We start from the raw sequence: 57,101 nt of genomic DNA, 5'->3' as shown, positions 1-57,101 counted from the left end.
CTTGCCCAGAGGGGTCGCGGCGCCCGCGGCGTTGGCGGCGTCCTGCGCCAGCGTCAAATCCTTCACCATCAGATTGGAGGCGAAACCGGGCTTGTAGCCGTTGTTGGCCGGCGAGGTCGGAACCGGGCCCGGCACCGGGCAATAGGTCGTCAGCGACCAGCATTGCCCTGATGAGGTCGAGGCGACGTCGAACAACGCCTGATGCGACAGGCCGAGCTTTTCGGCGAGCGCGAAGGCCTCGCCGACCGCGATCATGGAAATGCCCAGAATCATGTTGTTGCAGATCTTGGCCGCCTGCCCCGCACCGGCGCCGCCGCAATGCACGATCTTCTTGCCCATATTCTCCAGCACCGGCTTGGCGGCGCCGAACGCCTTGTCCTCGCCGCCGCACATGAAGGTCAGCGTCGCGCCCTTGGCGCCGCCGGTGCCGCCGGACACCGGCGCATCGACGGAAGCCATGCCGTGCTTGGCCGCCAGCGCATGCGCCTGTTTTGCACTCTCGACGTCGATGGTCGAGCAATCGATGATCAGCGCACCCTTGGCCATCGCGGGAACCACGTCGGTCCAGACCGAGACCACGTGCTTGCCCGCGGGCAGCATGGTGATGACGGTATCCGCCCCCTTCACCGCGGCCGCGGCGCTTTCTGCAGTCGTAGCGCCGTCGCTCCTGGCCTGGTTCTTGGACGCCTCGACCAGATCAAAGGCGATGACCTTGTGGCCGGCCCTGACCAGGTTGGCCGCCATCGGCCCGCCCATATTGCCGAGGCCAATGAATGCGATAGTAGCCATCTCGAATCCTCCGCGTGAGCTGTTCTTGTTGTTTCAGTTGAACCTGAGTTCGTCGGCGCCGATCTCGGCGAAATAAGGCGCCTGCATCGCCGGCGTCACGTCCTCGATCCGCGGCGGCGACCATTTTGGATTGCGGTCCTTGTCGATCACGGCGGCGCGCACGCCCTCGCGGAAATCGTCGCTGGCAAAGACTTCCAGCGCCGCGCGATATTCCCGCACCAGGCATTCTTCCAGCGAGGACGACGCCCGCGCCAGCCGAAGCAGTTTCAGCGTGACCACCATGCCGCGCGGGGATTTTTCACCGAGCGTCTTCAGCGTCGCCTGCGCCAGTTCCGATCCGTCGCGCTGCAGGGCGGCGACGATATCTTCCATTCGGTCATGGGCGAACCAGTTGTCGATTTTTGCCTGCATCGCGGCAACGGGACCAGCGGTCTCGCCGGTCGCAAAGCCCTCGACCAGGGTTTTGATCTCGGCTGATGTCGTTCCGGGCCGGACTTTGGTGAGCGCCTCGCGCAGCGCGGCCAATTTGGCCGACGGCACCACCGTGTCGGCAAAGCGCGCATTAATCGCGTCTGGACCATTCATCGTTTGGCCAGTCAGGCCAAAATAGGTTCCGATCTCGCCCGGCGAATGCGAGAGTAGCCAGGTGCCGCCGACATCTGGGAAAAATCCGAGGCCGACTTCAGGCATGGCGAGCTTTGTCCGCTCGGTCACCACGCGATGGCTGCTGTGGGCGGATAGCCCGACGCCGCCGCCCATTACGATGCCGTCCATGAAGGCGACATAGGGCTTTGGGAATTTCTTGATGCGGGCATTGAGGATGTATTCCTCGCGCCACAGGATCTTGCCGAGATCGCCGGCGACTTTTGAACTCTCCCAGAGTGCGCGGATATCGCCGCCGGCGCAGAGACCGCGTTCGCCCGCGCCTTCCAGCAGGATCACCGCGACGGCCGGATCGGCCTCGAACCGATCGAGCGCCTTGTCGACGTCGCGAAACATCTCCAGCGTCACGGCATTGATCGCCTTCGGCCGGTTGAGCCGGATCACGCCGCAGGAACCCTCGCGCCTTGCGATCAGGTCGCCCTCCGGCGCCTCGGTAGCCGAGGTCATCGCGCGCCCTCGATCAATTTTCGCGACACAATCAACCGCATGATCTCGTTGGTCCCTTCCAGGATCTGATGCACGCGCAAATCGCGCACGATCTTTTCGATGCCGTATTCGCTGAGGTAACCGTAACCGCCGTGCAGTTGCAGCGCCTGGTTGGCGACCTCGAAACCGACATCGGTGCCAAAACGCTTGGCCATCGCGCATAGCATGGTTGCGTCCGCATCCTTGCGGTCGAGCGCGGCGGCGGCGCGCCACACAAAGGTCCGCGCCGCCTCCAGTTCGGTCGCCATGTCGGCGAGGCGGAACTGCAGCGCCTGGAATTCGTCGAGGCGCTTGCCGAAGGCTTTTCGCTCCTTCATGTAGCTAAGCGATTTGTCGAGCGCATTTTGCGCGCCGCCGAGCGAGCACGCCGCGATGTTGATGCGGCCGCCATCGAGCCCGGCCATCGCGATCTTGAAGCCGATGCCCTCGTCGCCGAGGCGATTTTCAATCGGCACACGGGCGTTCTCAAAGATCACCGCGCGGGTCGGCTGCGCATTCCAGCCCATCTTCCGCTCATTGGCGCCGAACGACAGCCCTGGCGTATCGCCCTCGATCACCAGGGTCGAGATGCCGCCGGGGCCATCGGCGCCGGTGCGCACCATCACCACATAGAGATCGCCCTTGCCGGCGCCTGAAATGAACTGTTTCTGGCCGTTGAGCACGTAGTGATCGCCGTCGCGCACCGCGCGGGTGCGCAAGGCAGCCGCGTCCGAGCCGGAGCCCGGCTCGGTCAGGCAATAGCTCGCCAAGAGCTCCATGGTGCAGAGTTTTGGCAGCCACTTCTGGCGCTGGGTGTCGTTGCCATAGGCATCGATCATCCAGGACGCCATGTTGTGGATCGAGATGAACGCCGACACCGTCGGGCAGCCCTGCGCCAGCGCCTCGAAGATCAACGCAGCGTCGAACCGCGTCAGCGCCGAGCCGCCGACATCGTCGCGGATATAGACCCCGCCGATGCCGAGCGTTGCCGCCTCGCGCATCACGTCGACCGGGAAATGCTTTTCCGCGTCCCAGCGGATCGCATGCGGCGCGATTTTTTCCGCGGCGAATTCCCGCGCCATATCGCGAACCGCAATCTGGTCCTCGTTGAGAGCGAAATGCATTCTGGGCTGCTCATTCTTGTCGTCATTGCGAGGAGCGAAGCGACGAAGCAATCCATTCTTCGTTTACGCGGCAAGATGGATTGCTTCGCTGCGCTCGCAATGACGGCCTTGGCTATACCGTCAGTTCATCGTCGGGATCGAGAACTCCGCACCCTCCTTCACACCCGACGGCCAGCGCGAGGTGATGGTCTTGGTCTTGGTGTAGAAGCGAATCGAATCCGGTCCGTGCTGGTTGAGATCGCCGAAGCCGGACTTCTTCCAGCCGCCGAAGGTGTAGTAGGCGATCGGCACCGGGATCGGCACGTTGATGCCGACCATGCCGACTTCCACCTTGGCGGCGAAATCGCGCGCGGCGTCGCCGTCGCGGGTGAAGATCGCAACGCCATTGCCATAGTCATGGTCCGACGGCAGCGCCAGCGCTTCCTTGTAGTCGTGCGCGCGCACCACCGACAGCACGGGGCCGAAGATCTCTTCCTTGTAGATCCGCATGTCCTTGGTGACGTTGTCGAACAGCGAACCGCCGAGATAGAATCCCTTCTCGTAGCCCTGCATCTTGAAGCCACGGCCGTCGACAGCGAGCGTCGCGCCTTCCTTGACGCCGATATCGATGTAGTTCTTCACCTTCTCGACCGCTTCGCGCGTCACCAGCGGGCCGTAATCGGCCGACGGATCGACCGAGGTACCGATCTTGAGCGACTCCACGCGCGGGATCAGCTTTTCCATCAGGCGGTCGGCGGCGGTCTTGCCGACGGGCACCACGACCGAAATCGCCATGCAACGCTCGCCCGCCGAGCCGTAACCGGCGCCGATCAGGGCATCGACGGCCTGATCCATGTCGGCGTCGGGCATCACGATGGCATGGTTCTTGGCGCCGCCAAAACACTGGCAACGCTTGCCGGTCTGCGCGGCGCGCTCGTAGATATACTGCGCAATCGGCGTCGAGCCGACAAAACCGATCGCCTTGATATCGGGATCGTCGAGAATGGCGTCGACCGCTTCCTTGTCGCCGTTGACGACGTTGAGCACGCCGGGCGGCAGGCCGGCCTCGATCATCAGGGCGGCCAGCATCATCGGCACGCCGGGATCGCGCTCCGAGGGTTTCAGGATGAACGCGTTGCCGCAGGCGATCGCGGGCGCGAACTTCCACATCGGGATCATCGCCGGGAAATTGAACGGCGTGATGCCGGCGACGACGCCGAGCGGCTGCCGCATCGAGTAGATGTCGATGCCGGGGCCGGCGCCTTCGGTGTACTCGCCCTTCATGAGATGCGGAATGCCGCAAGCGAATTCGGCGACTTCGAGTCCGCGCTGGATATCGCCCTTGGCGTCGGGAACGGTTTTGCCATGCTCACGTGCAAGGCAATCAGCGAGTTTGTCGTAGTCACGCTGTACCAGTTCGACGAATTTCATCATCACGCGCGCGCGGCGCTGCGGGTTGGTCGCGGCCCATTCCGGCTGAGCTGCCTTGGCGTTCTCGACGGCGGCGCGAACTTCGGCCTTGGAGGCCAGCGCCACCTTGGCCTGGACGTCGCCGGTCATCGGCTCGAATACGTCGGCCGTCCGGCCCGAATTACCCTTGACCTCTTTGCCGCCGATGAAATGTCCGATTGAACGCATGAATCTTCTCCTTGGGCCCGGCCGAGCCTCGGTTCAGAACCGAGGCTCTAATCCTTGATTTAACGCGTTTTCTTCACGCGAACCGGTGTCCACTTCGCTTGAAAACGCTTTGGTTCGCTTTGAAGTCTTTTTGACCCGCATTTCCTAGGATACAAGTCTGATAAATTGCACCATAGATGTGCGGAAATGCTGGATCAAGGCGGCGGTACGATCGATTGGGATGACTTCCGTTTTCTGCTGGCGATTGCGCGCGGCGGAACGGTATCCGCTGCCGCAAAACAGCTTGGGGTCGATCATGCCACAGTGATCCGGCGTGTCGACCGGCTGGAGCGGCATCTGTCCGCAAAACTGTTTGATCGGCGCAAAACCGGCTATTTGCTGACCGAGGCCGGCCAGCGCGTCGCCGACAGCGCCGAAGCGATGGAATCGACCATCGTCGCCAACCAGGAGGCGGTCGGCGGCTCCCGCGCGCATCTGACCGGCACCGTGCGGATCGGGGCGCCCGACGGCTTTGGCAGCCACTTCCTGGCCTCGCGGCTGGTGAAATTCGTCGAGCGCTATCCGGATCTCGACCTTCAGCTCGTCGCCACCGCACGGCTGTTCAGCCTGTCGAAGCGCGAGGCTGACATTGCGATCAGCCTGACCATGCCAAAGGAAGGCCGGGTGTTCGGGCGCAAGCTGCTCGACTACAGCCTCGGGCTCTATGCCGCCCCCGCCTATCTCGACCGCGCGCCCGGGATTACCGGGCGCAGCGACCTCGCCGCCCATCGCTTCGTCGGCTACATTGAGGAACTGCTGTTCACGCCGGAGCTGGATTATCTGCCGCAGGTTAGCCCCAAGATCTCCGCAAAATTCCGCAGCGCCAATCTGATCGCGCAGCTCAACGCCACCATCGCCGGATTCGGCATCGCCGTGCTGCCGCATTTCATGGCAACGGCGCATCCCGAGCTGCGCCCGGTGCTGCCGGACGAGATCACGATCTCGCGGACGTTCTGGCTGCTGATGCACGCCGACAGCAAGGATCTGGCGCGGATCCGCGCGGTGGCGGATTACATTTATGAGACGGTGGAGAACGAGCGCGGGCTGTTCAGCGGGCGGTGAAGCGACGTGTCGTCCCGGCGAAGGCCGGGACCCATAACCACCGGCCGCCATCGTTTGCGGGATACTCGTTATCTGCTTTCTTTTCCAACAGCACCGTCACGGCGTATGGGTCCCGGCCTTCGCCGGGACGACGGTGGTGGCCCTAATTCGGCTTCGACTTCGCCACCGGCTTCTTCGCCGCCGCCGCGCGACCGAGCACGGCCTCGCGCCCGGCGGCTAGAATTTCGTCGGAAAACTCGCCATTGCCGGCGATCCGCGACAGCACCAGCGTGCCCATCATGGTCGCGAGCGCGGCGACCGCCTGCTTGCGCGCGACTTTGCGCGGCACGTCGAGAATCTGATCGGCCATCATGTCGATCATCGCTTCCAGCTTGGCCGCAAAAGCCTTCCGCGTCTTCGCGCTCTCACGCGCGATCTCGGCGCCGAGCGTCGGAATCGCGCAGCCATGGCCGGGATCGTCGCGATGAACAGGCGTCAGATAATTCTCGACGATGGTTGCGAGACGCTTGTCCGGCGGGGTCTCGTCGGCGACCTTGCGCCAGCGCTCGGTCGAGCGGTCCATCGCATAGGCAAAGGCTTCGATGACAAGCGCCTCGCGGGAATCGAAATGCGCGTAGAAGCCGCCATGGGTCAGGCCGGCCTCCTTCATCAGATCGGCGACGCCGATGCCATGCGCGCCCTTTTCGCGAAGCCGCACGGACGCCTTCTTCACGATCCGCGCGTGGGTTTCCTGCTTGTGCTCCTTGGAATACCGCATCGTAATCCCATAACCATTAGATGTTTGCAGTCATATAATAGCAATTGCGCGTAAAAATAGCTGCAACTATTTCGTTTTAGCCTCGCCGCCGATCATCGAGAAGGTGGCGGTCGCGTGCACTGCAAGATTGCCGGCGCCGTCGCGGACAAAGCCTTCGGTATAGCTGGTCTGGCGGCCGAGTTTTATGATTTTGCCTTCGGCCGAGATCTTGCCCGACTTGACCGAGAGCGGCCGCAGATAGGTCAGCTTGAGATCGAGCGTCACCGCGCCCTGCCCGGCCGGCAGCATGGTCGAGATCGCACAACCCATGGCGGTATCCAGCAGAGCTGCCGCGGTCGCGCCGTGCAGCAGACCGATGGTATTTTCCAGGCTTTCATGCGGTTCGAGTTCCATCACGATCCGCCCCGGTTCGGCCGTGCGAAGGCGGAAATCGATCAGGCGGGCCATCGGCGGTTCCGGCAGCACGCCGTCGCGGATCGCGCACATCGCCTCCATGCCCGTCATCCCTGCGGCGGCCTTCGCGGCCGGCCCCGGCGCCTGCCAGTCGACCACGCGCTCCCGGCGCATGGCTGAAGAAAACAGGTCGACGGTATCAATCGCGCTCATGGCAGCTCCTTTTAGATGATGACTGTCATATTATATGGCCGACCGTCGCCGCGCAACGCCTCTCGCCTGCCTGCCCTTGACAATTCAGCGCATTGTCCGGGAAGTGGTGTGAACCGTGCCACTGAACCCAAAAACCAAAACCAATCAGAGAAAATCAGATGGAAATGCTCAATCCCCATTGCGGTATCGACCGCGATCCGCGCGGCGTGGTGCGGCTGTCGATCTGCAACGCCGGTTCGCTGAACATCCTGAGTTCCGCCGTCACATCAGGCGTACGCGAAGGCTTTGAGAAACTCGCCACCGATCGGACCATTCGCGCGGTGATCCTGGCCGGCCAAAGCGAGAAGAGCATGATCGGCGGCGCCGACATCAAGGAAATGGCAAAACTCGACCAGAAATCCGCCGAAGCCTTCATCACGCGGCTGCGCGACCTCTGCGAAGCCGTGCGCCAATTCCCGGCGCCCGTGATCGCGCGGCTGCCGGGCTGGTGTCTCGGCGGCGGCCTTGAAGTCGCGGCTGCCTGCGATTTCCGGATTGCCGCGCACGACGCCCATTTTGGCATGCCTGAGGTCAAGGTCGGTATTCCCTCGGTGATCCACGCAGCACTCTTGCCGCGGCTGATCGGCTGGGGTCGCGCCCGCTGGCTTGTCATGACGGCCGAAAACATCGACGCGCCGACGGCGCTGGCCTGGGGACTGGTCGACAAGGTCGCGCCGGCCGGCGGCCTCGATGACGCGGTCGAGCATACGGTCAAGGCGCTGCTCGAGTGCGGAGCGGAAGCGCTGCGTTCGCAGAAGGCGCTCATGCGACAATGGGAAGAGCTGCCGCTGACGGAATCTGTCAATCTTAGCGTTGGCGTATTCGGGCAGTCCTTCCTGACCGGCGAACCGCAGCGGATGATGCAGGGATTTCTCGACCGGAAGCGATAGGCGCAGGAGAAGAAATGGAACGGTCGTTCGACGCAATCGTACTCGGTTTGGGAGCAATGGGCTCCGCCGCGACTTACCAGCTGGCCAGTCGAGGCGCCTCCGTTCTCGGGATTGATCAGTTCAAGCCGCCTCATGAGCTGGGTTCGACGCACGGCGATACGCGAATTACGCGTATCGCCTGCGGCGAGGGTCCCGAGTATTCGCCATTTGCCCAGCGGTCGCACGAGATATGGCGCGACATCGAGAGCCGGACCGGTCGGGATCTTTTCACCCAGAATGGACTGCTGGTGATCTCCGGCAAGGGTAAGCGCGCAGCCGGACATGAGAATCCGGAATTCCTCAAATCCACGGTAACAGCGGCCGACGCGGCCAAGATCCGCTACGAAATGCTGGATGGCAAAACGATCAGGGAGCGTTTTCCCGCCTTCAATGTCAACGACGACGACGAAGCCTATTTCGACGAGGTCAGCGGCTTTGTGCGACCTGAATCATGCGTTGAGGCACAGCTTCAGCTCGCGGCCACCTCGGGCGCCGTGCTGCGCTTTTACGAGAAGGTGCTCAAATTCGAACCCGATGGCGACGGCGTGCAGGTGACGACAGGCGTCAGCACCTATCGCGCCAAAAAACTCATCGTAACCGCTGGTCCATGGATCAACCAGGTATTAGGCCTGGATCGGCAATTCAGCATAACACGGCAGGTGCTTTATTGGTTTGGCCTGAAAAACCAGAACCAATACGCCGAATTTCTTCCAGAGCGATTTCCGGTCTACATCTGGCAACTTCCGGCACCCCAGAGCATCTACGGCTTTCCCTTGATTGGCCACTCCGAACAGGGGGTGAAGATCGCCACCGAGCAGTATGTCGATACGACAACGCCCGACACGGTTCGCCGGAGCGTTGGTCCAGACGAAATCACCAGGATGTTCAGAGCCTATGTCGGGCCGTTCTTCCCTGGCCTCGACGAGACATGCGTGAAGGCGAAAGTGTGCCTGTACACCTGTGTGAAGAACGCCCGGTTTATCATTGATGATCACCCCGACATGAAGAACGTCATCATCGCCTCGCCGTGCTCGGGGCACGGCTTCAAGCATTCCGCCGCTGTCGGGGAAACCCTTGCGCAGATGGCGCTTGGTCAATCACATCTGGACGTAAGCAAGTTCTCGTTTTCAGGCGCTATCTGAGATCCCGGCGCGCTTCGCCGCAAAAAGGCGGCCACGTCACGACAACTTATCCCCCGCTTCAGCGGCCCTCGAATTTCGGCTCGCGCTTCTCCATGAAGGCCTTGATGCCTTCCTGCATGTCCTGCGTCTTGAACAGCGGCAGGAGCTGCAGATAGACGTGGTGCACATGGTCCGGGAATGTTTCGTTCAGCCCCATCCGCATCATCCGCTTGGCGGCCTGCACCGCCAGCGGCGCATTGGCGGCGATTTCCCGCGCCACCGCGCGCGCCCGTCCCATCAGATCCGCATCCGGCACCACCTCGTTGGCGAGCCCCCATTCGAGGCATTCGCGCGCGCTGAGCGTGCGCCCGGTAAAGATCAGTTCGGAGGCCTTGGCCCAACCAATCATGCGCGGCAGGAACCAGGTGCCGCCGGACTCCGGCACCACCCCGCGCTTGACGAAGGCGGCGGCCAATTTGGCGGATTCCCCCATGATGCGGATGTCGCAGCCAAGCGCGGTGTCCATGCCGTAGCCCGCCGCGCCGCCGTTGACCGCGCAGATCGTCGGCTTGTCCATCGCCTGCATCACCGTCGGGGGCGTGTTGCGCAGGTCGAGCGAGGTGCTCGAGGAAGCCGAACTGAGCCCGTCCCCGCTGCGCTCCTTGCGCAAATCCAGCCCCGCGCAAAAGGCGCGCCCATTGCCGGTCAGGATCACGCAGCGGACGACCTTGTCCTCATTGGCCCTGATCAGGAGGCGCGTCAGGTCGTTCAGCATCGGCCCGGAGATCGTATTCATGCGCTCAGGCGCATTGAGCGTGATGACCGCAATGCCTTCATCGAGGTCGTAAAGAACTTCGTTGGATTCGGTCTGCTCGCTGCGGGCTGGCTGATTCATCGTACGGCCTTCTTTCAATCGTGAAGGTTGTTCGCGTTCGACACATGCTGCCTTGCCATCCCGCTTCTTTCAAGCTGTAGTCGGCGTGAACAAGGAACCGGATGAACAAAGCGGGAAACGCATGAGACCTGCCGGCAAGGGGCCGCTGGATTCGCTCTACTTCAACTATCCGATCTTTCCGGCGCGGCGCGTGCCCGAACTGGACGGCGTGGCCGCTCGCCATCCCGTTGCGATCGTCGGCGCCGGCCCGATCGGGATGACGGCAGCGCTCGTGCTGGCGCGGTACGGTATTCGCAGCGTGCTGATCGATCGCAAGGACACTTTCAACGACGGCAGCCGCGCACTCTGCATCGCGCGGCCGAGCATGCATATCCTGGAGCGGATCGGCGCGGTGGCGCCCTTCCTCCGGAAATCACTGGGCTGGCGCTACGGCCGCAGCTACTACCGCGGCGAGCAGATCTTCCGGCTCGAGATGCCGCATCCGCCGAATGAAAAATACCTGCCGATGTATAATCTGCAGCAGCAGTATATCGAGCAATATCTGCATGACGCGGTGACGGCCTGCGACCTCATCGACATGCGCTGGCAGAGCGAGCTTTCCGACATCAAGCCGGACGCGGATGGCGTTTCGATCGGCATCGCATCACCCGTCGGCAGCTACCGCCTCGACGCTGATTATGTTCTCGCTGCCGATGGCGCGCGCTCGCCGATCCGATCACAGCTCGGCTTGCGGATGAAGGGCGACAATTACGAAGGTCGCTACGTGATCGCGGATATCCGCATGGACCACGATTTTCCGACCGAACGCCGCGCCTTCTTCGAGCCGAGCGGCAATCCCGGCGGCACGGTGCTGATCCACAAGCAGCCGGAAGGGATCTGGCGCGTTGACTACCAGCTTCGCGAGGGCGAAAGCGAACAGGAGGCGATGCGCGAGGACAACATCCGCGCCCGCGTCGGCGCGATCCTTGGTGACATCGGCCATGACGAGCCCTGGGAGCTGGAATGGTGGAGCGTCTATTCCGCCAACACGCTCTGCCTCGACGACTACCGGCACGGCCGGGTGTTCTTCATCGGCGACGCCGCGCATATCGTCCCGATTTTTGGCGTGCGCGGCCTCAACAACGGCCTCGCGGATTCCGAAAATCTCGGCTGGAAGCTGGCGCTCGTCCTCAACGGTGAGGCGGATGAAGCCCTGCTCGACAGCTATTCGCCGGAGCGCCGCGGCGCCACACTCGATGTGTTCGCCAATGCCACCAAGAGCACACGCTTCATGACACCGCCGACGCGCGGCTGGCGGCTCGCGCGAGAAGCCGCGCTGTCGCTGAGCCTGAAACACGAATTCCCGCGCGGCCTCGCCAATCCCCGGCAGATGCAACCCTACACGTACTCGGAAAGCCCATTGACGCCCTATGCCGGCCGTGACGCCGAGTTTACGGGCGGCCCGATCTGCGGCAGCGTTGCGCCGAACGCGAAGCTTCCCGACGGTAGTCATTTGCTGGATCAGGCCGGCATTGGCCTGACGGCCATCCTGTTCTGCCGGGGCGCGCCGTCCACCGACGACATCATGCTCCTCGACCGGCTTCGCAACACGGACAAGCGCCTTGCCGCACTCCTGATCGGCACCAGTCACGTCAGCGACGCCGACGGCGAGATTGCTCGCCTGTATGCGGCGGCTCCCGGCACGCTTTATCTGCTGCGTCCCGACCTGCATGTCGCCGGGCGATGGAAAACGATCGCCGCAAATGAGGTGCTGCGGACCGCCGCCTTGTGCCTCGGGAGGGCCAGAGCATGAGCACGATGCCACCAGCGGATTTCGAAACCGCCTATGAGACGCTGGCAACGGCCATCGATTCGGCCGGGCCCGAACGCGAGGCGCTGTTCCTGACCCGGCTGGCGCTGGTGCTCGGCCATGAACTAGGCGACATCGCCGTGTTTCAGAACGCCATCCGGACGGCGCTCGACGGGCTGGAATAGCGCGACGCCGCTCGGTAGCGGCCCTGCCCCGGCAAACGGATCAATTCAGCTCATCCGAAAGCCAAGATTTTCTCATGGAATGATCCACTCATTTCCGTGAGATCATCCGTTGCAATTCTTGCAGCGCATCATATGATGTTCATAATCTTATTAACCGAACATCCCTGGGAGTTCCGCCATGGCCGCCTCCGATCCCGTCGTCATCCTGTCCGCCGCCCGCACGCCGCTTGGCCGCTTCATGGGCGAGTTGTCACCCTTCAGCGCCCACAAGCTCGGCTCGCATGTGATCGGCGCGGCGCTGGAACGCGCAAAACTGGCGCCGGAGCGGATCGACGAAGTGTTCATGGGCAATGTGCTGCCGGCGGGCCAGGGCCAGGCCCCGGCACGTCAGGCGGCGCGCGGCGCCAAGCTGCCGGATGCCACCGGCGCCACCACTGTCAACAAGGTGTGCGGATCCGGCATGAAGGCTACCATGCTGGCCCATGACATCATCAAGGCCGGCTCGGCCGAGATCGTCCTGTCCGGCGGCATGGAGAGCATGTCGAACGCGCCCTATCTGCTGAGCAAGGCGCGCGCGGGCTACCGCGCCGGCCATGATCGGATCATCGACCACATGATGATGGACGGGCTTGAGGACGCCTATGAGACCGGCCGCTCGATGGGCGATTTCGGCGAGGCCACCGCGGAAGCCTATCAGTTCACCCGCGCCGATCAGGACGCCTACGCGATCGAGACGCTGACGCGCGCCCGCAAGGCGGTCGAAGGCGGCGCGTTCAAGGTCGAGATCGTGCCCATTACCGTTGCTGAGAAAGCCGGTCCGCGCGTGATCGCCAATGACGAGCATCCGCTCAAGGTCGATCCCGCCAAAATTCCCGGACTGAAGGCGGCGTTCCGCGCCAACGGCACGATTACACCCGCCGCCTCCTCCGCGAACGCCGACGGTGCCGCGGCGCTGATCCTGGCGCGGCGCTCGCTCGCCGATCGCGAAGGCTTGCGGGCGTTCGCCGAGATCAAGGGCCACGCCACCCACAGCCAAGAGCCGCAATGGTTCACCACGGCGCCGATCCCGGCGATCCGGAAGCTGCTCGACAAGGTCGGCTGGAACGTCGGCGATGTCGATCTGTTCGAGATCAATGAGGCCTTCGCGGTGGTGGCGATGGCGGCGCAGCGCGACCTCGGGATTGACAGAGAGAAGCTGAACGTGAATGGCGGCGCCTGCGCGCTCGGCCATCCGATCGGCGCCACCGGCGCGCGCCTGATCGTCACGTTGCTGCACGCGCTCGAAGCCCAAAATCTTAAGCGCGGCGTCGCGGCGCTCTGTATCGGCGGCGGTGAAGCCACTGCGATCGCGGTCGAGCGCATCGTGTATTAGCGCGATGTCCGAAAACGAGGGAAGTTCAGCATTTATGTCGCTGGGCGTTTGTGTCAGGATGTGGTGCTCCGCCACATCCTGCCAACCTTCCAATTGAATTTTTCACAGGCTCAATGATTTCGAACTGGCTCTCCGCCGCCCTCGCCCGCCGCAATATCCATTATGGCTGGGCGATGGTCGGCGTGACCTTCTTCACCGCGCTGATCTCGGCCGGCACCGTCGGCGCGCCCGGTGTCTTCATCGTGCCGCTGCAGAAGGAATTCGGCTGGAGCGCCGCCGAGATTTCCTCGGCGCTGTCGATCCGCTTCATCCTGTTCGGCCTGATGGCGCCGTTCGCAGCGGCCCTGCTGAACCGTTACGGCCTGCGCAACATGTCGTTGCTATCGCTGACGATCGTGGCCTCCGCGCTCATTGCATCGCTGTTCATGACACAGGTCTGGCACCTGATGCTGCTGTGGGGCATCGTGATCGGTCTCGGCACCGGCATGACCGCGCTGGTGCTTGGCGCCACCATTTCGGCACGCTGGTTCGTGGCGCGACGTGGCCTCGTCGTCGGCATCCTCACCGCCAGCGTGGCGACGGGCCAGCTGGTCTTCCTGCCGCTATTGGCAACGCTGACGGAGCATTATGGCTGGCGCAACGCGCTGGCGTTGATCTGCGTGATGCTGGGCGTAGCGGCCGTTGCCGTGGCGATGATCATGCGCGACCGCCCTAGCGACCTCGGTCTGCGGCCGTACGGCGATGAGGGCACCGAGCCGATCGTCTCGCCGCCGCCCAGCAATGCGCCGATCCTGGCCGCCGCGCTCGGCACCTTGCGCGACGCCTCGAAGACCAAAGTGTTCTGGATCCTGTTCGGTACCTTCTTCATCTGCGGCGCCAGCACCAACGGCCTGATCCAGGTGCACCTGATTCCGATGTGTTTCGATTACGGCATTCCGCAGGTGCAGGCCGCGAGCCTGCTCGCCGCGATGGGCATCTTCGATTTCGTCGGCACCATCGTGTCCGGCTGGCTGTCGGACCGCTACGACAATCGCTGGCTGCTGTTCTGGTATTACGGCCTGCGCGGCCTGTCGCTGCTCTTCCTGCCGTTTACGGATTTCTCGTTCTACGGCCTGTCGGTGTTCGCGGTGTTCTATGGGCTCGACTGGATCGCCACGGTGCCGCCGACCGTACGGCTGACCGCGCAACGGTTCGGAGCGGAACGCGCCAATCTGGTGTTCGGCTGGATTTTCGCCGGCCACCAATTGGGCGCAGGCGTTGCTGCCTTCGGCGCAGGGCTATCGCGGACGATCTATGCCACCTACGTGCCCGCCTTCTTCATCGCCGGCGCGCTCTGCATCGTCGCGGCGCTGATCACGCTGGCGATCGCGCGGCCGGCACCGAAGCCGGCGGTGGCGACAGCGACGGCGTAGCTTAATACGTGATGGTGGTACGAACCCCCACCATCACCCCGTCCTTGATGCGCCTGGTCTGCGTCGGATCGTTTGGATCAGCCGCGCCGCCGCCGGGATGGGCGATGTACTGCACCACCGGCTGCAGCAGAAAGCCCGGCCGCACTTCGTGCTGGTAGGTGATCTCCAGGATCGCCTCATAATCGCGGACCGGATACGGCGTGCCGGTAAGGATCTGCGTGTCGCGGTCGAGCGCGCGGGCGCGGTCGGAAATCCGGGCATAGGTCGCGGCGATCCCGAACCTGTCGTTCGGGCGCTGCGTACTGAATCCGGTGAACAAAAAGCCGCCATCGATATAGGCGCTGACGAGGTTGCGGTCCGACGGGCTCATCGAGGCGCGCATGAAAAAGGCGATGCCCTTGTCGGAGCCCGGCGACGCGCGCATCAACAACTGCTCGTAGACCATGAACACGCCGGGATTCCGCCGCCGCCATGCGGTCTCACCGTTGCTGTTGGGATCGGCCAGCGACAGGCCGTCGGCGGAGAACCGTTGATCCGGAAACGACTTCATGTGGTACCAGCCGCCGCCGGTGATCGTCCCGGGCAGCCGGCTTTCACCGAGTTGAACCTTGTATTTGAGCTGGGCGATCCACCACGGCGGATCGCTGACGCGAAACAACAACCCGTGGGGATTCTTGATCTGCGGATCTTCCGGTCCTGGTGGAGCCGAGTCGCCGTTAAACAGCGCGAAGTACGCCGTGAGCCGGTCCGTGAGTTCGGCTTTCACCCTGATGCCCATCACCGAGAGTGGTGGCGACGGCCCGCCGCTCGGCAAATTGATCCCGGCATGGCCCGGCCAGCCCAGTGCCGAATTGACGAAGATATCGTCATAGGAACTGTCGATGAACTCGATGTCGGAGGCCTGCTGCCCGACGCGGACCGCAAGCTTGCCGCCGAGCAGTTTCTGCTCGACCCAGAATTCGTAGAGTCGCGTCGCGGGCAACGCCTCGACGCCGCTGACCAGCATCAGATTGCCGATATAGCTGCGCGACAGCCCGTCGCCGTGAATCTGGAACATGTTGGCGTGGAAGCTGGCACCGGTCCATCCCGCCACCTTCTCCAGGTCGATCGTGGTGCCCAAATCTACGCGGCCGGTGTAGATCGCACCGGTCCGCATGCCGCCAGTAATATTGGCGAGCCCCTCCCCGATATAGACTAGGCTGAACTGATAGCCGGCATCCGCCAAGGCTTCGCGCGCGTCCTTTGGCTTCGCCGGAGTTGTGTCGGCATACGCGACTGCTGCGAGTACAAGACAGGCCGCCGTCGCGAGCAAGGTGACGGCGCGGGAAAGAACGCTGTACATGGTATCGATCCCGCCGCCGGCTGCTTTATTTGAAGAAGCCTGAGCGGCGCATGGCGAGATACGCCACACCGGCGACGCTAACCATGATCGCCGCGGCCCACAAAAATCCGGTTTCGGTGTCGGTAAGCGGCAGGCCCTTGGTGTTCATGCCGAAGATACCGGTCACCAGCGTCGGCGGCAGCAGCATCGTCGTGACGATTGACAGCGTATGGAGGTGCCGGTTGCTTTCCTCCTCCATCTTGAAATGGATTTCTTCCTCCAGGAGGCGGCTGCGCTCGCGCAGTTCGACGATATCGTGGTCGAGACCATCAAGCCGCTGCGCCAGTTTTCCGGCCTGAAGCCGCAGCGCCGGGCTGAGGTGTTCAACGCTCTTTTGCTCGAGCCGGTGGAACAGCACGCGCAGGCCCGCCAGCTGCCGGTGCAACCGCACGCAGGTCCGCCGCGACCGGCTAAGTGCCGCGCGCATTTCCGATCTCGTCTCGCCCGCGAGAATCCGCTCCTCGATATTGTCGATTGCGGTGCCGATCTTGTCGGCCATGCGGTCCATGGTATCGGCGACCTCGTCGACGATCTTCTCCAGTAGTGCGGCGACGGTATCGACGCGATGACCGCTCTCCAGCACGCGGCGGGTGGCGTCGACGGCGCAAAGCGCCTGATGGCGGCCGCTGATGAGCAGGCGTTCGGTCATCGCGAAGCGAAGAAATCCGGTTTCCTCGGTCGCGGTGTCGATGGCGCGAACGAGATCGGAGAACACCCCGTAGACGCAATGGTCGGAGATGTGGAGTTGCTGATAATTGTCTTTCGACAGCAGCAGCTCGCGCGCCGGCAACGGCACGTCCACACCCGCCAGCCATGACCGCGCACGCGTGTCGGTCAGGTTGAAGTGCAGCCACAGCCGCCCGTCATGGCTGAATTCGATCGGCGCGTTGACCGGCAGCGGCTCGGCGCTGCCGTCGCTGTGCAGACGAAACGCCCACACCAGTCCCGGGATAGCCGAAGCGGCATCGGCTATCGGCATGCCGACACCTATTGCAGGCTCGGCCAACGTATCCATGGAAGACATCAGGAGCCCCCGCCAAACCCTGCGCAGCGGCCATAGGAGAACTCAGCCGCAGCGGCCCTCGTGCATGCCGGGCAATTCAAGTGCGTTTTTGTTACAGTTTGATGTCACCGAAGAGTTCGCTTGCGCCGCCTACTCCGCGGCGAGACCGGTTACCGCCGCCTGGTCGGCTTCCTTGTTGTAGTCGTGAACCACACGGCCGAACGGCAACGTCAGGTCGGCGAGGAAGTGATGGGCGCCGACCACCCGGCGCACCGGAAAATCCGCCACCGGCGCGTTGACGTGCGGCACCAGATGCAACCGCCCCGGCCCGATCCATGAGCCCTTGACGACGATGTCGGTGAGGTTGATCGCGACGAGCTGGCAGATTTCGAGGCGGCCATCGACGCCCGGGATCATCTTGAGATTGATCTGGGTTTTCGACAGCGTGGCACGCGTGATTTCACCGTTGCCGGCCATGCTTTCGTGCTTGTAGCCCATGGTGCCCATCGCCACGAGCTGACCGGCATATTCCAGCGTGCCGGTGAAGGTGTCCTTGACGATCTCAAGCTTGGGGTGGGCGTATTTCTTTGGAAAGCCCCAGATTTCACGCCCCGCTGCGATCGGCGGATCGTCGTCGAGATACATCTGCGAGACGAAATTGACTTCCTCGCCATGCAGGCGCGCCGGGATGACAAGCCCGGATTCGGTGTAGCTGCCGAAGCCGGAGCTGTCCGGCATCTTGATCCATTCATAGTGCACGATCGGCTGATCGACCGGCTCCAGCGGCTCGGGCAAGCCGGCTCGGATCAGTTCGGGATCGGTCTCATAGGTGATGACGAGAAATTCGCGGTTGACGAAACGATACGGACCGGCGGGATAGCTTGGCCCAGCGGCCGGCATCGACGGAAACTTGAGCAAGTCTTCCCTGCGCATCGCAATCCCCTGTTTAAATCGTCCTGCCGATTGCTAGCGGCCGAAATTGACAGGGATGTGAGGGATTTCCTTCAGCGTCATGACCGCAAATTTCGACCTCCATTTTCCGAACACGCCAATGCTTCAGACGCAGGCAAAAACGCGAGGCGGCAAAAGCCGATCGACGCATTTGTCATCATCGCGTCACCAGCGCGCGGAATTGTCGGGCAGTTTTGGAGCAAATGAATATGGACGCGCGAACCCCACATCTCGAACAGACCATTCATGCGCGCGGCTGGCGGCCGGAGCGCTGCGACCGCGTCGCGCTGGTGCTGCAGGGCGGCGGCGCGCTCGGTGCCTATCAGGCCGGCGTCTATCAGGCCCTGCACGAGGCCCATATCGAGCCGGACTGGGTGTGCGGCGTATCGATCGGCGCGATCAATTCGGCGATCATCGCCGGCAACCCGCCAGAGCGCCGGCTCGAACGCCTGCAGATTTTCTGGGACCGCATCACCAGCCGCAAGATCTGGCACTACACGCCGGACGGCGACATCTATCGCAAGGCGCGCAATTTTGCGAGCTCGTTCATGACGACGACGCTGGGCCAGCCCGGCTTCTTCACGCCGCATATGACCAACCCGTGGCTCAGCGCCACCGGTGCCCGGACCGCGACGAGCTATTACGACACCGAGCCGCTGCGCCAGACACTGCTCGAGCTCGTCGATTTTGACATGATCAACGACAAGCGGATCCGCTTTGCGGTCGGCGCGGTCAACGTGCTGTCCGGCAATTTCATCTATTTCGACAACGCCCATGACGAGATCGTTCCCGAGCACATCATGGCGAGCGGCGCGCTGCCGCCGGCCCTGCCGATGGTCAAGGTCGGCACCGATCATTTCTGGGACGGCGGCATCGTCTCGAACACGCCGCTGCAGCATCTGCTCGACCAGGAGGACAGCCTCAACTCGCTGGTGTTCCAGGTCGACCTGTTCAGCGCCCGCGGAGCCCTGCCGCGCGACATTCAGGACGTGATGGCCCGGCACAAGGACATCATGTATTCCTCGCGCACGCGCCACAATACCGACGTCTACCGCAAGACGCACAATCTGAAAGCGCGCCTGCACAAGGCGCTGTCGCGAATTCCCGACGATCAGCTGTCCGACGAAGAGCGTCAGATCAAGGCCAGCATCGGCAACCTGCCCGAGATCGCGATCCTGCAACTGATCTACCAGCAGAAGGCCTATGAAGGCGACGCCAAGGACCACGAATTCTCGGGCACCTCGATGCGCGAGCACTGGATGAGCGGCCACGAGGACACCAAACGCACGCTGAAACGCCGCGATTGGATCCGGATGCCCGACGAAGGCATGGGCATTGTGATCCACGACGTGCATCGGGAGAGCGAGACGTAGGCTCTAACACAGACCGATTTCTTCCTTCTCCCCTTGTGGGAGAAGGTGGATCGACGGCGCGAAGCGGCGGCGAGACGGATGAGGGGTCTGTCTCCGCGGATACAGACCCCTCATCCGGCGCTTCGCGCCACCTTCCCCCACAAGGGGAGAAGGAAGAGGCAACCACCTACGGCCTGATCGCCATGTTCGTCGCCGGCCCTGTCGTGAGGACCCGTTCGGCCAGCCGCGCGAATTCGCACAGTAGCGAGCGCGTCTTGCGGGGATCGATCACTTCCTCGACCCAGAATTTTTCGGCCGAGCGGAACGGCGAGCGCAGCTTGTTGAGACGGTCCTCGATCTCTTTCAGCTTTGCCGCCGGGTCTTCCGCGGCATCGATGTCGGCGCGATAGGCGGCCTCGATGCCGCCCTCGAGCGGCAGCGAGCCCCAATAGGCCGAGGGCCAGGCGTAACGCATCGAATAGCGGTTGGCCGGCTGGTGCACGACGCCGGCGACGCCGAAGGCGTTGCGCACGATGATGGTGCACCAGGGCACGGTGCTCTGGTTGACGGCCGCCATCGCGCGCACGCCGTGCCGGATGGTCGCCGACTTCTCGGCCTCGAGCCCGATCATGAAGCCCGGGCAATCCATCAGATAGACCACCGGCAGATGGAAGGTTTCGGCGAAGTCGACCCAGCGCACCACCTTCTGGCAGGCCTCCGCCGTCCACGACCCGCCATAGTGGAAGGGATCGCTGGCGAGCAGCAGCACCGCGCGGCCTTCGAGACGCGCGAGGCCCGTGATGATCGGGCGGCCGAAATTGGCGTTGACCTCGAAGAACGATCCCTTGTCGACGACGGCGTCGATGATCGGGCGCATCTTGTAGACCTGACGGCGGTTGCGCGGCACCGCCTTCATCAGCGATTCCTCGCCGCGCTCCGGATCGTCAGTGCAGGGCGCGGTCGGCGGCAGCTCATAGACCGATGACGGCAGATAGGACAGGAAGCGCCGGGCGCGCTCAAACGCCTCATCCTCGGTATCGACGGCATCGTCCACACCGCCGGCGCGGGTCTGGATGTCAGCGCCGCCCAGTTCCTGTTTGGTCAGGTCCTGGCCGAGGCGTTTTACGACCGGCGGCCCCGCGACGAACATCGCCGAACTCCTGGTCATGACAGAGTAATGGCTCGCCGCCAGCCGCGCGGCGCCGAGGCCCGCGACCGAGCCGAGGCCGAGCGCCACCACCGGCACGCGCGCCATGTTCGCCGTCGTGAACCAGTACCAGCGCGTGCCGCCGACGCCGCCCGGCAGATTAGCGGCCCCTCGCGTCTCGATCGTCTTCACCGAGCCGCCGCCGCCCGAGCCTTCGATCACGCGGATGATCGGCAGGCGGAAATCATGCGCCATCTCCTCGGCCATCAGCGGCTTGGCGGAGATCGAGGCGTCGGCCGAGCCGCCGCGCACGGTGAAATCGTCGCCAACGACGACCACCGGACGGCCTTCGACCTTGGCCCGGCCGAACACGCAGTTCGCGGGCGTCAGGTGCTTGAGTTCGCTGTTCTCGTCATATTCGGCGATGCCGGAGATGGCGCCGATTTCGTGGAAGGACTTCTGGTCAACGATCTTGTCGATGCGCTCCCGAACGGTGAGCCGGCCCTGGTCATGCTGACGCTTGACCTTGTCAACGCCTCCCATCTCGCGCGCGAACGCTTCGCGCCGGGCGAGGTCGTCGAGTTCCGGCTTCCAGTTCATTCGTATCCTCCGCCTTGATGATTTTATTATTGTTATGCACTGACACCGGAAGCGCTTTTCTTTCCAGCCGGTTGGTGAAGATGTCGCCGTCGGCGCCTTCGAGCAGACCGCCGAGCGCAGCCCCCAGTTCGACCATTACCGGCGCCACGTCGCGGTGCACCCGCTTTTCATCGAACATTGCGGACAGCAGACCGATCGTCGCAACGACGTAGGTTTGATATTGCGGCGACCACAGCGGCACGGCGCAACCGTTGATGTGCGGGCTCCAGGTGCCGCAGGCCACGACATAGCCGTGTTCGCGCAGATGTCGGCGATTGTCCTCGATGCGCGACTTCAGCATCCGCGCGCTATCCGGCATCTCGCGTTCCATTTCCACGATGAGCGCATCGCCGACATCGTCGTCGAGCGCCGCGGTGTAGGCGTGGCCCGCCGCCGTGCTCGCCATCGCAATGCGGCTGCCGGTGGTCTCGTGCAGGCCGAGCGCATTCGCGGCGCGGGCGAACTCGAGATAGACCAGCTGAAAGCGATCGGGGATCACGAAACCGACGGTGCCCGGCAATTGCTCGGCGACATCCTGCAACCGCAACCGGATCAGGTTGCGCAGCTGCAATCCCTTCATCATCGAGGTGCTCATCGCCACGGCGCTCGGGCCGATGCGATACTTCTGGTCGCGCGGCAGATAGACCAGCTGACCCATCCGCGTCAGCGTGTGCGTCAACCGCGACACGGTCGATCGCGGCAGGCCGCAGCGATTGGAAATTTCGAGATTGCCGAGCCGGGCTTCGTGACCCTCGAAGCAGCGCAGGACATCGAACGCCCGCGACACCACCTGAATCACATCGCCCTCGCCCGCCAGATCGCTGGCGAGCATTCCCTGTTTGCTAAGCCGCTCCGAGCGTCTTCCCATATTTTGGCTCCGTTCCGCCCTGCGGAATAAAATTCCACTTGCAGATCAAGCTACCTCAGGCAATCTGCAGCCACAACAAAAAGCCGTTCGCGGGACGAAATTGTCACGTCACACGGTACCGGAGGGTGGCATGCCAGAGATCAAGATTGTGACCGAAGTCGCCGGACGCGTGTGCGCGCTCGCTGCCGAAGCCGGAGCGAGTGTCGGCGACGGCGACGAGATTGCATTCGTCGAAGCGATGAAAATGGAGATCCCGGTAACTTCGACAATTGCCGGGAAAATCAAGGCAATTCTGGTCAAACTCGACGACGTGATCGCCGAAGGACAGGTGGTCGCGATCGTCGAAGCTTAGCTCTTTCGCGCTCATACTTTTGATGCGTGACGATCTGTCCGCCAGCGCGACTGGCATAATGGTGGACGTAAATCTGCTCGGACGTTGCCATCGCAATGCTGCGATGACATCATCCCAATCAGAAAAAGTTTCATCTAGCGAAACAATTTGGGGGAAACATGAACCGTCGACTGTCGAACTTTGCGCCTGCCGCACTCGCAGGCATCTCGCTCATGGCGTTTGCGCCGGCGCTGGCCCAGGACGTCAAGCTGCCGCCGACCATGACGTTCACCGCCTATGACACCGGTACCGCCGGATTCAACATTGCGGTCGCGGTCGGCAAGATGATGAAGGACAAATACGGCACCGACCTGCGGGTCCTCCCGGCAGGCAATGACGTGGCGCGCCTCGCGCCCTTGCGCGCCGGTCGCGCGATGTCTTCGGCGATGGGGTCCGGCACCTATTTCGCGCAGGAAGGCGTGTTTGAATTCGGCGCCAAGGAATGGGGGCCGCAACCCCTGCAACTGGTGCTCTCGTCGGTCGACTGCAACGCAGGTTCGCTCGGCGTCGCCCGCGATACCGGGGTCAAGGAGGTCAAGGATCTCCGCGGAAAGCGGGTCGGATTCGTCGTCGGCTCCCCGGCGCTGAACCAGAACGCGCTTGCGATCCTGGCGTTCGGCGATCTCAAGCAGAGCGACGTCAAGGCGGTGGAATTCTCCAGCTATGGCGCGATGTGGAAAGGCTTGATCAACAACGACGTCGACGCCGCCTTCGCGACCACCATCACCGCCCCGGCCAAGGAAGCCGAGACGTCGCCGCGCGGCATCGTCTGGCCCCCGCTCCCGCACAGCGACAAGGCTGGTTGGGAACGGGTCAAGAAAGTCGGTTCGTTCTTCTTCCCGCATGTCGCCACCTGCGGCGCCGGCATTTCCAAGGAAAAGCCGATCGAACTCGGAAATTATCCGTATCCCATTTTCGTCGTCTATGGATCGCAGCCGGCTGATCAGGTCTATGCCGTGACCAAGGCAATGATCACGGGCTACGACCTCTACAAGGATGCCGCCGCCGGCGCCTCCGGCCTGGCGGCCGACCGCCAGACCAAGAACTGGGCGGTGCCCCTCCATCCCGGCGCGGTGAAGGCGCTGAAGGAAGCCGGCCAATGGAGCGACGACCAGGAGGCGCACAACAATGCGCTGTTCAAGCGGCAGGCCGTTCTGGCCGCGGCGTGGGCCGATTACGGCAAAGCCAGCCCGCCGTCGGATGAAAAGGCATTCCTGGATGGCTGGATGAAGGCTCGCGCCGCAGCGCTTGCCAAAGCCGGCATGCCGAACGGATTCGAATAGACCATCGCAAACCCGCGTACGACCGATCGCCGGCAACTATTGGAACAGATGAATGACGCTTCCTCCATCCGATAGAGCGCAGCAGCCGCGCGCCGTGTCGTCGCCGACCGGCGGCGGCCCGGCCGAGCCGGTCAAGGTCGAGTTGGCCGATCCGCTCGTCGCGGTGGCCGATCTGCAGGAAGCCGAGGTCTCGCGCATCCGAACGCTGAAAGGCGGCTGGCGCTGGTTGCTGATCGTCCTGACCGCGGTGACGATCCTGCTCTGCGTGAACCAGCAATTCTCATTGCGGTTCTTCATCGACTACACGCAGCTCAACACCGAATATTTCTATCTGCTGATCGCGTTGATGCTGCCTTTTACGTTCCTGATATTTCCAGGTTCGGAGAAGGCAAGCATCGAGCGAATGCCCTGGTATGACATCGCGCTGTTCCTGCTGACATTCGGTGCGGCGATCTACCTGATGATGAACGTCCGCAAGGCGGCGTCGGCAGGCTGGGAATTCGGCGGCGCGCCGACGCCGGTGATCGCAGCCGGCCTTGTGATGTGGTTCGTGCTGATGGAGGCGTTGCGGCGCACCGGCGGCTGGAGCCTCCTGCTCAGCGTGCTTCCATTCACGCTGTATCCGATGTTCGCCGATTCCAAATGGCTTGGACCATTTCGCGGCACCCAATCGAACCTCGAACAGACCACCGCCTATCACACGCTGTCGGGCGAAAGCCTGCTCGGCATTCCGGTCCAGGCCTTCGCCGACACGGTGATCGGCTTCCTCGTGTTCGGCACCGCGTTGATGATGACCGGCGCCGGCAAGTTCTTCATCAATATCGCATTCGCGATGTGCGGAACGTTCCGCGGCGGTGCCGCAAAGGTCTGTGTCTTTGCCAGCGGCCTGCTCGGCACCGTCGGCGGCAGCATCGTCTCCAACGTGCTGACGGCCGGCACCATGACCATCCCGGCGATGAAGAAGACCGGCTTTACACCATCCTACTCCGCCGCGATCGAAGCCTGCGCCTCGACCGGCGCCGTGCTGGCGCCGCCGGTGCTCGGCGCCACCGCGTTCGTGATGGCGCAGTTCATGAACACCAGCTATGCCGACGTCGCGCTGGCGGCGACCATCCCCTCGATCCTGTATTATGTCGGCCTGTTCGCGCAGGTCGACGCCTACGCCGCGCGTCACAAGCTGAAGGGGCTGCCGCGGGAGGAGCTCCCGCGCTTCATGGATGCCTTCAAGGAAGGCTGGTACTACCTCTTTGTCATCGCGATCCTCGTGGTCATGCTGCTGCACTTCAAGCGCGAAAGCCACGCGCCGTTTTACGCATCCGTGCTGCTGGTGATCCTGCATCAATGGTCGGGACCGGCGCCATGGAAGCGCGGCAATACCGCGGTGCTCGTCCTCTCGCTTGCCGCCACCGGGCTGATGTTCTGGTTCGACGTGCTCAACGCGATCCTCTGGGGCATGTGCCTGCTCGCCGCGCTGAACGAATTCTTTCCGGGCAAGAACTGGGGCGGCGCGCGCTGGCTGCAGTTCCTCGAACTGAACGGCAAGACCTTCGTCGAGCTGATCGCCATTCTCGCCGGCTGCGGCCTCCTGATCGGTGCGTTCTCGCTCACCGGCGTGATTTCAAGCCTTGCCAACGATTTGCTGAACATCGCCGGCGGCGACGCGTTCCTCCTGCTTATCATGTGCGCGTTCACCAGCCTGATCCTCGGGCTCGGGTTGACCACGACGTCCTGCTACATCTTCCTCGCCATCCTGGTGGCGCCCGCGCTGGAAAAGCTCGGGCTCAACAAGATGGCCGTGCACATGTTCATCTTCTACTGGGGCATGCTGTCGGCGATCACACCACCGGTCGCCATCGCCTCGTTTGCCGCGGCCGGCATCGCCGGTGCGCCCGCGATGAAGACGGGCTGGGAGAGCATGTGGGTGGGCAGCATCATCTACTTCATCCCGTTCTTCTTCGTGCTGAACCCCGCATTGCTGCTGCAGGGGAACAACCCCTATCTGGAGGCGATCGGGCTGACGGGGTTGGCCTGTTTCGGCATCATCTTCATATGCGGCGGCATCCAGGGCTATCAGGCCTATGTCGGCGACCTCCGCGGCGCCGGGGCGCTGGAATGGCCGCTGCGCGTGCTGCTGGTGATCGGCGGCTTCGTGATCGCCACACCCGGCGGCGGCATCATGCCGATCTCGCAATTGCAGATCACTTGCCTGGGCCTCGCCATCCTGATCCCGACGTTGCTGGTCGCCTTCCTGTTGTGCCGGCGCCAAAGTCTGTTGCCGAACCAGTTGCGCGCCCCGTGATTGCGCGGCAAAACGGTAGGCGATGAAAGTATCGCCCACCGGCGCCCCGGCCTGGACCAGTTCGAAACCGCCATTGCTGCGGTTTCTCGACGGCTGTCACGCCGAATACCTGCCCGAGACCAGCGGGGCGGTTGCCGACTACATCCCTGAGCTCGGCAAGGCCGACCCTGCCCATTTTGGCATCAGCCTCGCGACCCTCGACGGCCATGTCTACGAGGTCGGCGACACAAAGGTGCCCTTCACCATCCAGTCGATGTCAAAGCCCTTCGTGTTCGCGCTGGCGCTGGACACGCTGGGCGCCGCACGGGTGGAGAGCGTGATCGGCGTCGAGCCCTCGGGCGATCCCTTCAACTCGATCCGCCTCAACGCCGAGAACCACCCGTTCAATCCGATGGTCAATGCGGGAGCCATCGCCTGCTCCGGGCTGATCCATGAGGCCAAGGGCGATGGCGCGTTCGAGTACATCCGCCAGGCCTTAGGCCGCTTTGCCGGCCGTGAGCTTGGCGTCGATGACGCCGTGTATTCGTCCGAGAGCCTGACCGGCGACCGCAACCGGGCGATCGGCTATCTCCTGCGCACCAACGCGGTCATCACGGACAATGTCAGCTCGGTGCTGGAGGTCTATTTCCGGCAATGCGCGATCCTGGTCAACGCCCGCGACATCGCCGTGATGGCGGCAACATTGGCCAATCGCGGCATCAATCCGGTGACCGGCGAGCAGGTGATGACGCCTTACGCAATCTCGCGGACGCTGTCGGTCATGACCAGTTCCGGCATGTATGACTATGCCGGCGAATGGATCTACCGCGTCGGCATCCCCGCCAAGAGCGGCGTCGGCGGCGGCATTCTGGCCGCATTGCCGGCGCGGATCGGGCTCGGCAGCTATTCGCCCAAACTCGACAAGCACGGCAACAGCGTGCGCGGCATCAAGGTCTGCGAGGCGCTGTCGGCGCACTACGACCTGCACATGCTCAACCGCAGCGACAACGCGCGCAACGCCATCATTGCCGATTACGATATCGGCGAAAACCCGTCACGGCGCAGCCGCCGCCCGCACGAGCAAACCATCCTCGCCGCGCACTATCAGGACGTCCGCGTCCTCGAGCTGATGGGCACGTTGTCGCTATCGAACGTCGACTATATTGCGCGCCGGCTCGTGGCCAAGCCACTCCCGCAATTCGTCATCTTTGATTTTCGCCGGGTCACGTCGATGACCCCGGCGGGCGCCCGGCTCCTCGCCGAGGAGTTTCGCGAGCTGGCGGCCTACCAGGTCACCGTGATCGTGTCCGGCATCAAGCGGGCCGCCGCGGAATGGGAGCCGATCGCGGAGCGGACCGCCAGCCTGCCGAACATGCGGTACTATTTCCTGCTCGATGCCGCGATCGAATGGGCGGAAGACCAGGTGGTGTTTCGCCATGGCGGCTCGATCGATTTTTTCGAGACGACGGAACTGTCCGAACAGCCGCTGCTGGCGGGATTGACCGACGAGGAACTGACCGATCTGAGCTCGCTCTGCACCATCAGAACCTATCAGCCCGGCGAAAAGATCATCGCGTCAGGCGATCCCGCCTCCTCGGTGTTTTTCCTCAGGAGTGGCGTGGTGCACGTCACCCTGCCCGACGGCATCCGGCTGGCGACGCTGACGGCGGGAATGCCGTACGGCGAGATGGCATTGCTGGAGCAACGCCGCTCCGCAGACGTGCTGGCCGATATGTCGGCGACCGCCTTTGAGGTCCCGCTCCGCGATTTCGAACGTTTTCGCGAGCAGCATCCCCGCGCCGGAGAGCGGATCATGCGCAACCTCGCGCAACTGCTCGCCGACCGCCTGATCCTTGCCAACGCCAAAGTGAATTTGCTGACGTCGAATTAGGGCAAGCGCTGTTCGCCCTTACTTCAGACCGTGCCTTGTCATCTCGTCGATCACCCCTGGCTGAATGGCACGCGCGGCGACAATGTCGGCTTCACTCCCGGCGTCGTCCCCCTTCAGTCGTTTGGCTATGCCGCGCCCATACAGGGAGTATGCATTCTTTGGCTGAGCACGGAGTGCCGCGTCATAGTCGGCAATGGCCTCGTTGAGTGAGCCCGCTTTCAGATACGCCAGGCCGCGGCTATCCAAGTAAGCTGGCTCGTTTGGTTGGCTTCGCAATGCTTCATTGCAATCTGCCAACGCTTCGTTGGCAGCACCGGCGATAGCTCGGAAGAAGCAGCGCTTGTTCAGCACACGTGCATTGTTGGATTTAAACTTCAGGGCTTGGCCGAGGTCTTCTATTGCCCGTCCGTAGTCACGTTTTGCAAAGTGGGCGCTGGCACGCAAGTCGAACTCATCGGACGACCTCGGTGTTGAGGTGAGCTCGATCACGCGGTCAAAGTCCGCGATCGCGCGCTCATGTTCGCCCATAAGGTTGTAGGCGGACGCTCTCTGCGTGAAACCCGAAATGCAAGCGGGATCCAACTTGATCGCAAGGCTCATGTCCTCGATCGCCCGGTCGTGGATGTTGCTCCTGAAATAGGCCCAGCCGCGAAAAAGATAAGCAGCCACATCGCCGGGAGACAACTTGATTGCCTCATCGAGGTCCTGGATCGCGCGATCGTATTCTCCCTTTTGTTCATAAGCCTGACCTCGCCGCACGAAGCCAGTCGGAGAGCGGGGGTTGAGCGCTATTGCACGACTCAAATCCTCAATGGCCTGATCCGGCTGACGATTTTCGAGCCTCGCAATTCCGCGGCCAAGATAGAAAACGGCATTGTTCGGATCGAGGGCAATGGCATGATCAAACTGTTCGAAGGCCCGCACGAAATCCCCCGCCATTGCGTGAAGGACAGCAGGCCTCAAGAATGCGACGCCCTTGCTCGATGCGGGAATCCCCTTCTCGTGCGGAAGGTCAGCTAGCCCCCATGATCCTGTTGCACGGCAGGCCGAAAGAATACGCGGCGGCGCAGTTTGCGCCCTCGCCAGCTCGATAGCGCCATCAAGCACAATCAATAGCGCAGAAAGAAGACATACCGTCCCCATCCGCCAGAACCAGCCTACTGAGGTCGCATACGCCATGCGACCACAATAGTTCTCTTGCCCAAGGCCCACCGCTATCCCCCAGATATGGCGCAACCTTAACATGCATGGACGGACAAGCACAGGCCCGCGACCGAGACGTCTTTAATCAGGCCCCGCTTTTCCCCCGCCCGCTTTTCTCCGCAGCCCGCCGCAAGGCCTCGGCGAGCGCACCGCCGCCCGCAGCTTCCTGCGGCTTGCGCGGCGCTGACGACGTCATCGATGCCTTCGAGTATTCGCGCATCTTGGTGTCCGACAGTTTTGGACCTTTGTCGCCGACCTCGTCGTCGAGCCGCAGCGTCAGCGCGATGCGCTTGCGGGCGACCTCGACCTCCAGCACCTTCACCTTGACGATGTCGCCCGGCTTCACCACCTCGCGCGGATCCTTGATGAAAGTCTTCGACATCGCCGAGATGTGCACCAATCCGTCCTGGTGCACGCCGATATCGACGAAGGCGCCGAACGCCGCGACGTTGGTGACTGTGCCCTCGAGGATCATGCCGCGCTTGAGATCCTTGATCTCCTCGACGCCCTCCTTGAACACCGCCGCCTTGAATGCCGGGCGCGGATCGCGGCCCGGCTTTTCCAGCTCGCGCAGGATGTCGGTCACCGTGGGAAGACCGAAGGTGTCGTCGACGAAATTCTGCGGCTTCAGCTGACGCACGATCTCGGCATTGCCGATCAGCGCCTTGATGTCGCTCTTGGTCGCGGTCAGAATCTTGCGCACCACCGGATAGGCTTCCGGATGAACGCCGGAGGCGTCGAGCGGATCCTCGCCGCCCTGGATGCGCAGGAAGCCGGCGCACTGCTCGAACGCCTTCGGCCCCAGCCGCGGCACTTCCTTCAGCCCCTTGCGCGATTTGAACGGGCCGTTGGCGTCGCGGTGCTGCACGATGCTCTGCGCCAGACCCGCGCCGATGCCCGACACGCGCGCCAGCAGCGGCGCCGAGGCCGTGTTGGCATCGACTCCGACGGCGTTGACGCAGTCCTCGACCACGGCATCGAGCGAACGCGCCAGCTTGGATTCGCCGAGATCGTGCTGGTATTGCCCGACACCGATCGCCTTGGGATCGATCTTCACCAGTTCAGCAAGCGGATCCTGCAGCCGCCGTGCGATCGAGACTGCGCCGCGCAGGGTGACGTCGAGTTCCGGCAATTCCTCGGACGCAAAGGCCGAAGCCGAATAGACCGATGCGCCCGCCTCCGAGACCACGATCTTCGACATGTTCAGGTCCGGCAGCAGCTTGACCAGTTCGGTCGCGAGCTTGTCGGTCTCGCGCGAGGCGGTGCCGTTGCCGATCGCGATCAGATCGACGCGGTGCGCGACCGCGAGCTTGCCGAGGGTTGCCAGCGTCGCGTCCCACTGCCGCTGCGGCTCGTGCGGATAGACCGCCGTGGTCGCCACCACCTTGCCGGTGGCATCGACGATGGCGACCTTGACGCCGGAACGATAGCCGGGATCGAGCCCCATGGTGACGCGCGCGCCTGCGGGCGCCGCCAGCAACAAATCGCGCAAATTCGAGGCGAACACCCGCACCCCTTCGGTTTCGGCATTGGTCCACAGCCGCATCCGCAGGTCGATGTTGAGATGCACCTGGATCTTGGTGCGCCACGCCCAGCGTGCGGTCTCGACCAGCCAGCGGTCGCCGGGGCGGCCCTGGTCGGAGATCAGAAAGCGCTGCATGATCTTCAGCTCATAGGCGCTCGGCACGTTGGCAACCGGGACCTGCGCGTCGGGCAGGATCTGCAGCTCGAGGATTTCTTCCTTTTCGCCGCGAAACAGCGCGAGGATGCGGTGCGACGGCAGCTTGTGCAGCGCTCCGTTGTATTCGAAATAGTCCTTGAACTTCTCGCCTTCGAGCTTCTTGCCCTTGCGCACGGTCGAGGTCATTACCCCATTCGACCACATTTCCTCGCGCAGTTTTCCGATCAGATCGGCGTCCTCAGCGAACCGCTCCACCAGAATGGCGCGCGCACCTTCGAGCGCGGCGGCGACATCGGCCACCTGCTTTTCGGCATCGACGAAGCCGGCGGCCACCACCTGCGGATCGTTCTGCGGCTGTGTCAGCAGCAGTTCGGACAGCGGCTCAAGCCCGGCTTCCCTGGCAATCTCCGCCTTGGTGCGGCGCTTTGGCTTGAACGGCAGATAGATGTCTTCCAGCCGTCCCTTGCTGTCGGCGGCCATGATCGCGGCTTCCAGCGCGGCATCGAGCTTGCCTTGTTCGCGGACCGAATTGAGGATCGCAACGCGGCGCTCTTCCAGCTCCCGCAGATAGGTCAGGCGTTCTTCCAGGGTGCGCAATTGGGCGTCATCGAGCCCGCCGGTGATTTCCTTGCGGTAGCGCGCCACGAACGGGACCGTGGCGCCGCCGTCGAGCAACGTGACCGTCGCCTCGATCTGCTGCTCGCGAACGCCAAGCTCTTCTGCGATCTGTCGATTGATGTTTGCCACGCAACCTCTTTCCAGACTGGCCGCGGCGGAATGATGGCCGCGGGACGCCGCTTATGGACTACCACGGATCGATTCATCAACCCGCCAGGGCCGCGAAAACGCAAAGAAATTGATCTGTGGATCAGCGTGGCCGGATTGCCGGAATCGTTGGGTCAAGTCCCTATTTACGGGCCAATATATGTGTGGATCGTCGGCCCGGTAATGTGTAGACGGACGCTTCCCCTGGGAGCGTCCATGTCCATTTGCGGTCTAGATTTCGGAACGTCCAATACGACGCTCGGCACCATCGAAGGCGAAGCGCCGGTCCTGGCGGAGCTGGAAGCCGGCTACACCACCATTCCCAGCGCGATCTTCTATGAGGTGGACGGCGCGGTCCTGATCGGGCGCAAGGCCATCGCCGCCTATGTCGACGGCGCCCCCGGCCGCCTGATGCGCAGTCTCAAATCGGTACTCGGAACCTCGCTGATCGACGAAACCACCCGGCTCGGGCGCCAGCGGACCGGCTTTCGCGACGTCATTGCCTATTACCTCGGCGCGGTGAAGCGGCGCGCGGAACAGGCGACTGGGCTCGAACTGCGCGATGTCGTGCACGGCCGCCCCGTCCATTTCGTCGACAATGCGCCGGACGCCGACCGCAAGGCGGAAGAGACGCTGCGCCAGATCGCGCGCGAAGTCGGCTTCGACGACGTTACCTTCCAGTTCGAGCCGATCGCCGCGGCGCTGGATTATGAGCGCCAGATCGAAAGCGAAGAAGTTGCCCTGATCGCGGATATCGGCGGCGGCACGTCGGATTTTTCGATCGTGCGGCTCGGACCGGAACGCCACGCCAAGGCCAACCGCTCAAGCGACATTCTCGCCAATGACGGCGTACGGATCGGCGGCACCGATTTCGACCGCCAGCTCAGCCTCGGCGTCGTGATGCCGCTGTTCGGCTTCGGCAGCGCCATGAGCCGTGCCGGGCTCGACGTGCCCTCGAGCTATTTCCACGACCTCGCGACCTGGTCGAGCATCAACCGCATGTATGAGCCGCGCGTGCTCGCGGACATCCGCCAGGTCCGGCGCGAGGCCAGCGAGCCGGAATTGCTCGACCGGCTGGCGCGCGTGGTCGAGGAACAGCGCGGCCACACGCTGTTGATGGAGGTCGAGGAAGCCAAGATCGCCCTGTCGGACAAGCGCCGCGCCGACATTCCGCTGGAATGGGTGATGCCCGGCCTCAACGCCGGCATCAGCCGCCCCGATCTGGTCAGCCACACCGGCCAATTGGCCGATCGCATCGCCGCCCGCATCAAGAATTGCCTCACGCAGGCCGGGCTTGGGCCTGACGATATCGACGCGGTGTTCCTGACCGGTGGTTCGGTGCAGCTCGCCCATGTCCGCAATGCGATCAGGAAGGCGGTGCCGGCGGCCCGTCTCGTCGAAGGCGACACGTTCGGCGCGGTTGGCAAAGGGCTGACGCTGGAGGCGCTGCGGCGATATGGGCCGCGGGCCTAGGCTCATCCCACGGTCGGCCGCCGCCATTCCATCACGACGAACCAGGGCACCCGTCGAAAACGCTCCTGATGGGCGGCATCGCCGGATACAGGTCCGGGTTCCGCGAAAAACGTCAGCTGCAGGCCGCTTTCAAGGAAGGCCGCCATGTAGGCGGCGAGCGGCCGGTGCCAATTATGGATGCGTATTCCCGCCCATTCGAACCAGAATGGAAACTCTTCGAGGTAACGATCGACGGGAAAGTGAAGATGGCGTCCTTCCGCATCTTTCACCCACCCCCGATCGGCAGCGGCCGATGTGAAGCCGGTGAGATTTGCGATCAGCAGCGAGCCGCCGGGTTTCAGAACCCTGGCCATCTCGTTGATCGCCGTTCTGAAATCGACGATATCGATCAGCGTGAGGTAGCTGACAACGAGATCGAAGCTTGCCGCCTCGAATTCAAGCTGCTCGGCATTGCCGGACCGGTAGTCGCCGGATGGATCGCGCTGCCTTGCTACCTCGAGCAATTGACGGGTCGGATCGATCCCGGTCGCTGCGATGCCGGCGGCCTTCAGCATCCTGCAGAAGCGGCCCTCGCCGCAGCCCACATCCAGCGCACGACCGAACCGGCCTGCCGCCACGCGGCTGAGCATGACCGGATCGAGCACGTGCTCGCGGCCCCAATCTCCGCGCTCGCCCATGGAGTCGATCCAGGCTTGCGCTGAAAGCTCCCATCCGTTGCTCATGAGGGCACCCGCATCCGAACACAGTCGTTATTGAATGGAAGCCGACGGCAAACCATCGCCTCAGCGGCCAACTTCGCCAAGTTTGGTGGATGGCTCGTGCTGCGATTCCAGCCGGTTGCCGTGGCGGTGAACGAGGCGCCATTCGCCGGCCTCGCGGCAAAAGATATGCGTAACCCGATTGGACCAGCCGGTGATGCCTTCGACGTCGGCGACGCGTTGGTTTTCGAAGGTCTCGATATCGGTCACGTAAAACATCGCAGGAGTGACGACCTTGGAGATATTCTCGTGACGGACGGTTCCGCCCTTGAACCTCGCACCGGCCCAGTCCCACCGCCGAGACACCGCTTCCCATCCCTTCTCGTAGCCGCCCCAGCCGTAGAAGCTGGTCGCTTCCGAGGTGTGCGAATAAAGCGCCTTGATCGCGGACACATCACCATTGGCAACTCTGGCCATCGCCTGATGTAGCCGGGCGATGGCCACGCGTACCGAGGCATCGAGTTCCTCTTCACTCATGCTCTCGCCCACCTATGGAATCACTTCGGTCGCCGGCTGCAGGTCGATGGCAAAGGTTTCCAGAAACTTCGACGTCATGATGTAGAAGCCAACCGAAAGCTGCAGCTCGATCAGCGCGGCCGGCGTCAGTTTCGACGCAATGGCGTTGAAGGTCGCGTCGGTCGGCTTGTGCAGCTTGACGATTTCATCGGTGAAGGCGAGCGCGGCGCGCTGCACCTCGTTGAAGCATGTGGCCGACTGCCAGTCTTCCAGCGCTTCGTTCTGCTCGTCGCTGACGCCGACGTTCTTGCCGATACGCTTGTGCGCGACGATTTCGTAAGGCGCCTCACACAGAATGCCGGTGCGGGTGATGGCAAGTTCGCGCACCACCGGATCGAGCTCACCCTTGTGCCTGATCGCACCGCCCAGCCGGCAATATTGCTCGAAATAGCTCGGCGAATGCGCCATCATTCTGAAAATATTGGCATTACGGTTCTTGCCGAGAATTTCGCGGGTACGATCGTTGTGTTTAGCGGGATCGCTGTATTCGATGCGGGCCATTTCTCACCTTGTTTTCTTTGATTTTGCAGGCGGATCATGCCTTGCGGCTCCCTGCGGATCAACCAGACTATGCTCGGAAATCGCCACCACGCGCGCAAAATCCGGCTGCGCCTGAGCCAAAATGCCGCCGCATTGCTGTTCAAACTTGGTACGGTCGATGTTCGCTGAGTGGGGACTCAATCGAAGCGAATGATCGTCGCGGGGTGTTCCGAGTAAAAATAAACGGCCGTCCTGCACGCTTGTCGTGCAGCGATGAGCTATGCCCAAGTCTAGGGAGAAAGCATGAAGGAAGCCACCAAGAGGGCGGCCTCGGAGGCGCTTGCGCAAATGCTGGCGGTGACGGCAATGCTCGTCATCGCCAGCGTCATCTTCTACGCGCGGTGAAACCGCGGCTTGTGAGTAAAGGCGTCACGAAGCAATCCAGAAAACATCCGTTCCGCGTCACTCTGGATTGCTTCGGAGCTTTGCATTTTGATTTGGCTTCGCTCGATAACGCGATGCGCTACTTCGCTTTTGCGAAATATGGAACCAGCCGCCCGGCAAATGGCTGATAGGTCGCGCTGACCTGATCGCCAATGGCCAGATCGTGGTCGCCATGGGCCATCATGCGAAACCCTTCCGGCGTATCGACCAGCAGAATATTATAGGGAACATGCGCGCGGGTCTCCGGCGTTGCGGCGCGGCATACCAGCGAGGTCGCGTAGACCGTCCCTGCTCCACTTGCGGATTTCTCCGCCGGATCCGGCGCGCCACAGGCCGCGCAAAAGCTGCGACGGAAATATTGCACCTTCCCGCAAGTGGCGCAGGATTGGTAGACGATGCCTTCGCCGCCCTTGGTCCAATCCGCGTTCATCGCACCCGCTCCAGGAACATGCTGACATGCGACGACAGCACGCCGCCGTCGCCGTGCAATAGCGCGATCGAGGCATCGCGCACCTGGCGATTTTCAGCGCGCCCGGTCATCTGCAGATGGGTTTCGACCAGATGCGCCATCGCGCCGCCGACGCCGCAATGACCGTAACTCAGAAGACCGCCATGGGTGTTGAGCGGCATCTCGCCGTCGCGGCCGAAGCACCCTGCCCGCACTTTTGCGGCCGCCTCGCCGCGTTTGGCAAGGCCGAGGTCCTCCAGCAGCATCGCCAGCGTGATGGTGAAACTGTCGTAGACGGCAGCATAGCGCACGTCGGAGATCGCAAGGCCGGATGCGGCTTTGGCTTTCGCGATCGAAATCTCGGCGCCGAGCTCGCTCAAGGCTGGTGCCGCGGTGACATGCTGATGGGTATGTGCCTGTGCGGCACCACGCACGCGGATACCAGTCGCGCCGGTCGCTTCGCGGCTGATCACAAATGCCGCTCCACCATCGGACACCGGGCAGCAGTCGAGCAGCTTAAGCGGCATCGCCACCGGCTTTGACGCCATCACGTCGGCGACCGTAATCGCCTCATGGAACTGGGCGCCGGGATGGGTCAGTGCGTGGGCACGCATCAGCACCGCGAATTCGGCCAGGTCTTGCTGGGTGACGCCATATTCGTGCATGTAGCGCGACGCAACGAGGCCGTAATAGGCCGGGATCGTCGGCCCCAGCGTCACCTCGTAGTCGGGGTGGCCGACCTGCGCCAGCGCCTGGATCGAGGCGTCACGGCTCTGCCCGGTGAGGCGGTTTTCACCGCCGACAACAAGCACATGTTTTGCGATTCCCGCATCGACCAGATGATGCGCCAGCATGGTCATCGCGAGGCCGGTCGCGCCGCCGACCTGCACGGCGTGGGCATAGGACGGCCGGATGCCGAAATGCTCGGCAAACACCGTCGCCAGCATGATGTGCGGCGAAACCGTGCTGTAGCCGCAGAGGATGCCGTCAATTTCCGAGCGCTTCAGCCCGGCATCGGCAATCGCCATCTCGGCTGCCTTGCTCATGAGATCGAGCGAGGACGAGCCTTCGTGCTTGCCGTAGGACGTCAGTCCGACACCGGTGATGAAGCTCATGGTCGTCCCCCATTGTCATTCCGGGGCGCGCGAAGCGCGAGCCCGAAATCCATTTCGCCGCCGTCGCAAGCAGCCCAATGGATTCCGGGCCTGCGCCTTACGGCGCATCCCGGAATGACGACGTGGGGTAATCGTAGGGCCATCCTCAATACGACTTCGGTAACCCCAGCACCTTCTCGGCGATAAAGCTGAGAATAAGCTGCGGGCTGATCGGGGCGATGCGCGGGATCAGGGATTCCCGCAAGTAACGCTCGACGTGATATTCCTTGGCGTAACCAAAGCCGCCATGGGTCATGACGGCCTGTTCGCAGGCATGAAAGCCCGCTTCGGCCGCGAGATATTTCGCGGCATTGGCCGCCGGGCCGCACGGCATGCCCTGGTCATATTGCCAGCCGGCAGAAAGCACCATCAGCCAAGCGGCTTCCAGCTCCATCCAGTTTTTCGCGAGCGGATGCTGAATGCCCTGGTTCATGCCGATCGGACGGTTGAACACGATGCGGTTCTTGGCATAGGCCGACGCCCGCGACAGCGCGACCTGGCCGAGCCCGACGGCTTCGGCTGCGATCAGGATGCGCTCGGGATTCATGCCGTGCAGGATATACTCGAAACCGCGGCCTTCCTCGCCGAGGCGATCCTCGACCGGAATTTCAAAGTTCTCGAAGAACAATTCGTTGGAATCGACAGGCTTGCGGCCCATCTTCTCGATCTCGTGCACGGCGACGCGCTGCTTGTCGAAATCCGTATAGAACAGGCTCAAGCCCTGCGTCGGCGTCTTCACCTCTTCCAGCGGCGTGGTACGCGCCAGCAGCAGGATCTTGTTGGCAACCTGGGCCGTCGAAATCCAGACCTTCTGACCGTTGACGATGTATTTGTCGCCCTTGCGCACCGCGCGGGTCTTGAGCTGCGTGGTGTTGAGCCCGGTATTGGGTTCGGTCACCGCAAAGCAGGATTTGTCGCGGCCGTCGATGATCGGCGGCAACATGCGCGTGCATTGCTCCTTGGTGCCGAACACGACCACCGGATTGAGGCCGAACACGTTCATGTGCACCGCCGACGCGCCCGACATGCCGGCGCCGGACTCCGAAATCGTGCGCATCATGATCGCGGCATCGGTGATGCCGAGCCCCGAGCCGCCATACTCCTCGGGAATGCAGATGCCAAGCCAGCCGGCATCGGCCAGCGCGCGGTGGAAATCGGCGGGATAGCCGCCTTCCTTGTCCTTCTTCAGCCAATAGGCGTCGTCAAAGCGCGAACAGATTTTCCCGATCGCGTCGCGGATCGATTCCTGGTTGGCCGACAGCGCGAAATCCATGGTCTCGGTCCTTAGGTGTTTGATACGGTCTTGGTGACGCCGTCGCGAACCAGGGCGGCAATCTCGTCGACCGAGAAGCCCGCTTCCTGCAAGATCTCGGCGCTGTGCTCGCTCAGGCGCGGCGCCAGCCGCGTCATCTCCACCGGCGTTTCCGACCACCGCGCCGACGACCGCATGTTGCGAATCCGTCCCTCGGTCGGAGGATCGATCACGGGAGCGAAATCAGTCGCTGTTATGTGCGGGTCCTGCAGCAGGCTTTCGAGGTCATGCATCGGCATGACAGGCACGTCGGCCTTCTCGAGGATGGCGGTCCACTCGGCCGTGCTCTTGGTCTCAAGGATGCGCGCCAGTTCGGCATAGACGGTGTCGATATTGGTGGCGCGGCCGGCAAAGGTTGCGAACTTCGGATTGCTGCGCAAATCGTCGCGGCCGGTGGCATGGAAGAAATTCTCCCACTGCTTGTCGTTGTAGACGATCACGCAGATGTAGCCGTCGGAGGTCTTGTAGGGCCGCCGATCCGGCGACAGATGCCGGGCGTAGCCGCCCTTGTCGAGCGGCGGCTCATAGGTGAGCCCGCCCATGTGGTCGCCCATCACAAAGCTCGCCATGGTCTCGAACATGGGGATGTCGACGCGCTGGCCACGGCCCGTGCGGTCGCGATCCACAAGACTGGCGCAGATCGCGCCGACCGCGGTGAGCCCGACGATGCGGTCGACCAGGGCATTGGGAACATAACGCGGCACGCCATCGCCGGTCTGCGCCATCAGCGCCGGCAGCGCGGTGGCGCCCTGGATCAGATCGTCATAAGCGGGTTTGGCGGCATAAGGCCCATCCTGGCCGAAACCGAACACGCCGGCATAGATCAGGCGCGGGTTGATCTTCGAGACCACGTCGTAGCCGAGCTGCAGCCGCGCCATCGCCTGCGGGCGCACATTGTAGACCAGCACGTCGGCTTTCGCGATCAGCCGCAGCACGGCGTCGCGCCCGGCCGGCTTCTTCAGGTCAAGGCAGATGCTGCGCTTGTTGCGGTTGGTGTTGAGGAACACCGGCCCCATGCCTGGATGCCGCGTCGGCCCGATCTGCCGCGTGACGTCGCCATCATGCGATTCCACCTTTATGATGTCGGCGCCGTAGTCGCCGAGCGTCTGGGTGGCAAAGGGCCCCATCAGCACGGACGTCATGTCGACGACCTTGATGCCTTTTAGCGGTCCCATGCCCAATTCGCTCCCGGATGTGGTTATTCCCCATCTAGTAACGGCAGGGTGAAACGAAGAGCAAGGGCGTCAGGGGTATGGGCGTATGCGTGGCGAAGCTCAATACTTCCACGTCGTCCCGGCGCAGGCCGGGACCCATACGCCGTGAAGTTGCAATCGGAGGACGGAGCCTACGGCTCGGCAAAACAACGAACGACGGTGGTTATGGGTCCCGGCCTGCGCCGGGATGACACGGAATTTACCGTCTTACTTCGCCGGCTCCAACACTGAAACGTAGTTCGCCACCGCGGCGCCACCCATGTTGAAGATGCCCGCGAGTTTTGGATTCTTCAGCTGCATGCCCTCGGGCGCCTGGCCGACCAGTTGCATCGCGCTCATCACATGCATGGAGACGCCAGTGGCGCCGATCGGATGGCCCTTCGCCTTCAAACCGCCGGACGGATTGACCGGCAGCTTGCCGTCCTTTTGCGTCCAGCCTTCCTTGATGGCACGGGCGCCCTGCCCGCGCGGCGTCAGGCCCATCGCTTCATATTCGATCAGCTCAGCGACGGTGAAGCAGTCATGGGTTTCGACGAACGACAAATCGGAAAGGCTAACGCCGGCCTGCTGCAGCGCGCGCTGCCAGGCGACCGTGCAACCTTCGAACTGCAGGATGTCGCGCTTGGACATCGGCAGAAAATCCTGCGCGTGCGCGGTGGCGCGGAAATTCACCGCCTTGCCCATGGTCTTGGCGGTCTCCGAATCCGTCAGCACCAGTGCGGCCGCGCCATCCGACACCAGCGAGCAATCGGTGCGCTTCAGGGGCCCTGCGACGAACGGGTTCTTCTCACTCTCGGCACGGCAGAACTCATAGCCAAAGTCCTTGCGCATCTGCGCGTAGGGATTGGCGACGCCGTTCTTGTGGTTCTTCGCCGCGATCATTGCGAGCGCGTCGGACTGGTCGCCATATTTCTGGAAATAGCTCTGCGCGATCTTGCCGAACACCCCGGCAAAACCGCCGACGGTCTCGCCGTCCTCCGGCAGATAGGACGCCTTCAGCAGGTACTTGCCGATCTCCGGGCCCGGTGTGCGCGTCATCTGCTCGACGCCGACCACCAGCACGATCTTGGCCGCACCCGCGGCAATCGCGCGGATGCCCTGATGCACTGCGGCCGAACCGGTGGCGCAGGCGTTCTCGACCCGCGTGGTCGGCTTGAAACGCAGCTTCGGGTCGGCCTGCAGCACCAGCGAGGCGGTAAAATCCTGCGGCGAGAAGCCGGCGTTGAAATGGCCGAGCACGATTTCATCGACGTCTTCAGCGGAAATGCCGGCATCGGCCATTGCGTCGGTCGCTACCTTCACCACCAGGCTTTCAACGGTCTCCGCGTCGAACTTGCCGAATGGCGTGTGCGCCCATCCCACGATGCTGGCTGTCATGGTCGTTCTCCCTGTTCCGGTTCGGACGGTTTTGTACCCTATCGGAAAAAATACTTCACGCCGGTTTCAGCGTTTTCATCGCCCGCGCGCACATGGCTGAAATGCCGGCCCAGTTGCCGGACCGTATATCCGCCGCCGGGCAGAGCCAGGAACCGCCGACCGCCAGCACATTCGGCTCGGCCAGCCAGGTCGCCGCATTGGCTTCACCAATGCCGCCGGTCGGGCAAACCCTGATGTTCGGAAACGGACCGGCGAGCGCGCGCAGTGCCTTGATACCGCCGGACTGTTCCGCTGGGAAGAATTTGACGAGGTCGAACCCGTGCGCCAGCGCCTGCATCAGTTCGGACGCGGTCGCGATACCCGGCGCAAACGGCAGGTCGCTGGCGGCCGCAGCCTTCAACAGTTCGGGCGTCGCTCCGGGGCTAATGCCGAATTTGGCGCCGAGCGCCTCGGTTCGCTTGAGATCATCGCCGTTCAGGATGGTGCCGATCCCGACAATGGCATCCGGCACCTCAGCGATCATGGCCTTGGCGGCCTCGATCGCCACCGGCGTGCGCAGCGTCACTTCCAGCACGCGCACGCCCCCCGCAACCAGCGCCCTGGCCAGCGGCACCGCGTCTTCCACCCGCTCGATGGTCAGCACCGGTATGACGGTGGCGGACTTCACCAAAGCCGCGAGCTTTTCCTGCCTTGCTGTTACATTCACGCTCATAGGGACGCCTTGCGAGAGGTTACTGGTGTGCCAACGATATCAGGCCGGCATCGCCGTGCGCGGAATAATCGCACCGGGGTGACATACCACAACGCCGGCCAGGCGGTGCCCGGCCCGCGCGGCCTCAACTGGCCCGGCACCCGCAAGCCGTGCGGCAATGTAGGCGGCTGCAAAACTGTCGCCCGCCGCAGTGGTATCGATGACGGGTTTCGTCAGCGGCTCGGCCCGGGTCCGATGCAACGCGCCGTCGAGACGGAGGATGCTCGCGGGTTCGGAAAGTTTTAGCACGACCTCCCCGCCCGAAATGCGCGCCAGCAGGTCTTCGTTGCTAGCTTTGGGATAGAGCGGCAGCAAATCCTCGGTCGAGGCCAATACGATATCGGCGAGATTGAAGGCATCCTGATAAACGGTGCGGGCTATCTCCAGATCCGGCCAGCCGCGGGCGCGGAAGTTGGTATCAAAGGCAAAACGCGCGCCGCTTTCCCGCGCGCGCTTGATCCCCGAGAACAACCGCCCGCGACCAACGTCATTGTAAAGCGACAGCGTGATCGCCGAGAGATAAACGATGTCGTAACCCGCCAGCGAATCCAGGATATCCGCCGTCTCGGGCAAATCCATCAGGCTGCGCGCGGCGGCGCTCTCGCGCCAGTGAAAGAAACGGCGTTCGCCTTTGTCGTCGGTCTGGATCATGTAGAGGCCCGGCAATTTGCCCGGCAGCCGGGACACCCGTGCCGTACCAACGCCCTCGGCCCCCCAGCCCGCGATCATTTCATCGCTCAGCGTATCGTCGCCAAGCGCCGTGATGTAATCGACGCCGGCGCCAAGCCGAGCCAGATAGACGGCGGTATTGAGCGTGTCGCCGCCATAGCCGCGCGAAAACAGGCCGTGCTCGGCCTGCTTCAGCTCGATCATGCATTCGCCGATACAGGCTACCCTGGTCATGACCGCATCTGTACGGGATCGCGTAACCGCACGCTAGCTGGCGAACTTGCCGCCGAGCTCATCCGCGATGTGAATCCGGATAATGTCATCAAAAGTCTTCTCGGCCGTGGTGAAGCCGAGCTTGAGCGCGCGGTCGGTGACGAAATCGCGCGGCCAGCCGCTGACGATGCTGATGATGGTCGGATCCGGCACCCGCTTGATGCGCGCGGTGACGTTCTTGCCGGCGACGCGATCAAGCGCGGCGATCTGTTCGCCGACGGTCACCGACATCCCGGGCATGCTGAGATTGCGCCGCGCGCCCATCGCGTTGAGGTCCATGGTGCCGGCGTGCATGAGAAAGCCGACCGCCGATTTAGGCGAGGCGTGCCAGTGCCGCACGTCTTCGGACACCGGCAGCACCGCCTCCTCGCCCGCCAACGGCTCGCGGATGATGTTGGAGAAGAACCCGGACGCCGCCTTGTTCGGCTTGCCCGGCCGCACGCAGATCGTCGGCAGGCGGATGCTGATGCCGTCGAGCAGGCCCTTGCGGGTGTAGTCGTTGATCAGGAGTTCGCAGATCGACTTCTGGGTGCCGTAGCTCGTCAATGGCGTATGGAAGAACTCGTCGCCGATCTTTTCGGGGAACGGCGCGCCGAACACGGCGATCGAGGACGTGAATACCAGCCGCGGCTTGTAGCCGCCGCCGACAGCGCGGATTGCGTCGATCAGGTAGCGGGTGCCGTCGAGATTGATGCGATAGCCCTTGTCGAATTCGGCCTCCGCCTCGCCAGACACGATGGCGGCGAGATGGAAGATCACGTCAGGCCGTTCGGCGATCAGCGGCGCGGCGGCGTCGGCATCGGCAAAATCGGAGGCAACGACGTTGACCAGGATCGAGCTGGCCGGCTTGGTGGGCGCCACCACGTCCTGCAGCGTCATGCGGGTGATGTCTTGCTTGCCGAGGCGGCCGTCGCGCAGCAGCTGCTCGGTCAGCTTGCGGCCGACCATGCCGGCGGCACCCAGAATAAGAATGTGCAAGACCTACTCCTTTTTCATTTTTGGTCGTCCCGGCCTCGAGCCGGGACCCATACGCCGCGGCCGATGTGACTGAGACGAAATGGTTGACGACTTCGTTTCAACAATTGCTGCCGGTGGTTATGGGTCCCTGCTCCGGAGCGCAATTGCGCCCTAGGCAGGGACGACAGCGATGGCTTTTGTTATTTCTTGCTTCGGGCCCGCGCGCTCACTCTTTCACGGCTCCCGTCATGGCCGACACATAATGCTCGACGAAGAAGGCGTAAAGGATAACCAGCGGCAGCGAACCCGCCAGCGCCCCCGCCATCAGCGATCCCCAGCGATAGACGTCGCCATCGACGAATTCGTTGACGATCGCGACCGGCACCGTCTTGTTCTGCACCGAAGTCAGGAACGTGAGCGCGTAGATGAACTCGTTCCAGCACAGCGTGAAGCAGAAGATGAAGGCCGAGATCAATCCCGGGATCGCCAGCGGCAGCACGATCTTGGTCAGGATCTGCCACCGGCTGGCGCCGTCGATCAGCGCACACTCTTCCAGCTCGAACGGGATGGTCTTGAAATAGCCCATCAACAGCCAGGTCGAGAACGGGATCAGGATGGTCGGATAGGTCAGGATCAGCGCGAACGGCGTGTCGAACAGCCCATACTGGAACACCACGGTGGCGAGCGGAATGAACAGGATCGAGGGCGGCACCAGATAGGACAGGAAGATCAGCCCGCCAACCCATTGCGCGCCGCGATAGCGCAGCCGCACGATGGCGTAGGCCGCCAGCACGCTGGCGAAGATCGACAGCACGGTCGAGCAGACCGCCACGTACATCGTGTTCCACAGCCAAAGCGGATAGTAGCTTCCGAACAGCAGCTTGTGGATGTGTTTGAACGTCGGATTCCAGGTCCAGAACGGATTATAGGTGTTGAGGTCGAGCAACTGCTCGTCCGGCTTGATGGCGGTGAGCGCCATCCAGTAGAACGGGAACAACAGCACAACGACGATGATCCCGAGCGGCAGATAAAGCGTCACCAGGCGCCGCGGCAGCGACTCCAGATAGCTCATGCCGACGGTGTGATCGTCGGCAGCCGCGGTTCGCGCCGATCCCGACAACACCCCTTTGAGGTCGAGCCTCTGTGTGGGCAGATCAGTCATTGTTTTCACCTTGCTGCCACTTGCGGCGCTGCAGTCCGAACCAGGAGACCATGATCGCCGCCAGCAGGAACGGAATCATCGCATTCGAGATCGCGGCTCCCTCACCGAGAACGCCGCCGATGATCGCCCGCTGATAGGACAGCGTCGCCATCAAGTGCGTGGCATTGACCGGACCGCCGCGCGTCATCGCCCAGATCAACTGGAAATCGGTGAACGTGAACAGCACCGAGAAGGTCATTACGACGGCAATGATCGGCGTCAGCAGCGGATAGGTGATGAACCGGAACCGCTGCCAGCTGGTCGCACCATCGAGCGTCGCGGCTTCGTAAAGCGACGGCGACACCGTCTGCAGGCCGGCCAGCAGCGTGATCGCAACGAAGGGAACGCCGCGCCAGATGTTGGCGAAGATCACGCAGATCCGCGCCCAGGTCACATCGCCGAGGAAATTGATATTGTCGGTGATCAATCCCATCTGCTTCAGCGACCAGGAAATGATCGAGAACTGCGAATCGAAGATCCACCAGAACGCCAGTGCCGACAGCACCGTCGGCACGATGAAGGGGATCAGCACCAGGGCTCGCAGCATCGCCTTGAACGGCATGTTCTCGTTCAGCAGCAGCGCGAGATAAAGGCCGATCGCGAACTTGATGACACTGGCGACGGATGTGTAGAGCAGCGTGTTGAATACCGACAGCCAGAAGATCGAGTCGCCCCACAGCCATTCATAGTTTTCCAGCCCGACGAACGCGCCGGGCCTGCCGATGCGCGCGTCGGTGAACGAAATCCAGATTCCCAACCCCAGCGGATACGCCAGGAAGAGAACCAGGAACACCATTGCGGGCAGCATGAACCAGAAGCCGAGATAGTTGCGGTTGGCCTTGATCAGGTCCCACCTCGACGCCTCGCGAATCGGCCGTCTGGCAGTCCGGGGTTGGAGGGCGATGTCAGCCATTGGCAAAATCCCGCAAGTGTAACGGCCGTGGTGCCGTCTCGTCCTCGATAGCGAAGCATCCGGCAACTACGGGCGGCATTGCGTGCCGCCCGTAGTTGTTGTCATCAGCGATAGATGCGCTTCAGCTGCCGTTCGGCGATCGCAATCGCACCGGGGGCGGTCTCACGGCCGGTGCAGTAGTTCGCGAACATATCGACCACCAGGAAGTCGGCGATCGCGGTCGCGGCCTTCTCGCCGGGCGTGCCGATTCCGGAAGCGGGAAGCGCGCGCTTGCTGGCCTGACCAAACACCGCGTTCTTCGGGTCTGCCGTCCACACCGGCGAGTTGTCGTAGGCGTTCAGCGTGTGGGTCAGATAACCGCGCGCGCCGGTCAGCCACTTGTCGTAGTTTTCCTTCTCCAGCATGAAGGCGATGAAGGCCTTGGCGGCGTTCGGATACTTCGTGAACTTGAACGCCAGGATCGGGACGCACAGCTGCAATTCAGTAGGCTTACCGATTGGACCGACCGGATACAGCGCGTGATAGGTGTCCTCGGTGAGTTCTTTCTTGGTCGGGTCATCCTTGGCCGCGACATAGATCGAGATGCCGTTGGCGGTGACATAAAGTTCGCCCGACAGGTACGCCTTGTTATTGGAACCATCGTTCCACGACGCTGCGCCAGGAATGAAGGTGTCCGAAAGCGCCTTGGTGTATTCCAGCGCCTTCACCGTCTCCGGTGAGTTGATGATCACCTTGTCGTTCTTGTCGACGGTATAGGCGCCGTGACCCCAAAGGATCCAGTGCAGCCAGCCGTTGGCGTCGCCGGTCGCATGGCCGAGCGCGAAGCCCGCCGGGGTATTGTTTTTCTTGAGCGCCTTGCACAGTTCAAGGAAGCCGGGGAAGTCCTTGGGAAACTCGCTGAAGCCCGCTTTGTCCACGGCAGACTTTCGGTAAGTCATGTAGCCGCCAATGGTGGCGACCGGGATACCCAGCCAGTTGTCACCCTGCTTACAGGTAACAGCCGCCGCTTCGGTCCACCCGCCGTATTTCTTGCCGAGATAGTCGGCGACGTCGTTCAGTGGCATCACCTGGGTCGGGAACAGTTGCGGCAGCGTATGCAGGCCCCAGACGACATCCAGCCCGGAGCCGGTGTTCGCAGCTACGGACGCCTTCGGCTGCACGTCCTCGAAGGACTCGCTGAACACGTTCATCTCGGTGCCGGTCGCGGCTTTGAAGGCGGCGACCATGGCGTTGAACGCGTCGTCTTCCGCCGGCACGAAACGCTTCCAGCGCATCACCGTCAGCTTGGCGCCCGGCTCCGCCTTCCAAGGCGAGGCTTGCGCCCAGGCCTTGGCGAAATCCAGCAGTGCAGGCCCGGTCAGCGCGCCAGCCGCGGCCAGCGCAGTGCCGCCTTGAAGCAGCGAGCGGCGAGTAAAATCGTGCATCGTAGATCCTCCCCTGTGAATTTGATTTTGATTATGTTTTTAGGCGTTCAGTCGCTTTCCCGTGGTTTCGTCAAACAGATGGACGAGCGCCGGATCCGGCTTCAGCCGGATCTTGTCGCCCGGATTGAATTGATGTCGCTCGCGGAACACGGCGACGACCTGTTCGCCGCCGAGCTTGGCGAAGACCTGGGTTTCCGAGCCGGTCGGTTCGACCACCACGATCTCGGCTTCGGCGCCGTCGTCGGCGATGGTGAAATGCTCGGGCCGGACGCCGTAGACCGCCGGCTTGCCTTCGGAGTTGGCCGGTGCCGACATCAGCGGCAGCTTGACACCGTTCGGGCCTTCGAAACCGGCGCTGCCGTTCGACTTCACCTTGCCCTTGAGGAAGTTCATCGCCGGCGAACCGATAAAGCCCGCAACGAACTGATTGGCCGGCGTATCGTAGAGTTCGAGCGGCGTGCCCATCTGTTCGACAATGCCGTCATGCATCACCACGATCTTGTCGGCCATGGTCATGGCTTCGATCTGGTCGTGGGTGACGTAGACCGTCGTGGTGCGCAGGCGCTGGTGCAGTTCCTTGATTTCAGTGCGCATCGCAACCCGCAGCTTGGCGTCGAGGTTGGACAGCGGCTCGTCGAACAGGAACACTTGCGGATCGCGCACGATGGCGCGGCCCATCGCGACGCGTTGACGCTGTCCGCCGGACAACTGCCGGGGATAACGCTCGAGCAGTGGGGTCAGCGCCAGAATTTCCGCGGCGCGCTTGACGCCGGCAGATATTTCCTCAGGCTTGGCGCCGCGCAGCTTGAGCGAGAAGCCCATATTGTCGGCGACCGTCATATGCGGATAGAGCGCATAATTCTGGAACACCATCGCAATGTCGCGCTCTTTCGGCTGGACATTGTTGACCACCTTGTCGCCGATCGAAATCGTGCCTGAGGTGATGTTTTCCAGGCCCGCGAGCATCCGCAGCAAGGTCGACTTGCCGCAACCGGAGGGGCCGACGAGCACGACGAACTCGCCGTCCTCGATCGGAATCGAAACGCCGTGCAAAACCTCAAAATTACCGAACGACTTTCGCACGTCGCGAATCTGTACCGACGACATCGGACTTCTCTCCCCTCATTTTCTGTTTTCTGACGCCATCGGACGGAGGCCGGCGCCACGCTGTCTTGTTCGACTCTAATGCCATCCAGCCGAATTCAGCCAAGCATTATCATCCGCAGTTTGGCGGTTTTTAGCAATGCGATGGTAGCGCTGTCAATAATTGTTCATTTGTCTGGTTTCTTATGGTAAGAGCGCGGAATGGCACGAAAACCGACGAAGTCTGGCAAAATCCGCCTCACCGAGGTCGCCAAGCTGGCTGGCGTGTCGCCAATCACCGCATCCCGCTTCTTCAGAAACCCGGATGCGCTGTCGCTCGCCAAACGCGAACGCGTCGACAGCGCGGTGAAGGAACTGGGCTATGTGCCCAATTTGGCGGCGCGCGCGCTGGCCTCGCATCGCACCGAAGTCATCGGCGTCGTGATTCCGTCTTTGACCAACAGCGTGTTCGCCGACGTCTTGCGTGGCATTTACGATTCGACCGAGCAGAGCCGCTACAGCATCCAGTTGACCAATACGCGCTACAGCATCCTGCAGGAAGAGAAGATGCTGCGGCTGTTCCGGGCGCAGAAGCCGGCCGGATTGATCGTGACCGGCATCAACCAGACCGCGGAATCCCGCGTCATCCTGGAGACCATGGATTGCCCGGTCGCGCAGATCATGGAGATCGGGGACAGCCCGGTCGACATGATGATCGGCTTTTCGCATTACGACGCCGGTTTTGCGGCTATTTCGCATATTCTCGAGCAAGGGCGCCGGCGCATCGGCTTCCTCGGCGCGCGGATGGATCCCCGCGTCCAGCGGCGGTTCGACGGCTATCGCGACGCCATGAAGGCGGCCTCGCTGTTCGATCCAAACCTCGTCGTCACGACGACGGTGCCGACCACCGTGACGCTTGGCGGTACGCTGTTCGCCGATCTCATTGCGAAGACGCCTGATATCGACGCGGTGTTCTGCGTCAATGACGACCTTGCGCTCGGCGTGCTGTTCGAATGCCAGCGCCGCCAGATATCGGTTCCCGGCGAGATGGCGATTGTCGGCTTCAACGATCTGGAATTCATGGCCTCCGCCGTCCCCTCGCTCACCAGCGTGCGGACCAATCGCTACGAGATGGGCCGTCACGCCATCACCATGGTGATCGACGCGATCGAGGGCCGCCGGCCGCGGGAACCGGTCCTCGACCTTGGTTTTCAACTCATGATCCGCGAAAGTTCGACGCCGCAGACGGCTTGAAAGCCTTGTGTCACACGGCTCATGCAGGGTTGCACAGAAAATGGTAGCGCTGTCTTTTGGCGCGAACTAGGATCGAAAAAGAGAGTCAGGAATTGGATGCGCGGCCGCGTTTGCAGCGGATGAAATTTTGAGCATGGTGGAAACCGCTGCCGTGATTTGAGCCGCCCTAAGCAGTTTGCAGTGCGGGAGGAACCAATGAAAAAAAATGACAATAATGGTGCCAGCAATGGCAAGGGACGGAAGCTTCGCTCCCTTGAGTGGTTTAACAACCCGCACAATCCGGGGATGACCGCGCTCTATCTGGAGCGCTATCTCAATTACGGCCTGACCCGGGAAGAATTGCAGTCCGGCAAGCCGATCATCGGCATCGCGCAGACCGGTAATGATCTGTCGCCGTGCAACCGCCACCATCTCGAACTGGCGCACCGGGTGCGCGAGGGCATCCGTATGGCCGGCGGGATTGCGATGGAATTCCCGGTGCATCCGATCCAGGAAACCGGCAAGCGCCCGACCGCGGCGCTCGACCGCAACCTCGCCTATCTCGGGTTGGTCGAAATCCTGTTCGGCTACCCGCTCGATGGCGTGGTGCTGACCACCGGCTGCGACAAGACCACCCCGGCCTGCCTGATGGCGGCAGCGACCGTCAATCTGCCCGCTATCGTGCTCTCGGGCGGCCCGATGCTGAACGGCTGGTTCAACGGTGAGCGCACCGGATCCGGCACCATCGTCTGGAAGCAACGCGAACGGCTTGCCGCCGGCGAGATCGACTACAACGAATTCATCGAGATCGTGTCCTCCTCCGCGCCGTCGGTCGGCCATTGCAACACCATGGGCACGGCCTCGACGATGAACTCGCTGGCCGAGGCGCTCGGCATGTCGCTGCCGGGCTGCGCGGCGATTCCCGCTCCCTACCGCGAGCGCGGCCAGATCGCCTACGAAACCGGAAAGCGGATCGTCGAGATGGTCTGGGAGGACCTCAAGCCGTCCGACATCCTGACCCGTGAGGCGTTCGAGAACTGCATCGTGGTAAACTCGGCGATCGGCGGCTCGACCAACGCGCCGATCCACATCAACGCGCTGGCGCGCCACATCGGCGTCGAGCTCTCGATCGATGACTGGCAGAAACACGGCCACGAAATCCCGATGCTGGTGAACCTGCAGCCGGCCGGCTTCTATCTCGGCGAGGAATTTCACCGCGCTGGCGGCGTGCCGACGGTGGTTCGCGAATTGATGGCGCACAAGAAAATCCATGAAGCCGTCAAAACGGTCAACGGCCGCACCATGGGCGAGAATTGCAGCACAGCGACAAAACCCGATGGCGACGTGATCTGGAACTACGACAAGCCGCTGGTCAAGGAGGCCGGCTTCCTGGTGTTGCGCGGCAATCTGTTCGATTCCGCGATCATGAAGACCAGCGTGATCTCCAAGGAATTCCGTGACCGCTATCTCAGCAACGCCAAGGACCTGAACGCGTTCGAGGGCCGCGCCATCGTGTTCGAGGGCCCGGAGGACTATCACGAGCGGATCGATGATCCCTCGCTCAATATCGACGAGCACTGCGTGCTGTTCATCCGCGGCGCCGGCCCGATCGGTTATCCCGGCGGCGCCGAAGTCGTGAACATGCAGCCGCCGGCGGCGCTGATCAAACGCGGCATCCTGGCCCTGCCCTGCATCGGCGACGGCCGGCAATCCGGCACCTCGGGCTCGCCGTCGATTCTTAATGCCTCGCCGGAAGCCGCCGCCAGCGGCGGACTCGCGATCTTGAAGACCGGCGACAAGGTCCGCATCGACCTCAACAAGGGCTCGGCGAACATCCTCATTTCGGATGCGGAACTGAAGCAGCGTCACGCCGACCTCAAGGCGGGCGGCGGCTTCAAATACCCGGCGCACCAGACGCCGTGGCAGGAACTCTATCGCTCGACCGTCGGCCAGCAGGCCACCGGCGCCTGCATGGAACTCGCCACGCGCTATCAGGACATCGCAGGCACGGTCGGTGTGGCGCGGGATAATCATTAGGCAATAACCCCGTCATTGCGAGCGCAGCGAAGCAATCCATAGTGCGACATACGCGGTTGGATGGATTGCTTCGTCGCTTCGCTCCTCGCAATGACGAAAGGAACAAGAAGGAAACCAAAAATGTCTGATCGATTGAAGGGAAAGCGCGCTGTCGTCACCGCCGCGGCGGCCGGCATTGGCCGCGCCTGCGCAATCGCATTCGCGCGCGAAGGCGCAACTGTCATGGCCACCGACATCAATGAAAGCGGCATCGCCACCCTGGGCAAGGAAGGCGTCGCCGAGACGGCTCGGCTCGACGTTCGCAGCACCGCCGACGTCGACGCCTTCGCCAGGCGCGTTGGAAAGATCGACATCCTGCTCAATGCCGCGGGCTTCGTGCACCACGGAACCATCATGGAGTGTTCCGAAGAAGACTGGGATTTCTCGTTCGACCTCAACGTCAAATCCATGCACCGGACCATCAAGGCGTTTTTGCCAGCCATGATGGCAGGCGGCGGCGGCAGCATCGTCAACATCTCGTCCTGCGCGGCGCTCCGGCCACCGGCCAACCGGTATGTCTATAGTGCGTCCAAGGCGGCGGTTTCGCTGCTCACGCGCGCGGTAGCGCTCGACTTCATCAATCAGGGCATCCGTTGCAACAGCATCTGCCCCGGCACCGTGGAGACGCCTTCGATGCTCGATCGCGCGGCCGCCGCTGGCCCGGATGGACGCGAGAAGTTCGTTGCCCGCCAGAAGATGGGCCGCCTCGGTACCGCAGAGGAAATCGCGGCCATGGCGATCTATCTTGGGAGCGACGAAAGCGCATTCACCACCGGCGTCGACCTCGTCGTCGATGGCGGCTACATGCTCTAACGGCCACGCGATCAAGGGATTCCAGCATGAACAAGATCGATCTGAACGGCCGCTGCGCGATCGTTACCGGTGGCGCGCAGGGTTTTGGGCGCGCGATCGCCGAACGCTTTGTGGCGTCCGGCGCCAAGGTGGCGATCTGGGACCATGACCTGCCGTTTGCGGAAAAAACCGCGAAGGAGATCGGCGAGAATGTCAGCGCGTTCAAGGTCGACGTCTCCGACCTCGCCGCCGTCGAGAACTCCCGCGATGCGACGCTGAAGGCGTTCGGCAAGATCGACATCCTGGTCAACAATGCCGGCATCGCCGGTATCAACAAGACGGTGTGGGAAACCGACCTCGACGAATGGCGCAAGGTGATGCGCATCAATCTCGACGGCCCCTTCATCTGCTGCAAGGCCGTGGTGCCGGCGATGCTCGCCAACAAATACGGCCGCATCATCAACATCGCCTCGATTGCCGGCAAGGAAGGCAATCCCAACGCCGCGCATTATTCGGCGTCCAAGGCCGGCCTGATCGCGCTGACGAAATCGCTCGGCAAGGAACTGGCGGCGCACGACATCCTGGTCAACGCCGTGACGCCGGCCGCCGCCAAGACCGCGATCTTCGACCAGCTCACGCAGCAGCATATCGACTTCATGCTGTCGAAAATCCCGAAGGCCCGCTTCGTGCTGGTGGAAGAACTCGCCGCCATGGTGGCCTGGCTGGCATCGGAAGACTGCGCCTTCTCGACCGGCGCGGTGTTCGACATCTCCGGCGGACGCGCGACGTATTGATATGGGCACGATCCGGGAAGGCGGATGCCTGTGCGGCGCAGTCCGGTTCAAGACCGACGGCGAGCCGGTCAATATCCGGATCTGCCACTGCCGCAACTGCCAGAAGTCGATGGGATCGCCGTTCTTTGCCCGCGCGCTGTTCGACCAGCGCGCGCTGACGGTCGAGGGCGACACTGCGGGTTATTTATCCTCGGACGCACTCGACCGGATGTTCTGCAGGGCCTGCGGCACCCGGCTGTTTTCCCGGCGGACCAACGGCACGGTGGTTGGCGTCGCGCTTGCCGCCTTCGACGACCGCAACGCCTTTGCGCCGACCGAGCACATCTGGGTCTCGGAAAAGATCGATTGGGTACGGCTCGACGACGGCCTGCCGCAATACCAGGAGACGGTTCCCCAGTGACGCCGACGTGCTAGGCTGAGCCCAGCACAGCGCGTGAATCGGGGCCGATCGATTGAACATCTCATTGTACGCCATATCGGTCTGGGTACTGCCGGTCCTGCTCGCCATCACCCTGCATGAGGCCGCCCACGCCTTTGCCGCCTATCGCCTCGGCGACAACACGGCCTGGCAACTCGGCCGGGTCAGCCTCAACCCCTTCAAGCATATCGACCCGTTCGGGACCGTCATTCTCCCCGGATTGCTGCTGCTTTCGCATTCGCCGTTCCTGTTCGGCTACGCCAAGCCCGTGCCGGTGAATTTCCGCAATTTGAACCATCCCCGGCTCGACATGGTCTGGGTGGCGCTGGCGGGCCCGGCCACCAACATCGTCCTGGCCGTGTTGGTAGCCCTTGCCTTCCATATCATGCCCCTGGTGCCCGCGAATGCGGCGCAATGGACCGCGGACAACCTCAAAAATGCGTTCCTGATCAACATCGTGCTGGCGATCTTCAACATGCTGCCGATCCCGCCGCTGGATGGCGGGAGGGTCGCGGTGGGGCTGCTGCCGCGGGTGCTGGCTTACCCGCTGTCGCGGCTGGAACCCTATGGCATGCTGATCCTGATCGGCCTGCTGATCCTGCTGCCGATCCTGGGCAGCCAGCTCGGCCTAAATCTTGATGTTATTTCGGCAATACTGCGGACACTGACCGGCTATGTGATCCGTGCGCTTCTCTTTATCACGGGCAACGCATAAACCTGAGATAGAGAACGCCGGACAAGGAGGAGTTGGCTTGGAGCCATGGTGATCAAAGCCGCCGATATGTTGATCGCACGACGCGCCGACACCCGCGCGAGGGCGGATTTTGCCACCTGGAGAATGCTCGCCAAGCTTAACGGCGCTTCCGCCCTGCCCGCCGAGGCGCAAGGTTTTCTCGTCAGCTACAAGCAGCTGCTCGAGAAAATGACGGATGCGGATGCTTCCGAGGCTACCATCCAGCTCATGTACAAGAGCTATTATGCGGAGATGGGCGGCGCCGGAACCGCACCGGAAATCCCCGCACGCTCCGCCGATGCCCCGGCCGACACCGGCAACGTCACCGCCTTTCGCCGGCCGCCTGCCAAGCCAAAGGTCGCCGCATCAGGACCACAGGCAAAACCGCGGCTTCCGGTGGCGCTGATCTTTGCGTGCCTTGTCGTCGTCTATGTCGGCATCCGCTATTACTGGCGATAGCCCGACCCTCGCGCAAGAAAGCGAAATGAGCAACGACGCAGATCCGCTTGCACAGTTCGGGATCGACGCGGTCGATCTCAGATGGACGTTGCGGGACATTGCCGGAAGGCGATCGTTCAACAAGGATCATTTGGCGAAGCTGATCGAGCTTGGCCTCGTCGCAATGCGCGGAGACGCTCCGTACCTGACGCCAATCGGGCAGAATGCGGCATGGGGGAAAGAGAGCTGACCGTGGCGCCGCATACGTTGCAGGCGTAACGCGTGATTGCCGGGATGACGGTGACCTTCGCTGCCGTACGATGCCTCCGGGCTACGGCTTTCTATTCCAGGGCGGGATGATTTTGAATCTGGCGCTGATCGACGCGATACGTCTTCGCGACATTTTCGCGTTTCAGTGGCATGCAGCGCCGGCGCGTGCGCCGAATTCACCGCGACATGGAATATTCCCTTCACGAACGATCCATCGCAACAGCTAGGCGGCGAACACGATGCCGGGCATAATGGCTCGGCGAGTTTTGCAAAACATTCAAAATATCCTTGCAAAAATATCCTTGAACGATTCCTTGGAGGGGAAATGAAGCGATCCATTGCAGCTTTGGTGATGACCACGAGCCTGGTATTTGCAGGGGGAGCGTTTGCGCAAACGCTCGACAAGGTCGTCAAGGTCGGAAGCCTCGGAGATCAATCCGGCCTGTACGCCGACATCGGCGGCCCCGGCTCCAGCGTCGCCGCGCAGATGGCGATCGACGATTCCGGTTTGCTGGCGAAAGGCTGGAAGATCGAACTGATCTCGGCGGATCACCAGAACAAGCCTGATGTCGGCGTCAACATCGGCAAGCAGTGGATCGACGTCGAGAAGGTCGACGTGTTCGTCGATCTCGCCAGCTCCGGCGTCGGCCTTGCGATCTCCAACCTTGCCAAGGACAAGAACGTCGTCAATTTGAACTCCGGTTCGGCGTCGTCGGATCTGACCGGCGCGCAATGCTCGCCGAACACGATTCACTGGGTCTACGACACCTGGATGCTGGCCAACGGCACCGGCAAGGCGCTGGTCAAGTCCGGCGGCGACAGCTGGTTCTTCCTGACGGCGGACTACGCCTTCGGTCACGCGCTCGAACGCGATACGGCGGCGGTCGTCACCGCCAACGGCGGCAAGGTGCTCGGCGGCGTCAAGCATCCGCTCAACAATGCCGACTTCTCCTCTTTCCTGCTGCAGGCGCAGAGCTCGAAGGCGAAGATCATCGGCCTTGCCAATGCCGGCGGCGACACCACCAACTCGATCAAGCAGGCGGCGGAGTTCGGCATCGTCTCCGGCGGGCAGAAGCTCGCGGGCATGCTGATGTTCATCACCGACGTTCACGCGCTCGGGCTGAAGGTCGCGCAGGGCCTGAACTTCACCGAGACGTTCTATTGGGACGCCAACGACAAGACCCGGGCCTTCACCAAGCGCTTCAACGAAAAGTACAAGAAAGGCCCGCCCACCATGGTGCAGGCCGGCGTCTATTCCTCGCTGATCCATTACTTCAAGGCGCTGGAAGCCCTCGGCGGCAACCCGCATGACGGCCGCGCGGTGGTCGCCAAGATGAAGGAAATGCCGAGCGACGACGACCTGTTCGGCAAGGGTACGGTCCGTGCCGACGGCCGCAAGATCCATCCGGCCTATCTGTTCGAGGTGAAGAAGCCGGCGGATTCGAAATATCCGTGGGACTACTACAACCTCGTCGCCACCATCCCGGCCGAGGAAGCCTTCATTCCGCTCGACAAGAGCGTCTGCCCGTTGTTGAAGAAGACCTGATCCGGCGGATCGTCCCAAGTGCAAAATGCCGGCGAGAAATCGCCGGCATTTTGTTGGGCGATCGGTTGGCCCCTTCCCGCGCGACGGCGTAAAACAGGTCTGTCGCGAGATGTACTGGATTCAATTTTCCCTATTCGTCGTCCCGGCGAACGCCGGGACCCATACGCCGCGGCAGTCATTGTTTGCAGAAGGTCTCTAACGCCACCGCTCTTACCGATGGGCCGCGGCGTATGGGTCCCGGCGTTCGCCGGGACGACGGCGGTGTTTGTGGTTGCACAATCATCCAAAACGCGCCTTCGCATTCTCGCGACGCATTGCGCCCGAGCTTTGCCAGAAATTTCCTTGCCCTCGAAAACAGAGGGCGCAGGGAAGACCGGGTGCGCGCTGCACCCGCGGTCCCGTGTGCGGTTTGCACTAAATAGATTGCACACGAGCATACAGGGCAGCGGAGAACACCCGGCCTTCCCTGCGCAATGGCTTTACGGCTTATGCCGTGATCTCCCCGGAGACGAGTTCTTGGTTGACTCCGTCACCGCCGGTTCAGCTTGCGCCTAGCCGACGGCTTGACGCCTGCAACGGGCGCCAGGACCACACGGTTTTGCCGTACGCTTAGTCCACGCCATCGTCTCAGCGTAAACCAGCGTCCACCGCAACCCG

52 protein-coding genes (1 of these 52 running past the window's edge) are annotated in these 57,101 nt (G+C 62.7%); 22 read left to right on the top strand and 30 right to left on the bottom strand.

Annotated features, from left to right (window positions below; all coding sequences use genetic code 11):
- The 4 genes from mmsB to JQ629_RS12105 form a co-directional block, all read right to left on the bottom strand.
- Positions 1-789, bottom strand: partial view of a 3-hydroxyisobutyrate dehydrogenase gene (gene mmsB, locus JQ629_RS12120; RefSeq protein ID WP_212412868.1) — the 5' portion only. The gene continues 99 nt to the left of window position 1, outside the view; only the first 789 of its 888 coding nucleotides appear in the window; the start codon lies at positions 787-789; its stop codon lies beyond the left edge, outside the window.
- 33 nt (positions 790-822) lie between these two features.
- Positions 823-1,899, bottom strand: a complete 1,077-nt coding sequence (locus JQ629_RS12115) for an enoyl-CoA hydratase/isomerase family protein (RefSeq protein WP_212412867.1) — start codon at positions 1,897-1,899, stop codon at positions 823-825.
- Positions 1,896-3,041, bottom strand: a complete 1,146-nt coding sequence (locus JQ629_RS12110) for an isobutyryl-CoA dehydrogenase (protein ID WP_212412866.1) — start codon at positions 3,039-3,041, stop codon at positions 1,896-1,898. Before JQ629_RS12110 ends, JQ629_RS12115 begins: the two co-directional genes overlap by 4 nt.
- A 120-nt stretch (positions 3,042-3,161) precedes the next feature.
- Entirely contained in the window at positions 3,162-4,658 is a 1,497-nt protein-coding gene (locus tag JQ629_RS12105) for a CoA-acylating methylmalonate-semialdehyde dehydrogenase (RefSeq protein ID WP_212412865.1), read from the bottom strand.
- A 186-nt stretch (positions 4,659-4,844) separates the two neighbouring features.
- Here JQ629_RS12105 and JQ629_RS12100 point away from each other — a divergent pair, with 186 nt between their 5' ends.
- Complete coding sequence (locus JQ629_RS12100) at positions 4,845-5,759, top strand: LysR family transcriptional regulator (RefSeq protein ID WP_212412864.1); 915 nt, start codon at positions 4,845-4,847, stop codon at positions 5,757-5,759.
- Positions 5,760-5,901: 142 nt separating this feature from the next.
- Here the strand turns inward: JQ629_RS12100 and JQ629_RS12095 are convergent, their stop codons facing one another.
- Both JQ629_RS12095 and JQ629_RS12090 read right to left on the bottom strand, forming a co-directional pair.
- Positions 5,902-6,516 (bottom strand): TetR/AcrR family transcriptional regulator, encoded by a 615-nt coding sequence (locus JQ629_RS12095; RefSeq protein WP_212412863.1) that lies wholly within the window; start codon positions 6,514-6,516, stop codon positions 5,902-5,904.
- Between the two features lie 66 nt (positions 6,517-6,582).
- Positions 6,583-7,122 (bottom strand): PaaI family thioesterase, encoded by a 540-nt coding sequence (locus JQ629_RS12090; protein ID WP_212412862.1) that lies wholly within the window; start codon positions 7,120-7,122, stop codon positions 6,583-6,585.
- Positions 7,123-7,280: 158 nt separating this feature from the next.
- Between JQ629_RS12090 and JQ629_RS12085 the strand changes: the two genes are divergently transcribed.
- Together JQ629_RS12085 and solA are read left to right on the top strand one after the other, a co-directional pair.
- Positions 7,281-8,051, top strand: coding sequence for an enoyl-CoA hydratase (locus JQ629_RS12085; RefSeq protein ID WP_212264932.1), 771 nt, complete (start codon positions 7,281-7,283; stop codon positions 8,049-8,051).
- A gap of 14 nt (positions 8,052-8,065) precedes the next feature.
- A complete protein-coding gene (gene solA, locus JQ629_RS12080) occupies positions 8,066-9,232 on the top strand; it encodes an N-methyl-L-tryptophan oxidase (RefSeq protein ID WP_212412861.1) in 1,167 nt (388 codons plus the stop codon).
- A 58-nt stretch (positions 9,233-9,290) separates the two neighbouring features.
- On the opposite strand, the gene JQ629_RS12075 is transcribed toward solA, so the two are convergent.
- Positions 9,291-10,106, bottom strand: coding sequence for an enoyl-CoA hydratase/isomerase family protein (locus JQ629_RS12075; RefSeq protein ID WP_212412860.1), 816 nt, complete (start codon positions 10,104-10,106; stop codon positions 9,291-9,293).
- A 121-nt stretch (positions 10,107-10,227) separates the two neighbouring features.
- Here JQ629_RS12075 and JQ629_RS12070 point away from each other — a divergent pair, with 121 nt between their 5' ends.
- From JQ629_RS12070 to JQ629_RS12055, 4 genes are all read left to right on the top strand, one after another.
- Positions 10,228-11,898, top strand: coding sequence for an FAD-dependent monooxygenase (locus JQ629_RS12070; protein WP_212412859.1), 1,671 nt, complete (start codon positions 10,228-10,230; stop codon positions 11,896-11,898).
- Entirely contained in the window at positions 11,895-12,080 is a 186-nt protein-coding gene (locus JQ629_RS12065) for a hypothetical protein (protein ID WP_212412858.1), read from the top strand. Before JQ629_RS12070 ends, JQ629_RS12065 begins: the two co-directional genes overlap by 4 nt.
- Before the next feature lie 178 nt (positions 12,081-12,258).
- Complete coding sequence (locus JQ629_RS12060) at positions 12,259-13,452, top strand: acetyl-CoA C-acyltransferase (RefSeq protein ID WP_212412857.1); 1,194 nt, start codon at positions 12,259-12,261, stop codon at positions 13,450-13,452.
- A gap of 113 nt (positions 13,453-13,565) precedes the next feature.
- Positions 13,566-14,864, top strand: a complete 1,299-nt coding sequence (locus tag JQ629_RS12055; protein WP_212412856.1) for an MFS transporter — start codon at positions 13,566-13,568, stop codon at positions 14,862-14,864.
- A 1-nt stretch (position 14,865) separates the two neighbouring features.
- Here JQ629_RS12055 and JQ629_RS12050 read toward each other — a convergent pair whose 3' ends face one another.
- From JQ629_RS12050 to JQ629_RS12040, 3 genes are all read right to left on the bottom strand, one after another.
- Positions 14,866-16,206: a carbohydrate porin gene (locus tag JQ629_RS12050; protein WP_212412855.1), complete on the bottom strand. Its 1,341-nt coding sequence runs from the start codon at positions 16,204-16,206 to the stop codon at positions 14,866-14,868.
- Between the two features lie 25 nt (positions 16,207-16,231).
- Positions 16,232-17,260, bottom strand: coding sequence for a transporter (locus JQ629_RS12045; protein WP_502752852.1), 1,029 nt, complete (start codon positions 17,258-17,260; stop codon positions 16,232-16,234).
- Between the two features lie 138 nt (positions 17,261-17,398).
- Entirely contained in the window at positions 17,399-18,181 is a 783-nt protein-coding gene (locus JQ629_RS12040) for an acetoacetate decarboxylase (protein WP_212412854.1), read from the bottom strand.
- Positions 18,182-18,408: 227 nt separating this feature from the next.
- On the opposite strand from JQ629_RS12040, the gene JQ629_RS12035 reads away from it, so the two are divergent.
- Positions 18,409-19,572, top strand: coding sequence for a patatin-like phospholipase family protein (locus JQ629_RS12035; RefSeq protein WP_212412853.1), 1,164 nt, complete (start codon positions 18,409-18,411; stop codon positions 19,570-19,572).
- Between the two features lie 166 nt (positions 19,573-19,738).
- Here JQ629_RS12035 and JQ629_RS12030 read toward each other — a convergent pair whose 3' ends face one another.
- Together JQ629_RS12030 and JQ629_RS12025 are read right to left on the bottom strand one after the other, a co-directional pair.
- Positions 19,739-21,298, bottom strand: a complete 1,560-nt coding sequence (locus JQ629_RS12030; protein ID WP_212412852.1) for an acyl-CoA carboxylase subunit beta — start codon at positions 21,296-21,298, stop codon at positions 19,739-19,741.
- Positions 21,228-22,205, bottom strand: a complete 978-nt coding sequence (locus JQ629_RS12025; RefSeq protein ID WP_192739702.1) for an IclR family transcriptional regulator — start codon at positions 22,203-22,205, stop codon at positions 21,228-21,230. The genes JQ629_RS12030 and JQ629_RS12025 overlap by 71 nt, the downstream gene beginning before the upstream one ends.
- Before the next feature lie 130 nt (positions 22,206-22,335).
- Between JQ629_RS12025 and JQ629_RS12020 the strand changes: the two genes are divergently transcribed.
- From JQ629_RS12020 to glsA, 4 genes are all read left to right on the top strand, one after another.
- Positions 22,336-22,557, top strand: coding sequence for an acyl-CoA carboxylase biotin carboxyl carrier protein subunit (locus JQ629_RS12020; RefSeq protein WP_212412851.1), 222 nt, complete (start codon positions 22,336-22,338; stop codon positions 22,555-22,557).
- A 158-nt stretch (positions 22,558-22,715) separates the two neighbouring features.
- Positions 22,716-23,879, top strand: coding sequence for a TAXI family TRAP transporter solute-binding subunit (locus JQ629_RS12015; RefSeq protein WP_212412850.1), 1,164 nt, complete (start codon positions 22,716-22,718; stop codon positions 23,877-23,879).
- 52 nt (positions 23,880-23,931) lie between these two features.
- Complete coding sequence (locus JQ629_RS12010; RefSeq protein ID WP_212412849.1) at positions 23,932-26,178, top strand: TRAP transporter permease; 2,247 nt, start codon at positions 23,932-23,934, stop codon at positions 26,176-26,178.
- Positions 26,179-26,200: 22 nt separating this feature from the next.
- A complete protein-coding gene (gene glsA / locus JQ629_RS12005) occupies positions 26,201-28,048 on the top strand; it encodes a glutaminase A (protein ID WP_212412848.1) in 1,848 nt (615 codons plus the stop codon).
- 18 nt (positions 28,049-28,066) lie between these two features.
- Here glsA and JQ629_RS12000 read toward each other — a convergent pair whose 3' ends face one another.
- Both JQ629_RS12000 and JQ629_RS11995 read right to left on the bottom strand, forming a co-directional pair.
- Positions 28,067-29,227, bottom strand: a complete 1,161-nt coding sequence (locus tag JQ629_RS12000) for a tetratricopeptide repeat protein (RefSeq protein WP_212412847.1) — start codon at positions 29,225-29,227, stop codon at positions 28,067-28,069.
- A 109-nt stretch (positions 29,228-29,336) separates the two neighbouring features.
- The gene (locus JQ629_RS11995; protein WP_212412846.1) at positions 29,337-31,679 is read right to left on the bottom strand and encodes a Tex family protein; all 2,343 of its coding nucleotides are present in this window, start codon (positions 31,677-31,679) and stop codon (positions 29,337-29,339) included.
- Between the two features lie 234 nt (positions 31,680-31,913).
- On the opposite strand from JQ629_RS11995, the gene JQ629_RS11990 reads away from it, so the two are divergent.
- Entirely contained in the window at positions 31,914-33,170 is a 1,257-nt protein-coding gene (locus JQ629_RS11990) for an Hsp70 family protein (protein WP_212034167.1), read from the top strand.
- A 2-nt stretch (positions 33,171-33,172) separates the two neighbouring features.
- Here JQ629_RS11990 and JQ629_RS11985 read toward each other — a convergent pair whose 3' ends face one another.
- From JQ629_RS11985 to JQ629_RS11910, 16 genes are all read right to left on the bottom strand, one after another.
- Positions 33,173-33,892, bottom strand: coding sequence for a class I SAM-dependent methyltransferase (locus JQ629_RS11985; protein ID WP_212412845.1), 720 nt, complete (start codon positions 33,890-33,892; stop codon positions 33,173-33,175).
- A 60-nt stretch (positions 33,893-33,952) separates the two neighbouring features.
- Complete coding sequence (locus JQ629_RS11980; RefSeq protein ID WP_212412844.1) at positions 33,953-34,417, bottom strand: YybH family protein; 465 nt, start codon at positions 34,415-34,417, stop codon at positions 33,953-33,955.
- The gene (locus tag JQ629_RS11975) at positions 34,418-34,945 is read right to left on the bottom strand and encodes a carboxymuconolactone decarboxylase family protein (protein ID WP_212412843.1); all 528 of its coding nucleotides are present in this window, start codon (positions 34,943-34,945) and stop codon (positions 34,418-34,420) included. It lies immediately after the preceding gene.
- Positions 34,946-34,948: 3 nt separating this feature from the next.
- Positions 34,949-35,182 (bottom strand): hypothetical protein, encoded by a 234-nt coding sequence (locus JQ629_RS11970; RefSeq protein WP_212412842.1) that lies wholly within the window; start codon positions 35,180-35,182, stop codon positions 34,949-34,951.
- Positions 35,183-35,447: 265 nt separating this feature from the next.
- Positions 35,448-35,798, bottom strand: a complete 351-nt coding sequence (locus tag JQ629_RS11965) for a Zn-ribbon domain-containing OB-fold protein (protein ID WP_212412841.1) — start codon at positions 35,796-35,798, stop codon at positions 35,448-35,450.
- Complete coding sequence (locus tag JQ629_RS11960) at positions 35,795-36,931, bottom strand: thiolase family protein (RefSeq protein WP_212412840.1); 1,137 nt, start codon at positions 36,929-36,931, stop codon at positions 35,795-35,797. The genes JQ629_RS11965 and JQ629_RS11960 overlap by 4 nt, the downstream gene beginning before the upstream one ends.
- A 145-nt stretch (positions 36,932-37,076) precedes the next feature.
- A complete protein-coding gene (locus JQ629_RS11955; protein WP_192739714.1) occupies positions 37,077-38,243 on the bottom strand; it encodes an acyl-CoA dehydrogenase family protein in 1,167 nt (388 codons plus the stop codon).
- 11 nt (positions 38,244-38,254) lie between these two features.
- Positions 38,255-39,457, bottom strand: a complete 1,203-nt coding sequence (locus JQ629_RS11950; protein ID WP_212412839.1) for a CaiB/BaiF CoA transferase family protein — start codon at positions 39,455-39,457, stop codon at positions 38,255-38,257.
- Positions 39,458-39,703: 246 nt separating this feature from the next.
- Complete coding sequence (locus JQ629_RS11945; RefSeq protein WP_212412838.1) at positions 39,704-40,873, bottom strand: acetyl-CoA acetyltransferase; 1,170 nt, start codon at positions 40,871-40,873, stop codon at positions 39,704-39,706.
- Between the two features lie 55 nt (positions 40,874-40,928).
- Positions 40,929-41,579 carry a bifunctional 4-hydroxy-2-oxoglutarate aldolase/2-dehydro-3-deoxy-phosphogluconate aldolase gene (gene eda / locus JQ629_RS11940; protein WP_349631257.1) on the bottom strand — a complete coding sequence of 217 codons (651 nt, stop codon included), beginning with the start codon at positions 41,577-41,579 and terminating at the stop codon, positions 40,929-40,931.
- Positions 41,580-41,624: 45 nt separating this feature from the next.
- On the bottom strand, positions 41,625-42,527 hold the full coding sequence (locus JQ629_RS11935; RefSeq protein WP_212412836.1) for a sugar kinase: 903 nt from the start codon (positions 42,525-42,527) through the stop codon (positions 41,625-41,627).
- Positions 42,528-42,560: 33 nt separating this feature from the next.
- The gene (gene denD / locus JQ629_RS11930) at positions 42,561-43,544 is read right to left on the bottom strand and encodes a D-erythronate dehydrogenase (protein WP_212412835.1); all 984 of its coding nucleotides are present in this window, start codon (positions 43,542-43,544) and stop codon (positions 42,561-42,563) included.
- Positions 43,545-43,749: 205 nt separating this feature from the next.
- Positions 43,750-44,685 (bottom strand): carbohydrate ABC transporter permease, encoded by a 936-nt coding sequence (locus tag JQ629_RS11925; protein ID WP_212270308.1) that lies wholly within the window; start codon positions 44,683-44,685, stop codon positions 43,750-43,752.
- Positions 44,678-45,637 carry a carbohydrate ABC transporter permease gene (locus JQ629_RS11920; protein ID WP_212270309.1) on the bottom strand — a complete coding sequence of 320 codons (960 nt, stop codon included), beginning with the start codon at positions 45,635-45,637 and terminating at the stop codon, positions 44,678-44,680. Before JQ629_RS11920 ends, JQ629_RS11925 begins: the two co-directional genes overlap by 8 nt.
- 104 nt (positions 45,638-45,741) lie before the next feature.
- Entirely contained in the window at positions 45,742-47,061 is a 1,320-nt protein-coding gene (locus JQ629_RS11915; protein WP_212412834.1) for an ABC transporter substrate-binding protein, read from the bottom strand.
- Between the two features lie 39 nt (positions 47,062-47,100).
- Entirely contained in the window at positions 47,101-48,168 is a 1,068-nt protein-coding gene (locus tag JQ629_RS11910) for an ABC transporter ATP-binding protein (protein ID WP_212412833.1), read from the bottom strand.
- Positions 48,169-48,366: 198 nt separating this feature from the next.
- Here JQ629_RS11910 and gntR point away from each other — a divergent pair, with 198 nt between their 5' ends.
- The 9 genes from gntR to JQ629_RS11865 all read left to right on the top strand — a co-directional run bounded on the left by gntR (position 48,367) and on the right by JQ629_RS11865 (position 56,444).
- Positions 48,367-49,398 carry an HTH-type transcriptional regulator GntR gene (gene gntR / locus JQ629_RS11905; RefSeq protein ID WP_212270311.1) on the top strand — a complete coding sequence of 344 codons (1,032 nt, stop codon included), beginning with the start codon at positions 48,367-48,369 and terminating at the stop codon, positions 49,396-49,398.
- 195 nt (positions 49,399-49,593) lie between these two features.
- Positions 49,594-51,414 (top strand): IlvD/Edd family dehydratase, encoded by a 1,821-nt coding sequence (locus tag JQ629_RS11900; protein WP_212412832.1) that lies wholly within the window; start codon positions 49,594-49,596, stop codon positions 51,412-51,414.
- A gap of 120 nt (positions 51,415-51,534) precedes the next feature.
- Positions 51,535-52,266: an SDR family oxidoreductase gene (locus JQ629_RS11895; RefSeq protein WP_212412831.1), complete on the top strand. Its 732-nt coding sequence runs from the start codon at positions 51,535-51,537 to the stop codon at positions 52,264-52,266.
- Positions 52,267-52,292: 26 nt separating this feature from the next.
- The gene (locus JQ629_RS11890) at positions 52,293-53,039 is read left to right on the top strand and encodes an SDR family NAD(P)-dependent oxidoreductase (RefSeq protein WP_212412830.1); all 747 of its coding nucleotides are present in this window, start codon (positions 52,293-52,295) and stop codon (positions 53,037-53,039) included.
- 1 nt (position 53,040) lies between these two features.
- Entirely contained in the window at positions 53,041-53,439 is a 399-nt protein-coding gene (locus JQ629_RS11885; RefSeq protein WP_212412829.1) for a GFA family protein, read from the top strand.
- A 52-nt stretch (positions 53,440-53,491) separates the two neighbouring features.
- Positions 53,492-54,172, top strand: a complete 681-nt coding sequence (locus tag JQ629_RS11880; protein ID WP_212034184.1) for a site-2 protease family protein — start codon at positions 53,492-53,494, stop codon at positions 54,170-54,172.
- Positions 54,173-54,217: 45 nt separating this feature from the next.
- Complete coding sequence (locus JQ629_RS11875; RefSeq protein ID WP_249135001.1) at positions 54,218-54,649, top strand: hypothetical protein; 432 nt, start codon at positions 54,218-54,220, stop codon at positions 54,647-54,649.
- A 25-nt stretch (positions 54,650-54,674) separates the two neighbouring features.
- Entirely contained in the window at positions 54,675-54,878 is a 204-nt protein-coding gene (locus JQ629_RS11870; RefSeq protein ID WP_212270317.1) for a hypothetical protein, read from the top strand.
- Between the two features lie 345 nt (positions 54,879-55,223).
- The gene (locus JQ629_RS11865; protein ID WP_212412828.1) at positions 55,224-56,444 is read left to right on the top strand and encodes an ABC transporter substrate-binding protein; all 1,221 of its coding nucleotides are present in this window, start codon (positions 55,224-55,226) and stop codon (positions 56,442-56,444) included.
- The last annotated feature ends 657 nt before the right edge of the window (positions 56,445-57,101 follow it).

It is taken from the genome of Bradyrhizobium sp. AUGA SZCCT0222 (assembly GCF_018130205.1).
In the GTDB taxonomy this organism is placed as follows: domain Bacteria; phylum Pseudomonadota; class Alphaproteobacteria; order Rhizobiales; family Xanthobacteraceae; genus Bradyrhizobium.
Note: the sequence above shows the minus strand (reverse complement) of the source record. Positions and strands in the feature narration are given on the sequence as shown.

Excerpts from the sequence above, each read along its gene's own strand:
- JQ629_RS12060 (WP_212412857.1), top strand. The coding sequence starts at position 12,259 with ATGGCCGCCTCCGATCCCGTCGTCATCCTGTCCGCCGCCCGCACGCCG.
- JQ629_RS11875 (WP_249135001.1), top strand. The coding sequence starts at position 54,218 with ATGGTGATCAAAGCCGCCGATATGTTGATCGCACGACGCGCCGACACC.
- JQ629_RS11985 (WP_212412845.1), bottom strand. The coding sequence starts at position 33,892 with ATGAGCAACGGATGGGAGCTTTCAGCGCAAGCCTGGATCGACTCCATG.
- JQ629_RS11870 (WP_212270317.1), top strand. The coding sequence starts at position 54,675 with ATGAGCAACGACGCAGATCCGCTTGCACAGTTCGGGATCGACGCGGTC.
- JQ629_RS12090 (WP_212412862.1), bottom strand. The coding sequence starts at position 7,122 with ATGAGCGCGATTGATACCGTCGACCTGTTTTCTTCAGCCATGCGCCGG.
- JQ629_RS11915 (WP_212412834.1), bottom strand. The coding sequence starts at position 47,061 with ATGCACGATTTTACTCGCCGCTCGCTGCTTCAAGGCGGCACTGCGCTG.
- JQ629_RS11885 (WP_212412829.1), top strand. The coding sequence starts at position 53,041 with ATGGGCACGATCCGGGAAGGCGGATGCCTGTGCGGCGCAGTCCGGTTC.
- JQ629_RS11925 (WP_212270308.1), bottom strand. The coding sequence starts at position 44,685 with ATGACTGATCTGCCCACACAGAGGCTCGACCTCAAAGGGGTGTTGTCG.
- JQ629_RS12075 (WP_212412860.1), bottom strand. The coding sequence starts at position 10,106 with ATGAATCAGCCAGCCCGCAGCGAGCAGACCGAATCCAACGAAGTTCTT.
- JQ629_RS11935 (WP_212412836.1), bottom strand. The coding sequence starts at position 42,527 with ATGACCAGGGTAGCCTGTATCGGCGAATGCATGATCGAGCTGAAGCAG.
- JQ629_RS12000 (WP_212412847.1), bottom strand. The coding sequence starts at position 29,227 with ATGGCGTATGCGACCTCAGTAGGCTGGTTCTGGCGGATGGGGACGGTA.
- JQ629_RS12015 (WP_212412850.1), top strand. The coding sequence starts at position 22,716 with ATGAACCGTCGACTGTCGAACTTTGCGCCTGCCGCACTCGCAGGCATC.
- JQ629_RS12070 (WP_212412859.1), top strand. The coding sequence starts at position 10,228 with ATGAGACCTGCCGGCAAGGGGCCGCTGGATTCGCTCTACTTCAACTAT.
- JQ629_RS11890 (WP_212412830.1), top strand. The coding sequence starts at position 52,293 with ATGAACAAGATCGATCTGAACGGCCGCTGCGCGATCGTTACCGGTGGC.
- JQ629_RS12025 (WP_192739702.1), bottom strand. The coding sequence starts at position 22,205 with ATGGGAAGACGCTCGGAGCGGCTTAGCAAACAGGGAATGCTCGCCAGC.
- JQ629_RS11900 (WP_212412832.1), top strand. The coding sequence starts at position 49,594 with ATGAAAAAAAATGACAATAATGGTGCCAGCAATGGCAAGGGACGGAAG.
- JQ629_RS12115 (WP_212412867.1), bottom strand. The coding sequence starts at position 1,899 with ATGACCTCGGCTACCGAGGCGCCGGAGGGCGACCTGATCGCAAGGCGC.
- JQ629_RS12045 (WP_502752852.1), bottom strand. The coding sequence starts at position 17,260 with ATGGATACGTTGGCCGAGCCTGCAATAGGTGTCGGCATGCCGATAGCC.
- JQ629_RS12100 (WP_212412864.1), top strand. The coding sequence starts at position 4,845 with ATGCTGGATCAAGGCGGCGGTACGATCGATTGGGATGACTTCCGTTTT.
- JQ629_RS12030 (WP_212412852.1), bottom strand. The coding sequence starts at position 21,298 with ATGAACTGGAAGCCGGAACTCGACGACCTCGCCCGGCGCGAAGCGTTC.
- JQ629_RS11865 (WP_212412828.1), top strand. The coding sequence starts at position 55,224 with ATGAAGCGATCCATTGCAGCTTTGGTGATGACCACGAGCCTGGTATTT.
- JQ629_RS11910 (WP_212412833.1), bottom strand. The coding sequence starts at position 48,168 with ATGTCGTCGGTACAGATTCGCGACGTGCGAAAGTCGTTCGGTAATTTT.
- JQ629_RS12095 (WP_212412863.1), bottom strand. The coding sequence starts at position 6,516 with ATGCGGTATTCCAAGGAGCACAAGCAGGAAACCCACGCGCGGATCGTG.
- JQ629_RS11965 (WP_212412841.1), bottom strand. The coding sequence starts at position 35,798 with ATGAACGCGGATTGGACCAAGGGCGGCGAAGGCATCGTCTACCAATCC.
- JQ629_RS12040 (WP_212412854.1), bottom strand. The coding sequence starts at position 18,181 with ATGCGCAGGGAAGACTTGCTCAAGTTTCCGTCGATGCCGGCCGCTGGG.
- JQ629_RS11990 (WP_212034167.1), top strand. The coding sequence starts at position 31,914 with ATGTCCATTTGCGGTCTAGATTTCGGAACGTCCAATACGACGCTCGGC.
- JQ629_RS11950 (WP_212412839.1), bottom strand. The coding sequence starts at position 39,457 with ATGGGACCGCTAAAAGGCATCAAGGTCGTCGACATGACGTCCGTGCTG.
- JQ629_RS12085 (WP_212264932.1), top strand. The coding sequence starts at position 7,281 with ATGGAAATGCTCAATCCCCATTGCGGTATCGACCGCGATCCGCGCGGC.
- glsA (WP_212412848.1), top strand. The coding sequence starts at position 26,201 with ATGAAAGTATCGCCCACCGGCGCCCCGGCCTGGACCAGTTCGAAACCG.
- JQ629_RS12010 (WP_212412849.1), top strand. The coding sequence starts at position 23,932 with ATGACGCTTCCTCCATCCGATAGAGCGCAGCAGCCGCGCGCCGTGTCG.
- gntR (WP_212270311.1), top strand. The coding sequence starts at position 48,367 with ATGGCACGAAAACCGACGAAGTCTGGCAAAATCCGCCTCACCGAGGTC.
- JQ629_RS11955 (WP_192739714.1), bottom strand. The coding sequence starts at position 38,243 with ATGGATTTCGCGCTGTCGGCCAACCAGGAATCGATCCGCGACGCGATC.
- JQ629_RS12035 (WP_212412853.1), top strand. The coding sequence starts at position 18,409 with ATGGACGCGCGAACCCCACATCTCGAACAGACCATTCATGCGCGCGGC.
- JQ629_RS11895 (WP_212412831.1), top strand. The coding sequence starts at position 51,535 with ATGTCTGATCGATTGAAGGGAAAGCGCGCTGTCGTCACCGCCGCGGCG.
- JQ629_RS12050 (WP_212412855.1), bottom strand. The coding sequence starts at position 16,206 with ATGTACAGCGTTCTTTCCCGCGCCGTCACCTTGCTCGCGACGGCGGCC.
- JQ629_RS11920 (WP_212270309.1), bottom strand. The coding sequence starts at position 45,637 with ATGGCTGACATCGCCCTCCAACCCCGGACTGCCAGACGGCCGATTCGC.
- JQ629_RS12055 (WP_212412856.1), top strand. The coding sequence starts at position 13,566 with ATGATTTCGAACTGGCTCTCCGCCGCCCTCGCCCGCCGCAATATCCAT.
- JQ629_RS12105 (WP_212412865.1), bottom strand. The coding sequence starts at position 4,658 with ATGCGTTCAATCGGACATTTCATCGGCGGCAAAGAGGTCAAGGGTAAT.
- JQ629_RS12110 (WP_212412866.1), bottom strand. The coding sequence starts at position 3,041 with ATGCATTTCGCTCTCAACGAGGACCAGATTGCGGTTCGCGATATGGCG.
- JQ629_RS11945 (WP_212412838.1), bottom strand. The coding sequence starts at position 40,873 with ATGACAGCCAGCATCGTGGGATGGGCGCACACGCCATTCGGCAAGTTC.
- JQ629_RS11975 (WP_212412843.1), bottom strand. The coding sequence starts at position 34,945 with ATGGCCCGCATCGAATACAGCGATCCCGCTAAACACAACGATCGTACC.
- JQ629_RS12020 (WP_212412851.1), top strand. The coding sequence starts at position 22,336 with ATGCCAGAGATCAAGATTGTGACCGAAGTCGCCGGACGCGTGTGCGCG.
- solA (WP_212412861.1), top strand. The coding sequence starts at position 8,066 with ATGGAACGGTCGTTCGACGCAATCGTACTCGGTTTGGGAGCAATGGGC.
- JQ629_RS11960 (WP_212412840.1), bottom strand. The coding sequence starts at position 36,931 with ATGAGCTTCATCACCGGTGTCGGACTGACGTCCTACGGCAAGCACGAA.
- JQ629_RS12065 (WP_212412858.1), top strand. The coding sequence starts at position 11,895 with ATGAGCACGATGCCACCAGCGGATTTCGAAACCGCCTATGAGACGCTG.